52 protein-coding genes (1 of these 52 running past the window's edge) are annotated in these 55,892 nt (G+C 68.9%); 11 read left to right on the top strand and 41 right to left on the bottom strand.

What is annotated here, in order from left to right:
- The 4 genes from AC07RV_RS00260 to AC07RV_RS00245 form a co-directional block, all read right to left on the bottom strand.
- Positions 1 to 352 carry the 5' portion of a hypothetical protein gene (locus AC07RV_RS00260; protein ID WP_296783940.1) on the bottom strand. 221 nt of this gene lie to the left of the window's left edge, so the window shows 352 of its 573 coding nt (coding positions 1-352); it begins with the start codon at positions 350 to 352; the stop codon falls past the left edge of the window.
- 80 nt (positions 353 to 432) lie between these two features.
- Positions 433 to 1,209: a hypothetical protein gene (locus AC07RV_RS00255; RefSeq protein WP_296783942.1), complete on the bottom strand. Its 777-nt coding sequence runs from the start codon at positions 1,207 to 1,209 to the stop codon at positions 433 to 435.
- The gene (locus AC07RV_RS00250; RefSeq protein WP_296783944.1) at positions 1,206 to 2,534 is read right to left on the bottom strand and encodes an EAL domain-containing protein; all 1,329 of its coding nucleotides are present in this window, start codon (positions 2,532 to 2,534) and stop codon (positions 1,206 to 1,208) included. Before AC07RV_RS00250 ends, AC07RV_RS00255 begins: the two co-directional genes overlap by 4 nt.
- A 734-nt stretch (positions 2,535 to 3,268) precedes the next feature.
- On the bottom strand, positions 3,269 to 3,922 hold the full coding sequence (locus tag AC07RV_RS00245) for a TetR/AcrR family transcriptional regulator (RefSeq protein ID WP_296783945.1): 654 nt from the start codon (positions 3,920 to 3,922) through the stop codon (positions 3,269 to 3,271).
- Positions 3,923 to 4,231: 309 nt separating this feature from the next.
- On the opposite strand from AC07RV_RS00245, the gene AC07RV_RS00240 reads away from it, so the two are divergent.
- Genes AC07RV_RS00240 through AC07RV_RS00230 form a run of 3 tightly spaced genes read left to right on the top strand, consistent with a single transcriptional unit; the run spans position 4,232 to position 6,655 of the window.
- Positions 4,232 to 5,290 (top strand): alpha/beta fold hydrolase, encoded by a 1,059-nt coding sequence (locus AC07RV_RS00240; protein ID WP_296783947.1) that lies wholly within the window; start codon positions 4,232 to 4,234, stop codon positions 5,288 to 5,290.
- Positions 5,291 to 5,305: 15 nt separating this feature from the next.
- Complete coding sequence (locus tag AC07RV_RS00235) at positions 5,306 to 5,845, top strand: ester cyclase (RefSeq protein ID WP_444852520.1); 540 nt, start codon at positions 5,306 to 5,308, stop codon at positions 5,843 to 5,845.
- A 60-nt stretch (positions 5,846 to 5,905) separates the two neighbouring features.
- Positions 5,906 to 6,655: an SDR family NAD(P)-dependent oxidoreductase gene (locus AC07RV_RS00230; RefSeq protein ID WP_296783948.1), complete on the top strand. Its 750-nt coding sequence runs from the start codon at positions 5,906 to 5,908 to the stop codon at positions 6,653 to 6,655.
- Between the two features lie 42 nt (positions 6,656 to 6,697).
- Here the strand turns inward: AC07RV_RS00230 and AC07RV_RS00225 are convergent, their stop codons facing one another.
- The 7 genes from AC07RV_RS00225 to AC07RV_RS00195 all read right to left on the bottom strand — a co-directional run bounded on the left by AC07RV_RS00225 (position 6,698) and on the right by AC07RV_RS00195 (position 16,226).
- Positions 6,698 to 8,731, bottom strand: coding sequence for a prolyl oligopeptidase family serine peptidase (locus AC07RV_RS00225; protein WP_296784065.1), 2,034 nt, complete (start codon positions 8,729 to 8,731; stop codon positions 6,698 to 6,700).
- 36 nt (positions 8,732 to 8,767) lie between these two features.
- The gene (locus AC07RV_RS00220) at positions 8,768 to 9,748 is read right to left on the bottom strand and encodes an LLM class oxidoreductase (protein ID WP_296783951.1); all 981 of its coding nucleotides are present in this window, start codon (positions 9,746 to 9,748) and stop codon (positions 8,768 to 8,770) included.
- A 10-nt stretch (positions 9,749 to 9,758) separates the two neighbouring features.
- Positions 9,759 to 11,345 carry an aminomethyl-transferring glycine dehydrogenase subunit GcvPB gene (gene gcvPB / locus AC07RV_RS00215; RefSeq protein WP_296783953.1) on the bottom strand — a complete coding sequence of 529 codons (1,587 nt, stop codon included), beginning with the start codon at positions 11,343 to 11,345 and terminating at the stop codon, positions 9,759 to 9,761.
- Complete coding sequence (gene gcvPA, locus AC07RV_RS00210) at positions 11,342 to 12,760, bottom strand: aminomethyl-transferring glycine dehydrogenase subunit GcvPA (protein WP_493196308.1); 1,419 nt, start codon at positions 12,758 to 12,760, stop codon at positions 11,342 to 11,344. Before gcvPA ends, gcvPB begins: the two co-directional genes overlap by 4 nt.
- 21 nt (positions 12,761 to 12,781) lie before the next feature.
- Positions 12,782 to 13,963, bottom strand: a complete 1,182-nt coding sequence (locus AC07RV_RS00205; RefSeq protein WP_296783959.1) for an ATP-NAD kinase family protein — start codon at positions 13,961 to 13,963, stop codon at positions 12,782 to 12,784.
- Between the two features lie 38 nt (positions 13,964 to 14,001).
- Complete coding sequence (locus AC07RV_RS00200) at positions 14,002 to 14,439, bottom strand: nuclear transport factor 2 family protein (RefSeq protein ID WP_296783961.1); 438 nt, start codon at positions 14,437 to 14,439, stop codon at positions 14,002 to 14,004.
- A 140-nt stretch (positions 14,440 to 14,579) separates the two neighbouring features.
- Entirely contained in the window at positions 14,580 to 16,226 is a 1,647-nt protein-coding gene (locus AC07RV_RS00195) for an acyl-CoA synthetase (RefSeq protein ID WP_296783963.1), read from the bottom strand.
- A gap of 186 nt (positions 16,227 to 16,412) precedes the next feature.
- Between AC07RV_RS00195 and AC07RV_RS00190 the strand changes: the two genes are divergently transcribed.
- The gene (locus tag AC07RV_RS00190; protein ID WP_296783966.1) at positions 16,413 to 16,985 is read left to right on the top strand and encodes a TetR/AcrR family transcriptional regulator; all 573 of its coding nucleotides are present in this window, start codon (positions 16,413 to 16,415) and stop codon (positions 16,983 to 16,985) included.
- Between the two features lie 32 nt (positions 16,986 to 17,017).
- Here AC07RV_RS00190 and AC07RV_RS00185 read toward each other — a convergent pair whose 3' ends face one another.
- From AC07RV_RS00185 to AC07RV_RS00175, 3 genes are all read right to left on the bottom strand, one after another.
- Positions 17,018 to 18,931 (bottom strand): TRAP transporter large permease, encoded by a 1,914-nt coding sequence (locus AC07RV_RS00185; protein ID WP_296783969.1) that lies wholly within the window; start codon positions 18,929 to 18,931, stop codon positions 17,018 to 17,020.
- Between the two features lie 61 nt (positions 18,932 to 18,992).
- Positions 18,993 to 19,823, bottom strand: a complete 831-nt coding sequence (locus AC07RV_RS00180) for a cupin domain-containing protein (protein WP_093345189.1) — start codon at positions 19,821 to 19,823, stop codon at positions 18,993 to 18,995.
- A gap of 42 nt (positions 19,824 to 19,865) precedes the next feature.
- On the bottom strand, positions 19,866 to 20,669 hold the full coding sequence (locus AC07RV_RS00175; protein ID WP_296783973.1) for an SDR family NAD(P)-dependent oxidoreductase: 804 nt from the start codon (positions 20,667 to 20,669) through the stop codon (positions 19,866 to 19,868).
- 176 nt (positions 20,670 to 20,845) lie between these two features.
- On the opposite strand from AC07RV_RS00175, the gene AC07RV_RS00170 reads away from it, so the two are divergent.
- A complete protein-coding gene (locus tag AC07RV_RS00170; RefSeq protein WP_296783976.1) occupies positions 20,846 to 21,859 on the top strand; it encodes a TRAP transporter substrate-binding protein in 1,014 nt (337 codons plus the stop codon).
- A 44-nt stretch (positions 21,860 to 21,903) separates the two neighbouring features.
- Positions 21,904 to 22,722: an IclR family transcriptional regulator gene (locus AC07RV_RS00165; protein WP_296783979.1), complete on the top strand. Its 819-nt coding sequence runs from the start codon at positions 21,904 to 21,906 to the stop codon at positions 22,720 to 22,722.
- A 61-nt stretch (positions 22,723 to 22,783) separates the two neighbouring features.
- On the opposite strand, the gene prpB is transcribed toward AC07RV_RS00165, so the two are convergent.
- The 20 genes from prpB to AC07RV_RS00065 all read right to left on the bottom strand — a co-directional run bounded on the left by prpB (position 22,784) and on the right by AC07RV_RS00065 (position 44,423).
- Positions 22,784 to 23,695, bottom strand: coding sequence for a methylisocitrate lyase (prpB, locus tag AC07RV_RS00160; protein ID WP_296783982.1), 912 nt, complete (start codon positions 23,693 to 23,695; stop codon positions 22,784 to 22,786).
- Positions 23,692 to 25,089, bottom strand: a complete 1,398-nt coding sequence (locus AC07RV_RS00155; RefSeq protein ID WP_296783985.1) for an FAD-dependent oxidoreductase — start codon at positions 25,087 to 25,089, stop codon at positions 23,692 to 23,694. The genes prpB and AC07RV_RS00155 overlap by 4 nt, the downstream gene beginning before the upstream one ends.
- A 43-nt stretch (positions 25,090 to 25,132) precedes the next feature.
- Positions 25,133 to 26,770 (bottom strand): FAD-dependent monooxygenase, encoded by a 1,638-nt coding sequence (locus tag AC07RV_RS00150; protein WP_296783988.1) that lies wholly within the window; start codon positions 26,768 to 26,770, stop codon positions 25,133 to 25,135.
- Positions 26,771 to 26,799: 29 nt separating this feature from the next.
- Positions 26,800 to 28,218: an FAD-dependent oxidoreductase gene (locus tag AC07RV_RS00145; RefSeq protein ID WP_296783991.1), complete on the bottom strand. Its 1,419-nt coding sequence runs from the start codon at positions 28,216 to 28,218 to the stop codon at positions 26,800 to 26,802.
- Entirely contained in the window at positions 28,215 to 28,463 is a 249-nt protein-coding gene (locus tag AC07RV_RS00140) for a hypothetical protein (RefSeq protein WP_209539528.1), read from the bottom strand. Before AC07RV_RS00140 ends, AC07RV_RS00145 begins: the two co-directional genes overlap by 4 nt.
- 65 nt (positions 28,464 to 28,528) lie before the next feature.
- On the bottom strand, positions 28,529 to 29,284 hold the full coding sequence (locus tag AC07RV_RS00135) for an SDR family NAD(P)-dependent oxidoreductase (RefSeq protein WP_296783995.1): 756 nt from the start codon (positions 29,282 to 29,284) through the stop codon (positions 28,529 to 28,531).
- 2 nt (positions 29,285 to 29,286) lie between these two features.
- Entirely contained in the window at positions 29,287 to 30,510 is a 1,224-nt protein-coding gene (prpF, locus tag AC07RV_RS00130; protein WP_296783997.1) for a 2-methylaconitate cis-trans isomerase PrpF, read from the bottom strand.
- Positions 30,507 to 31,601: an amidohydrolase family protein gene (locus AC07RV_RS00125; RefSeq protein WP_296784000.1), complete on the bottom strand. Its 1,095-nt coding sequence runs from the start codon at positions 31,599 to 31,601 to the stop codon at positions 30,507 to 30,509. Before AC07RV_RS00125 ends, prpF begins: the two co-directional genes overlap by 4 nt.
- 32 nt (positions 31,602 to 31,633) lie before the next feature.
- Positions 31,634 to 32,428, bottom strand: a complete 795-nt coding sequence (locus tag AC07RV_RS00120) for an SDR family oxidoreductase (protein WP_296784003.1) — start codon at positions 32,426 to 32,428, stop codon at positions 31,634 to 31,636.
- Between the two features lie 48 nt (positions 32,429 to 32,476).
- A complete protein-coding gene (locus AC07RV_RS00115) occupies positions 32,477 to 33,181 on the bottom strand; it encodes an ABC transporter ATP-binding protein (protein WP_296784005.1) in 705 nt (234 codons plus the stop codon).
- Positions 33,178 to 35,019: a branched-chain amino acid ABC transporter ATP-binding protein/permease gene (locus AC07RV_RS00110; RefSeq protein WP_296784008.1), complete on the bottom strand. Its 1,842-nt coding sequence runs from the start codon at positions 35,017 to 35,019 to the stop codon at positions 33,178 to 33,180. Before AC07RV_RS00110 ends, AC07RV_RS00115 begins: the two co-directional genes overlap by 4 nt.
- The gene (locus tag AC07RV_RS00105; RefSeq protein WP_296784011.1) at positions 35,016 to 35,879 is read right to left on the bottom strand and encodes a branched-chain amino acid ABC transporter permease; all 864 of its coding nucleotides are present in this window, start codon (positions 35,877 to 35,879) and stop codon (positions 35,016 to 35,018) included. Before AC07RV_RS00105 ends, AC07RV_RS00110 begins: the two co-directional genes overlap by 4 nt.
- A 13-nt stretch (positions 35,880 to 35,892) precedes the next feature.
- A complete protein-coding gene (locus tag AC07RV_RS00100; RefSeq protein WP_296730129.1) occupies positions 35,893 to 37,032 on the bottom strand; it encodes an ABC transporter substrate-binding protein in 1,140 nt (379 codons plus the stop codon).
- 39 nt (positions 37,033 to 37,071) lie between these two features.
- Positions 37,072 to 37,878 (bottom strand): SDR family NAD(P)-dependent oxidoreductase, encoded by an 807-nt coding sequence (locus AC07RV_RS00095; RefSeq protein WP_209539537.1) that lies wholly within the window; start codon positions 37,876 to 37,878, stop codon positions 37,072 to 37,074.
- A gap of 43 nt (positions 37,879 to 37,921) precedes the next feature.
- On the bottom strand, positions 37,922 to 38,923 hold the full coding sequence (locus AC07RV_RS00090) for a Bug family tripartite tricarboxylate transporter substrate binding protein (RefSeq protein ID WP_296784014.1): 1,002 nt from the start codon (positions 38,921 to 38,923) through the stop codon (positions 37,922 to 37,924).
- A gap of 30 nt (positions 38,924 to 38,953) precedes the next feature.
- The gene (locus AC07RV_RS00085; RefSeq protein ID WP_296784016.1) at positions 38,954 to 40,402 is read right to left on the bottom strand and encodes an MmgE/PrpD family protein; all 1,449 of its coding nucleotides are present in this window, start codon (positions 40,400 to 40,402) and stop codon (positions 38,954 to 38,956) included.
- Between the two features lie 138 nt (positions 40,403 to 40,540).
- A complete protein-coding gene (locus tag AC07RV_RS00080; protein WP_296784018.1) occupies positions 40,541 to 41,515 on the bottom strand; it encodes a cupin domain-containing protein in 975 nt (324 codons plus the stop codon).
- A gap of 25 nt (positions 41,516 to 41,540) precedes the next feature.
- Entirely contained in the window at positions 41,541 to 42,518 is a 978-nt protein-coding gene (locus AC07RV_RS00075; protein WP_296784021.1) for a Bug family tripartite tricarboxylate transporter substrate binding protein, read from the bottom strand.
- A gap of 14 nt (positions 42,519 to 42,532) precedes the next feature.
- Entirely contained in the window at positions 42,533 to 43,417 is an 885-nt protein-coding gene (locus AC07RV_RS00070; protein WP_296784024.1) for a fumarylacetoacetate hydrolase family protein, read from the bottom strand.
- A 40-nt stretch (positions 43,418 to 43,457) separates the two neighbouring features.
- Positions 43,458 to 44,423: a Bug family tripartite tricarboxylate transporter substrate binding protein gene (locus tag AC07RV_RS00065; protein WP_093349444.1), complete on the bottom strand. Its 966-nt coding sequence runs from the start codon at positions 44,421 to 44,423 to the stop codon at positions 43,458 to 43,460.
- Positions 44,424 to 44,646: 223 nt separating this feature from the next.
- Between AC07RV_RS00065 and AC07RV_RS00060 the strand changes: the two genes are divergently transcribed.
- Positions 44,647 to 45,414, top strand: a complete 768-nt coding sequence (locus tag AC07RV_RS00060) for a FadR/GntR family transcriptional regulator (protein ID WP_296784029.1) — start codon at positions 44,647 to 44,649, stop codon at positions 45,412 to 45,414.
- 87 nt (positions 45,415 to 45,501) lie between these two features.
- On the opposite strand, the gene AC07RV_RS00055 is transcribed toward AC07RV_RS00060, so the two are convergent.
- Genes AC07RV_RS00055 through AC07RV_RS00035 form a run of 5 tightly spaced genes read right to left on the bottom strand, consistent with a single transcriptional unit; the run spans position 45,502 to position 51,118 of the window.
- A complete protein-coding gene (locus tag AC07RV_RS00055; protein ID WP_296784032.1) occupies positions 45,502 to 46,398 on the bottom strand; it encodes a LysR family transcriptional regulator in 897 nt (298 codons plus the stop codon).
- A gap of 3 nt (positions 46,399 to 46,401) precedes the next feature.
- Positions 46,402 to 47,865 carry an efflux transporter outer membrane subunit gene (locus AC07RV_RS00050; RefSeq protein ID WP_296784034.1) on the bottom strand — a complete coding sequence of 488 codons (1,464 nt, stop codon included), beginning with the start codon at positions 47,863 to 47,865 and terminating at the stop codon, positions 46,402 to 46,404.
- A complete protein-coding gene (locus AC07RV_RS00045) occupies positions 47,862 to 48,839 on the bottom strand; it encodes an HlyD family secretion protein (protein ID WP_296784036.1) in 978 nt (325 codons plus the stop codon). Before AC07RV_RS00045 ends, AC07RV_RS00050 begins: the two co-directional genes overlap by 4 nt.
- Positions 48,840 to 48,869: 30 nt before the next feature.
- Positions 48,870 to 49,076 (bottom strand): DUF1656 domain-containing protein, encoded by a 207-nt coding sequence (locus AC07RV_RS00040; protein WP_296784038.1) that lies wholly within the window; start codon positions 49,074 to 49,076, stop codon positions 48,870 to 48,872.
- Positions 49,073 to 51,118 carry an FUSC family protein gene (locus AC07RV_RS00035; protein WP_296784040.1) on the bottom strand — a complete coding sequence of 682 codons (2,046 nt, stop codon included), beginning with the start codon at positions 51,116 to 51,118 and terminating at the stop codon, positions 49,073 to 49,075. The genes AC07RV_RS00040 and AC07RV_RS00035 overlap by 4 nt, the downstream gene beginning before the upstream one ends.
- 145 nt (positions 51,119 to 51,263) lie before the next feature.
- Here AC07RV_RS00035 and AC07RV_RS00030 point away from each other — a divergent pair, with 145 nt between their 5' ends.
- Positions 51,264 to 52,067 carry a helix-turn-helix domain-containing protein gene (locus tag AC07RV_RS00030; protein WP_296784043.1) on the top strand — a complete coding sequence of 268 codons (804 nt, stop codon included), beginning with the start codon at positions 51,264 to 51,266 and terminating at the stop codon, positions 52,065 to 52,067.
- Here AC07RV_RS00030 and AC07RV_RS00025 read toward each other — a convergent pair.
- The gene (locus AC07RV_RS00025; protein ID WP_208513227.1) at positions 52,051 to 52,293 is read right to left on the bottom strand and encodes a hypothetical protein; all 243 of its coding nucleotides are present in this window, start codon (positions 52,291 to 52,293) and stop codon (positions 52,051 to 52,053) included. The two genes, AC07RV_RS00030 and AC07RV_RS00025, sit on opposite strands and share 17 nt — an antisense overlap.
- 150 nt (positions 52,294 to 52,443) lie before the next feature.
- Between AC07RV_RS00025 and AC07RV_RS00020 the strand changes: the two genes are divergently transcribed.
- The 3 genes from AC07RV_RS00020 (at position 52,444) to AC07RV_RS00010 (ending at position 55,673) form a co-directional block, all read left to right on the top strand.
- Positions 52,444 to 52,902 (top strand): MarR family winged helix-turn-helix transcriptional regulator, encoded by a 459-nt coding sequence (locus AC07RV_RS00020; protein ID WP_296784047.1) that lies wholly within the window; start codon positions 52,444 to 52,446, stop codon positions 52,900 to 52,902.
- A gap of 63 nt (positions 52,903 to 52,965) precedes the next feature.
- Complete coding sequence (locus AC07RV_RS00015; RefSeq protein ID WP_296784050.1) at positions 52,966 to 54,591, top strand: MFS transporter; 1,626 nt, start codon at positions 52,966 to 52,968, stop codon at positions 54,589 to 54,591.
- A gap of 26 nt (positions 54,592 to 54,617) precedes the next feature.
- Positions 54,618 to 55,673 (top strand): aldo/keto reductase, encoded by a 1,056-nt coding sequence (locus AC07RV_RS00010; protein ID WP_296784053.1) that lies wholly within the window; start codon positions 54,618 to 54,620, stop codon positions 55,671 to 55,673.
- On the opposite strand, the gene AC07RV_RS00005 is transcribed toward AC07RV_RS00010, so the two are convergent.
- On the bottom strand, positions 55,660 to 55,892 hold a 233-nt coding region (locus AC07RV_RS00005), incomplete at its 5' end, for a hypothetical protein (RefSeq protein ID WP_493196310.1). The two genes, AC07RV_RS00010 and AC07RV_RS00005, sit on opposite strands and share 14 nt — an antisense overlap.

Raw genomic sequence — 55,892 nt, 5'->3', positions numbered from 1 at the left:
CCGCGGCGCCGCTGGTGCTCGGCGAGTTGGCAACGGTGCTGTTCGAGCCCTGGTTGCCCTGCGCGGTCGCGCTGACGTCGCAGTTGAACTGGCGCTGGATGTAGGTGTTGTTGGTGGTGCTGGAGGCGCCATAGCTGCCGGCCTTGCGCCGCTGGACCATGTCCTGGATGGCGGCCTGGTTGGCCTTGTCCGCCGAGGTCTGGAACTGCCACGCGGAGTTCTCTCCGACGTTGTTCGCCATCCCCTGGCCCGCGCCAGCGATCAGGCAGGCTGCGACAAGACCCTTCTCGAGCGATCGGGTGATGTCGTGCACGCGCCAGAGCTTTGGGTGGGAGTGAGGTGAAGTGGTCATGAGGTGTCCGTTTGCTTGTGGAGTGCGGTGGGAGGGCCTGGGCGAAGGGCCGCCGGCGGAGACGGCAGAAGGCAACGCGCTCATGTCGCGCCGCCCGTGTGCTCTGTCGAGGAGGCGCGGAGGTCCAGGTGCAGGGCGATCTGCGACTTGTCGCTTCGTTGCGAGTGACGGGTCTTGGAAACGCCGGGCCGACGCCGAATCTGGCGCGGGAGATCGCCGCCTTCATCGACGTAGACGCTGCCTGCCGCGGAGGTGCGCAGCGGAAGCAGATGGCCATGCGTGCGCATGCGCCGACGCAGGCGGCCGATGACCTTGGTGTGCAGCAGATCGATCGATGCCTCGCCCTCCTCCGCGTCCTCGTCGCGACCGGGAACGAAGGCACCGGCGACATCAACGACCGACGTGGCGAGCGAGCGATTGAGTTCCCGGACCTCGTGCGGCGCGAGGAACTGGCTCGGCGCATGAGCCACCCGCAACAGCAGCGAGCGTTCCTGAGGACGCAGTCGTACCTCGAAGCCCTTCTCATCGGCCACGAGTCGCCAACCATTCATCGCGAGCCGCCAACTGCTCGAGCCCAACGAGACCTCTGCCGCGGCGGCGGGCGGCGCCACGGGCCGGCCGGGACGCAGCTTTTCGCGGACCTCGCTTCTTCGCTGCTGGCGGATGGCCTCCTCGAGGGCCAGATACTGGGCATCGGTCGCGCTGTCGGCTTCACCCGGCGCGGGCTTCGTGGCGGGCGGAAGCTGCACCCGGTTCCGGTTCGACTCATTGCAAACGAGCAGGTCGCCCACGGTCTCCTGCAGCTGTTCCAGCAGAAGACCCATGCGCGCGAGAAGAATGTGCATCTCGCCGTTCACGCGTACGCCTCCCCTCGCCCGAGCTTCGCGCTCTCGAGAAAGGAGCCCTCCAGCCACTGGGCCCCCGCGCGCAGCGCCAGGTGCATGTCCTCTTCGCGCTCGATGCCATCGACGACCGCATAGGTCGCCAGGTGGCCGGCCAGCGACACCATCTCCTGCAGCCCTTCCAGTCCGAACTCGCCGCCGCGGGCTCGGCGCAAGAAGGACGGATCGACCTTTGCGATGTCGGGACGGCAGGCGTGAACGATGGCGAGGTCACCGTCGCGGCATCCGAGGTTGCGAACTGCGATACGGCAACCCAGCGCCTGCAGGCGGCTGCAGAACTTGCGCATGGCCTCCAGTGCGCAGACAGCGCCGCTCGCGCTGAACTCCACCACCAGGCGCGAAGCGAGCATCGGCTCGGTCTGCAGCGCGGCGAAGAGGGAGGTCCACCAGTGATCGCAGTGCGCGCTTTGCGTCGAGAGGCGCACGCCGAGACGCAACGCCGGGCGCTGGCGCAGGATCGCCAGGGTCTTGCGCATCGCATGGCGGTCCCACAGCCGCGCCAGGCCGAGTCGCTCGAGGCACGGCCCATAGAGGCTGTCGCGCACTGCGTCGGCGCGGCTTTCCTCCGGCACCGGCCCCGCGCTTGCAACGAGCGAGTGATACAGGGAGGTCGAGCCGCCATACACGCCGACCACCGGGCGCCAGGACATGCTGAGGAATCCTCGGGACAGCGCATCGGCCACCCGCACGGCGACGTCCATGTCGCTGCGGTATCGATGGCGCCAGCCATCCAGCTCCATCGGCTCGAACTCCGCGCATTGCTGAGCCGTCCATAGCGCGAGCTCGACGTCCGTGCTGTCCATCTCCGCAGGAGGGCGTACGTCGATCCAGTCACTGTGCAATTGCACCAGCGCTGCGATACCGCGGTACACGATCGGACGCTTGGCCACATGCGCGAGCAAGGACTCGAGGCGTTCGCAGGCCGAAGTCAGCGAGGAGTCAACCGGAACGGGGAAACTTTCGTTAGACCACAGCAAGTAGCAGTCATCACGCAGAAAGGCGAAGTCGGTGCTCTCCGTGCGAACGAACGAGAAACAGAGTCGGCGGCGGACCTCGCGACTGACGGCCATCGCGAAATCGATGCCGTATGCCTGCGAGAGCTGTGGAAGATTCCCGATGAAGACGTATGCGCACGCACGTTGCTGCAACTGACTGGCAGTTGCATCGGTGCGGTTGTGAGCGCTCGCGATCGAAGAGATCAGCGTACGAGGCGAAACCGTCGTGCGGGCATGAAGTCCAGCAAAGAAACGATGTCCCCCGCTGGGCGATAGGGCAAGCATCCAAAACTCTCCAGAGTCTTGTTTCGAAAGCGTCGACCTCGGGCGAGGCAACGTCGGTTGTTTTTCGAACGGCAAGACTCATCCCTCCCGCAGCACGCGGGTCTTTGCATGGAGTCCGGCTGTTTTCGCGCAGGCGCACCCATCCATACGAGCCGAAGCGGCTCGTTGAGCGAATGGGGCGTCTGGGGTCGTGGGCGAGTCGTCTACGTTCTGACGACCGGCTACCGCTGTGGGCGGTTAATGCTCGAGTGGTGCGCTAGGGCGAGCTGTCGAGATCCCTGGCGGCACTGTCTAAGGTGAGCTGCCTATAGCACGCGCGATCGTCATCGTTATCTCCGTTGCAAGCTGTAGTACGAATGGATACTACAGATAACGGTAGGAAACAGGTAGGTGCGCAGAATGAGTATGTGAATGCATTCACTTTTGGGAAACATTTCGCAGTAACGCGGCCCCGCATCCGGCACGCTGTTTTCCCCACGCAACGATCTCGGGCTTCTACCGTATTTGTGGGATAGGCCACACGCGGAGATGCGTGCTATTTGTCGCTCGCGATGAGCGCGCATTGGCCTGGCTTTGCGCAGATCGGAATTGCCTGTTGTTCCAGATCCGGCATGCCAGTGAGTGCCACAAAAATGGCAATGCGTTCACTCCTGGTGATCGCCCGCGCGAGCCGCATCGGCAAGTGATGCTCACGCAAGACAGCGGCAATTCGACGACAACCTGGGCAGGCGCAATCACCCCTGGCCATTCGTTCGAGCATCCCAACCCAGCATCGCGATCTCGATGATGCCCTCGAACTCCTCGCGGGTCGCTCCGTCGCGCGCCAGTATCGACATGCCGCTTTGCACCGTCTGTACGAAGCGTGCGAGCGCATGGATATCCGTGGCGCTCGCGATCTCGCCTTCTTCGACCGCTTGTCGAAGGCGATCCTCGAGTCGCCGCAGACCGACCCCGCGCGCCGATCGAAGTTGCTCGGCCAGCTTCTCATTGCCGACGCCCACCGATGAGAGCGCCACCATGCATCCATTGGAGTGCTCGCCCGGCGATCCGCTCAGAAAAACGGCGGTATCCATCAACAGCCACCTGACCGCATCGCGCGCTTTCGCAGCCGCCTGGAATCCATTCCAGAAATGCGGCTCCTGCGTTTCGCCGTAGTGGCGAATCACCTCGGCATAGAGCGCCTCCTTCGAACCGAACGCAGCGTAGAGGCTCGGGGATGCAATCCCCATGGACTTGATCAGGTCGGAGATCGAGGTGGCGTCGTAACCCTTGGCCCAGAACAGTCGCGTTGCTTGCTCCAGGGCTTTCGCACGATCGAACTCGCGCGGCCGTCCTCGGCTGCGTTCGATCTTCGAGGACTCGACTTCCGTGTTGATCGATTTCTTCATCGTTCGATACATATAAGACAGATTTTCGAGCAGCGCTGGCCGGATCTCTCCGGGTCAGGACGACCTGCTTCCGTGGCATCTTATCGCACCGTTACAGATAGATGACACGTCGACGCTGGGAGACATCCCTGACAGCCAGGTCTGGCTGGCGGTTGAATCTCCACATCTTCCTGGCGGATGGTTGCAATACTTTATCGATCACCACATAATTCGGCAGTTCCAGGTCGCTTTCACCTTGCGAGGCCCAAGTGAAGACCGCGCCCTGCTTGAACGTCTTGTGATTCGGCAACTTGCAACGAAAGGAATTCGATGGGACTCGCGCAAACACGGTCTTCGGGCTTGATGGCATTGGCACGCTGCAACCTGAGCGCCGTCCTTCTTGGCTTGAGCCTTCTGCTGCCAGCGGCGGCATCGGCCCAGACCACCGACAAAGGCAATCCCTATGCTTCGATGGATGTCTCCGATGAAGCCCTCGTGCGCGAGCTGAAGGGATTCAAGAACGGCTTTGCCGATGTGAACGGCACCCGGCTGCATTACGTCGAAGGCGGGCAAGGCACGCCGGTCATCTTGATGCCGGGTTGGCCGCAGACCTGGTGGGCCTTTCACAAGATCATGCCGGCGCTGGCGCGGAACCATCGCGTCATCGCGGTGGATCTTCGGGGCATGGGAACGTCGAGCAAGCCCGAAGGTGGCTACGACAAGAAGAACATGGCCGTCGATATCCGCGAGCTTCTCAAGAGCCTGGGCCATCAACGCGCGCACATCGTCGGGCACGACATCGGCTCGCATGTCGCCTACGCGTTCGCAGCTCAATTCCCGGAGGCGACGCTTTCCACCGTCTATCTCGATGTCTCCGCGCTTCCTGCATCCGTTGCCGATCTGAAGATGGTGCCCGCGAAGCCGCTGTCAGGACCCTTCAAGGATCACTTCTTCATCTGGTGGTTCGCATTCCACCAAATGGATCAGCTGCCTGAAGCGCTGATCGAAGGGAGAGCGCATATCTACCTCGACTGGTTCTGGAAGAACCTGCTCTACAAGCAGGATGCGCTCACGCAGCGCGACCGCGCCGTCTATGCCAATGCCTACAACACGCCGGACGGCATACGCGGCGGGAACGGCTGGTACAAGGCCTTCCCTCAGGATCTCGAGGACAACGCTGCCTATCCGAAGCAGATCGATGTTCCTTCGTTGGGAATCGGCGGCCTCGGCAATCCCCTGCTGGTCGATTTCATGCAGGCCCGCATCGTCAATCCGCAGATGGTCCACATTCAAGAGAGCGGCCACTACATCGCCGAGGAAGCGCCCGATCAAGTCGCCGATCTCACGCTGAATTTCTTGCGCTCCGCAGAGCGTCAGAGCCGCCGCTGACAGGTGGCGAGCGAGATGGACGAAATGAATTCTCCAAAAGGACGGCGCGACTTCGTGATGCAGACCACCGCACTGGGTGGCGCAATGGCGCTCATGCATGCGGGCGCGGCGTTCGCTCAGTCCCCGATCTCAACCCACACCCGAGGAGGCACGGCGATGTCCAGAAGCGAACTCAAGGCATTCTTCGAACGATACATAGACGCGCTCAACGCGCACGACATGGATCGCATGACGGAGTTCGTTCATGAGCGGCTGACCCAGCACGGAAAAACGATCACCCGCGATGACGTCATCGCATCGTTGAAGGGTCACATCGACGCCGTACCCGACTTCAAGTGGCGGGTCGTCGATCTCGCGATCGACGGAGATACCGTCGCCGCCCGGCTCTACAACATCGGCACCCCGGCGAAGCAATGGCTGGGACTGCAACCCACCGGCGTCACGGTGGAGTACGGCGAGTTCGCGTTTCACAAAGTGCGCGACGGAAAGTTCTACGAACAGAACTACGCGATCGACGTGCTCGAGGTTCAGCGGCAGCTTGCCGGCAAGAAGTAGACAAAGCCGACACGAGCCCCGCATCCCGCATCCACAGCAATCAAGACCAAGGAAATCTTCATGATCGAACTCTCCAACAAGACCGCGCTCGTTGTCGGCGGCAGTGGTGGCATCGGCGCGGCGATCGCGCTCACACTGGCGCGCCAAGGCGCCAACGTCGCCATCACCTATGCGCGTTCGGCCGAGCGTGCTCAATCGGTGATCGAGCAGGTACGCCAGGCCGGGCGCAAGGGCTTTGCCATTCAGGCCGACGCGCTCGAACGTGGCGCGACCGCGCGTGCTGTCGAAGCGGCCGTTTCCGAATTCGGGAAGGTCGATATTCTGGTGTCCGCCGCCGGCGTGTTCGACGCCGCGCCCATCGATGAACTGGATGGCCATCGCTTCGACGCCACTTTCGACATCCATGTGCGCAGCGTTTTCGAAGCGGCGAAGGCTGCGGTTCCCCACATGCAGGACGGCGGCACGATCGTTGCCATCGGCTCCGCCTTCGGGCAGGTGGCCAACTTTCCCGGACTCTCGATCTATACCGCGTCGAAAGCGGCGGTGGCGGGACTCACGCGCGCATTGGCGCGGGAACTCGGCAGCCGTGGCATTACCGTGAACACGGTCAATCCCGGACCGACCGACACCGAAATGAATCCGGCGGATCCGGAACGGAATCCGCACTCGGTCGCGCACGCCAAGATGATGGCCATCGGACGCTATGGCAAGCCGGAAGAAGTCGCCGCGCTCGTCGCGTTCCTCGCATCGGAGCACGGCCGTCTCATTACCGGCCAGGCCATCAACGCCGACGGCGGATGGACTGCGTGACGAAGCACGCCTGGCCGGCAGCGCCCGGCGCCACGGTCGCCTCTACTTCAGCCCCGTCCAATGCGCGGCGAACGCCCACTTGTCGGCCAGCTCGTCGATCACCTTCGTCATCGGCTTGCCGGCACCATGGCCCGCGCGCGTCTCGATGCGCACGAGGTGCGGCTGCGACCCGGTGTCGGCGGCCTGGATGGCCGCGATGTACTTGAAGGTGTGTGCGGGCACCACGCGATCGTCGGTGTCCGCGGTGGTGGCGAGGATCGCGGGATAGCGTTTGCCGGCGGCAACGTTGTGATACGGCGAGTAGGCCAGCAAGTTGTCGAAGTGCGCCGGGTCTGCCGGATCGCCGTACTCGCCCGTCCACAGGTGGCCGCCGGTGAATTGGTTGAAACGCAGCATGTCCATCACGCCGACACCCGGCAAGGCGGCCGCGAACAACTCGGGGCGTTGATTGACGACCGCGCCCACGAGCAGGCCGCCGGCGGATTCCCCATGGACCGCCAGGCCATCTTCGGACACGATCCCGCGGTCGTGCAGATATTCGGCGGCGGCGATGAAGTCGTCGAAACTGGTCTGCTTCCGGTCCATGCGCGCGCCGTTGTGCCAGGCCTTGCCGTACTCCCCACCGCCACGGATGTTGGCAATGGCCAGCACGCCGCCCTGCTCGACCCACGCCAGCTGGTCGGGTGAATAGAACGGAACCATGCTGATGCCGAAGCTGCCGTAGCCGTGCAGCAGCGTGGGCGCCGCGCCGACGACGTCGTCGCGCCGCACGATGAACATCGGCACGCGGGTGCCGTCCTTCGCGCCGTAGAAATGCTGCTCGACCACGATGCGTTCCAGATCGACACCCACCTTCGGCGCCGCCCACACGGCCTGCGTGTTGGCGGCCACGTCGTAGCGATAGATCGTGGTCGGCGCATTGAAGCTGGTGAAGACGAAGAAGGCTTCGTTGTCGTCGCGATGGCCCTGGAAGCCGCCCGCGCTGCCGATGCCCGGCAGCGCGATCGTGCCGTCGGGCCGGCCGTCGAGCGTGTAGCGCCGGATCTCGCTCTTGACGTCGACGAAATAGGTGGCCATCAAGCGCCCGCCGACCAGCCAGGCATGGCTCAGCACCGCGGCGTCTTCGGGCACCAGTTCGACCGCGACCGGATTCTCGGCCTCGAGGTCGAGGGTCACGATCCTGCGGCGCTCCGCCGCATGGCTGGTCAGCACATAGAGCGTGCTGCCCACGTCGCCGACCACCGTCCACTCGTTGTCGAAATCGCCGACCAGCGTGTGCGTCTCCCAACCGTCGCTGGCGAGATCCACGACGGTCAGCGAATTGGTCTGTGAGCCCGGCGTGGAGTAGATCAGCGCATGGCGGCCACCGCTGGTGACATCGGGAAAATGCAGCAGCTCGGGCCGCTCAGGCGTCGCATGCAACAACCTGTCGTCCGGTTGCCGCGTGCCGATCGCATGAAAGTAGACCGCGTGGTTGGCAAGGGCCGCCTGTGACGCGGCGCCGTCGCCTGGCTCGGGATAGCGTGCATAGAAGAAGCCGGAACCGTCGGCGGCCCACGCGATCGCCGTGAACCGGACCCACTCGATCCTGTCTTCGAGCACCTCGCCGGTGGCCGCATCGACGACCTTGATGGTCCGCCAATCGGTGCCGCTCTCCTGAACCGCATAGGCGACATGGGCGCCGTCCCTGGACGCGGCCCACTCCGCCAGCGCCACGGTGCCGTCGTCGGACCATGTGTCGGGATCGAGGAGCACGCGGTCCTCCCCCTCCACGCCCTCGCGCACGAGGAGCGCGGGCTGGTTCTTCAGGCCGGACTGGCGCAGGTGGAAGTAGCGCCCGCCGCGCGGGTGCGGCGCGGTGAAATGCTCGTGGTCGAACAGCGCGGTCAGCCGCTCGCGAAAGACATCGCGCGCGGGCAGCGACGCCAAGGCGCCCGCCGTCAGCGCGCTCTGCGCATGGATCCAGGCCGCCACGTCGGCGTCGTTGCGCGCGTCGGCTTCGAGCCAGCGAAAAGGGTCGGCGACCTTTAGCCCGAACAGCTCATCGACGACGTCGACACGACGGGGTTGTGGGATAGGCCATCTTGGTCATGAGGGGTTCGGACACGTTGTTCAGCTTCCAGCCTTGTCTTTAGTGAGATCTCGAGATGCCGCATGCGCAGGGAAATGCGGCACCACGAACTCGCCAAGCTCCTGGACCACCTCGGCCGCCGGGCGCGATCCGTATTTGAGATTGAAGCCGACGTGGTTCACGCCAATGTCCCTCAAGGCGCCGAGGTACTCGACGAGAAAGCGGTGGCCGGACTTGAAGCCCAGGAAGATGGGTGTGGGCGCTGCATCGGGATCCTCCGCCAGATCGATGTAGAGCGACTGGGCAAAGGGCTTGAAGCCCTGATGCAGCGAGCGCCATTGATGGATCGTCACGGCCTGCGGGTCCACGTTCTGCGGGTAGTGCAGCCATCCATCCGCATGCTGCGCGATCCACGCGACCGACTGGCGCGAGTTGCCCGTGACCAGCACTGGGATATCGCGCAGCGCCGGCTTGGGCAGCGTGTCGCCACCCGACAGGTCGACCCTGGGTGTGGCGACACGCGGGAAGTCCTCCCGCCAGGCCGTACGCATGACGGCGAGTGCTTCACGAAACAGCTCGCCGCGGTTGTCGAGCGATTGGTTGAAGGCTGCGAACTCCGTCGGCCGGTCGCCGGTGGCAAGCCCCAGCACCAGGCGCTGGTTCGAGAGCCGGTCCACGGACGCGGCGGCCTTGGCGACATGCAGGGGATGCCGCAGCGTCGTGATGATGCTGCCGGTGGCCAGCGCGATGCGCGAGGTGTGCGCACCCACATGGCCCATGAACACCCAGGGGTCGTAGATGTGCCCCACGTCGCCGAACGAAGGCACATGGAGGGGAACGTCCCTGAAATAGAGCGCCGCGAAGCCGTGCGACTCGGCCATCTTCGCGATGCGGACCTGGCTGGCCACGTCCATCTCCGGGATCGCGCCCTGGTAGGACTCGATCGCGAAGAAGAGGCCCAGCGTCAGCTGCCCCTCCTTGAACATGGCCGAGTAACCGGGGTGCTGGTCGAAATTCGTCATGCCTTCCAACTCAGTGCCCGTGCCGGGGAAGAGCGTCCAGAGGGCGCTTCTCCAGCTTGCTCTTGCGCTGGTAGGCGCGCCAGGTCATGGCCCAGTGCGCGGGGTTGTCGATCAACGCGTTCTTCAGTCGGTGCACCGCCTGGTTGTGCGGGGCCGTCTTCACGAGCTCGGGATTCGAATAGGCCTCGTCCGAGATCCGGGCCAGCACGGCGATCCAGGTGTCGAGGGCTTCCTTGCCATACATCTCGCCCGCCTCCGGCGTGAAGGGCTCGGGAACCAGCCACGGATGGTGGCTGGTCCACATCGGGTCGATGCCGAAGTCGGCCATGCGGTTCTGCACGTCATGCACGTCGACGCCGGTGTCTTCCTTGAGCTGCTGGAGGCTGTAGCGCGTCATCTCGAGGCGCGGGCTCTTCGCATCGGGATGGGAGCGCGTGACGCCGCGAATCGCGAGCAGGCCACGCTCCATGTAGTTGTTCGCGAGCACCGACAGGTCCGAGGCCTCGGCCATGCCTTCGGCCCCCATGGAACGCGACCACGCATAGGCCTTGACGATCACCGGCAGGTTGCCCCAGAACTCGCGGATCTTGCCGCAGCTCTGCGGCCGGTCGTAGTCGAGGCGGTAGCGCTCGCCGTCGAACGCCACCAGTGGCTTGGGCATGAAGGGCGCGAGTTCGGCCGAGCAGCCATAGGCGCCGACCGCGGGACCGCCCACGCCGCTCTTGGGCGCGCCGAAGGTCTTGTGCAGCATGAACATGCAGGCATCGAACCCCAGCTCGCGGGCGCGGATCTTGGTCATCGCACCGTTGAAGTTCGCGTGGTCGTAGAAGCTGATGCCGCCCGCTTCGCGCACGATGCGGGTCCACTCGCGGATCTCCGGGTTGTAGACGCCCATGTCGTCGGGGTTGTTGAGCATCAAGGCGGCCGTGCGGTTCGAGACGGCGGCCTTGAGCGCTTCGAGCGACGGGTAGCCGTTCTCCTCGATCATCAGCGTGATGACCTTGAACCCGGCCGCGGCGGCGGTGGCCGCGCTGCTGGGATGGGTCTGGATCGTGGTGATGATCTCGTCGCGCTGGGCGAGCTCGCCGCGGGCCGCGTGGTAGGCCCGGGTCACGGCGCAGCTCGTGTAGGCGGCGTCCGCGCCGCCACCGGCCTGGAACACGAACTGGTCCATGCCCGAGAGCTCGCGCAGGATCTTGTCCATCCCGTGGACGATCTCGAGCGCTCCCTGCATCGTGTCCTCGTCCTGGTACGGATGCAGGTGCGTGACCTCGGGCCGCCAGGCCATCGCCTCGTTGATCTGCGCGTTGTATTTCATCGTGCAGGTGCCGAACAGGCTGATGCTCATCATGCCCAGGGTCTGCTGCGACAGGCGCAGATAGTGGTAGAGCACCTCGGGTTCCGACAGCTCCGGCAGCGCGGGCTTGCGCGCTCGCCGCATGGTCGAAGGAATCAGGTCCGCCGCGTCGCCGACCGTGGCGCGCACCCTGTCTTCGACGGGAGAGAAGAGGACGCCTCGGCGCCCTGGATGGCCCATTTCGAGAATGACGGGCTCGCTCCATACCGGAGCGTGATATTCGCGCAGCTTGGTGTTCATGGTTGGATCGCTTTCTGGATGGCGTTGGCCAGGCGCTCGATGTCGGCCAGCGTGTGGATTTCGGTCACGCAGTACAAGGCGCTGGCGCCGAGCGCGGGGAAGTCCCTGCTCAGGTCCTTGCCGCCGAAGATGCCGAGCGCGAGCAGCCGCTTGTTGATCTGCGCCACGGGCACCCCGGTGCCGTCGAAGTTGACGACGAACTCCTTGAAGAAGCCCTCGGGAAAGACGACGCGCACCCCGGGGATCCGGCCCAGCAGCCGGGCGGCATGGTGCGCTCGCTGAAGAATTAGCTCGCCGACTTCCTCGAAGCCCTGGGGACCCATCATGGCCATGTACACCGAATTGGCGATCGCCCACATGTACACGGAATGCCCGGTCCAGTCATTGCCCTTGTCGCGCAGCCCGTACGACGATTGCTCGAACAGGCTCAGGCCGAATCCGTACTCGCCCTCCTTGGTGGTCTCGGAGATGCTGATGAACAGCGTCGGGTACTGATGCGCATAGCGCTCCTCGTCGCGCGAGGCGATGAAACCGGCGGCGCCGCCACCGCCGTTCATGTGCACGCCCAGCGGCTGGGTCGTTCCCACGACGATGTCGGCGCCATAGTGGACGGGGGCGGACAGCACGCCCAGGGAGATGGCGTCCACGCCGACGATCACCTCGGCCCCCACGGCGTGGGCCAGCTCGGCGATCTGCGCGCCGTGCTGCTCGATCACGCCGAAGTACGACGGCGTTTCGAAGTACACGGCGGCGGTCTTCGACGTGAGCGTCGCGCGCAGATGGTCGAGGTCCATCAGGCCGGTCGCCGGGTCGTAGTCGACCATGCGTATCGCGATATGGCTGGCCATGTCGACCGGCTCGCACAGGCTCTGGATGACCGCGAGCCGCTCGGGGTCGATGGCACGAACGACGACGACCTCGTTGCGGCTCGTGATTCTCGACGCCATGCGAATGGCGTGGCCGGCGGCAACGCCCCAGCTTCGCACCGGCAGCCCGACCAGGTCCATGTCGAGCAGCTCACCGAGCTGGCTGCAGAACTCGAACCACGCCTGGTTGCGACCATGGTCGGAACTGGGCTCGCCGAAGACCGAGGTCAGCCACTCGTTGCGACGCACGACCTCGTCGCAGGCAGCAGGCACGTGATGCTGCCAGCAACCGGCGCCGAGAAAATTGAGGTTCTGCTCGGCGGTCCTGTTCCTGGCGAGCGTCGTCACCATGTGCCGTCGCAGCTCGCTTTCGGTGAGCGCCGGCGGCAGGTCGATCGGACGCTGCAGGCGATGCTCGCGCGGAATCTGCTCGAACAATTCCTCGATGGTCTCCACGCCGATGGCGTCGAGCATCTCCCGCTTGATCGCGGGGACCGAGTTCGCCATGTAGGGATGGGCGGTACCGTTATTCATCTGGTGTTCCTTCACTTGAATCTGGCATGGATAGAGTCACGATCTGACTTTGAAATACACCGTGCGATCGGGCGCCGTGCGAAGCGGCAGGTAGCCGCTCAACATGGCGTCCACTTCTTCGTCGCCCGTATCGACGTGCAGCGCACCCGATTCCAGGGCGACGAGTTTTTCGAGGGTCGCGACGATCTGGATGTGGTCGCGTCCGACCTGGCGAATCACGTCCGCGCTGATCTGCTGGTTCCCTCGTCCGAACAGACTGCCGTGCCCGCCGAGCACGCTGACGACGATGTAGCTTTCGCGCCCCCGCATCAGCTGGAGCAGCGCGTGCTCGTCGAGGTCGGCGCCGACGAGTGCGCCGTCGAGCACGGCGTCCACGCCCAGCAGCGTCTTGGGCAAGCCGAGCGCCGACATCACGCGGCGCGTCGTGGTGCCCGGCCCCAGGATGTAGAGACAGCCGGGGCGCATCTGGCGGGCCAGCTGCCGCGACACGGCCTCGAGCGCCACGTTCTCGGACAACCCCGAGCCGGCCTTGGCGTTCTGCGCGAGTTGGCGGTGATGCGGACTTTGCGCATAGCCATAAAGCCGGGCCGACATCCTGTCTTCCCGCATCGCCATCTCGTCGATGTCCATCACCTCGGCCTCGCGCAGCCGCACCGATGGATCGCCCTCGATGAAGCGTGCCGCCAGGTCACCCGCGTTCAGAGCGCTCGTGCCGAAAACGGCGGAGTACATCTTCACGCCCGTTGGAATTCCGAGCATCGGCACTCGATCGCCGGCAACGCTCAGCACGTCGCGCGCGGTGCCGTCTCCCCCTGCGAACAGCAGGAGGTCGACGCACTCGCGCAGCATCGCGACCACGGCGTCCCGCGTGTCCGCGGGAGTGCTGCCCGCATGCGGCTTGCCGTGGACCACGACCGGATGCAAGCCGGCCTGCCGCGCGACATCCTCGCCGAGCTCTCCCTGAGCCGTGACCAGCGAGAACTCGGCCTTCGAAGCCGCCAGCTTCTTCAGCGCCTGCAGGGCTCTTTCGCTCGAGACCGGCCGCGCACCCCGTCGCCTCGCCTCGTCCAGCACGCCGGCACCATCGGTCCCTTTGAGGCCGACGCGCCCGCCCATGCCTGCGATCGGATTGACGATGAGGCCGATCTTCTTCGCGTTCGCGACTTGGCGAAGGGATGTGTCGGCGGGTGCGGCAACCTGCACGTTCCGGTCAGTCATCGGGGTGGTCCTGTTCGACATCGGGCATCGCGCCCGGGCTACAGGCGCGGCTCCTTCTGCGGTTCACCCCCGCCCCAGTAGAGCCAGGTCCAGCCATCGGTCTTGCGCCTGAAGATTCCTGTCGCCACGTACGGCACCACCGCCGGCGCACCGGCTTCCATCTTGTGGCCGTCGATGCGGATCTGGGCCCAGGCGATGTCGCCCTGCATCCAGCACAGGACGACCTTCGGCTCCCACCGAATACCCAGCGTGGTCACCCATCTCACGCCGGCCTGTGCCTTCTCGGGCCCGATGAAGTACTCGTCGAGGCCGGAGCCGGCGATCACGATGTCCGGGTCCGCGAAGTACGCGGCGACGCCCGAGTCGGGCGTGGAGAGCGCGTGCAGCGTCTGGGCGATGAAGCCGTGGAGGGACTTCCGCGTCGCCGCGTCGGCAATCATGGATGGCGACTGGTAACCGATGAGACTTTCGATCATGAATACTCCTGTGCAAGGACTGGGTGGACGAGCAAGAAAACCGGGCGTGCGCGGGCCCTCCCCACGTGTCGTGGAGAGTCCGCGGCATGGGTGTGCCGCTACATGGCGGGGGAGCTAGGGGGTTTCGGCCTGGCGCGCGCTCATTCGAGCGCCTCCACCGAACTGGCCTTGCGGCGGAGCTGGAACTTCTGGATCTTTCCGGTCGCCGTCCTGGGCAGCGCCTCGAATCGAACTTCGCGCGGGATCTTGTATTTGGCGAGCATCGTTCGGCAGTGGGCCATCAGCTGTTCCGCCGTGACCTCGGTGCCCGGCCGCAACTCGACGAATGCCAGGGGCGTCTCGCCCCATCTGGCATCGGGCTTGGCGACGACAGCGCACGACAGCACGGCCGGATGGCGATACAGGGCATCCTCGACCTCGATGGAACTGATGTTCTCGCCGCCGGAGATGATCACGTCCTTACTGCGATCGCGAATCCTGGCGTAGCCATCGGGCTCCAGGACCGCGAGGTCGCCGCTATGGAACCAGCCGCCTTCAAAGGCGCTCTCGGTGGCGGCCTCGTTCTTCAGGTAGCCCTTCATCACGATGTTGCCGCGAAACATGATCTCGCCGATGGTTTCGCCATCGGCCGGCACCGCTTGCAGGGTGACCGGGTCGCGCACCGTCATGTCTTCCTGCAGCGGATACCGCACGCCTTGCCGCCCGTTCAACCGTACCTGCTCGGCCGGACTGGCCTGGTCCCACGACGGTTGTCTGGCAGAAACGGCCGCGGGTCCGTACACCTCCGTGAGTCCGTAGACATGGATCATCTCGATGCCTAGACGGGCCATGCCCTCGATCATGGTGGCGGGCGGTGCGGAGCCCGCCACCATTGCGCGGACCTTGTGCGCGATCCCTAGCCTGTCTTCGGCAGGTGCCGCGATCAGGAGGTCGTGCACGATCGGTGCCGCGCTGTAGTGGTCGGCCCCGTGGTCCCGCATGGCGGCGAAGATCGCCTTGGCCTCCACCTTCCGCAGGCACACGTGCACCCCGCCGAGAAGCGCCACCGTCCAGGGAAAACACCAGCCGTTGCAATGGAACATCGGCAGGGTCCAGAGATAGCGCGCGAAGGGAGGCATCGTCCAGACCGCGACGTTGCACACCGCGTTCAGGTACGCCCCGCGATGGTGGGTCACCACGCCCTTCGGATCGCCGGTGGTCCCCGAGGTGTAGCTGACGGCGATGGCATCCCATTCGTCGAGCGGCCCTTGCAGCTTGGGCACCGGCAGGTGGGACGCCAGGAGGGACTCGTACGCGTGCTGGCCGACGCGTTCGTGAGGACCGATGCGTTCGGAATCGCACACGTCGATCACGATCGGCGTGCGGCCATGGACCAGCTTCAGCGCGCGCAGCGCTTGCCGCATGACCGGTGCGAACTCGCTGTCGGTGATCAGCACCCGGGTCTCGCAGTGGTTCATCTGCCAGGCCAGCAGGTCCGCATCGAGCCGGGTGTTCAGCGTGTTGAGCACCGCATTGATGCCCGGCACCGCGTAGTGCGCTTCGATCATCTCGGGCGTGTTGGCGAGCATGACGCTGACCGTGTCGCCTCGTCGCACCCCGAGTTCGCGCAGCGCGGCAGCCAGCCGGGCCGACCTGTCCCTGCATTGCGACCAGGTGAAGCGGCGATCGCCGTGAATCACGGCGGGCATGTCGGCGAAGACCTGCGCACTTCGCTCGATGAAGCTCGTCGGCGACAGCGGCTCGAAGTTCGCCGCGTTCCGGTCCAGCCCCTGCTCATAGATGTTCATCGCGATTCCCTCGGCTGCGATCGATTCCAGGATGTCCAGGCGGCGGCGCGACGCTTTCCAGAGCACCCGCCAGCAACTAACATACGCCTCGTATGTGAGTATGCTATTTCACATACGCGACGTATGTCAATTCACATACGCCGCGTAGGTCAATTTGAGGATTTCATGGCACAGAAGCGTTCGGACATGATCTTGGAGACCCGTGCCAAGCTCATCAAAGCGGCAAGAGAATCGTTTGCCACCCAGGGATTCGCGCAGAGCTCGATGGACGTGCTGACCGCCCAGGCCGGGCTCACGCGCGGTGCCCTCTACCATCACTTCGGGGACAAGAAGGGCTTGCTCGAGGCGGTGATCGCGCAGATCGACGCGGAGATGACGGCCCGGCTCACCGCCATCGTCGATGAAGCGAAGACGACCTGGGACGGCTTCATCGACGAAAGCATTGCCTACATCAAGATGGCGCTCGAGCCGGAGATCCAGCGCATCGTGTTTCTCGACGGACCGGCGGTGCTGGGCGATCCATCGCGCTGGCCCAGCCAGAACTCCTGCATCATGAGCACGCAGCGCAGCATCGAGAAACTCATCGCCGAGAAGACGGTGCGGCCCGTCGATGCGCCCGCCACGGCGCGCCTGATCATGGGCGCATTGCTCGGGGCGTCGTTGTGGATCGCAAGCGCGAAGGACCCGCACGAGGCTTCCCAAAAGGCGATCGACGGGTTCCTGGCTCTTGCATCCGGGTTGCGTCTCGCCGCGGTTTAGGCGAGGCGGCGTCTCCGTCCGCCCACGGAGCGCTACAGGAAACCGATCGAGATCCAGGGCACGAGCGCGATCAGCAGCAGCCCGGCCAGCAGTGCGCCCATGTACGGCAGGATGGCCTTCATGCCGCGGTCCGGCGAGATGCGGCCGATGGCACAGGCCGTGTAGTAGCCCACGCCGAACGGCGGCATGAACAGGCCGATGCCCATCGCCAGCACCACGACCATCGCGTAGTGCACCTCGTGCACGCCGATCTCCTTGGCGATCGGGAACATCAGCGGCCCGAACAGCACGATCGCGGGAATGCCCTCGAGCACCGAGCCCAGCAGCACGAACGCGACGATCGACAGCGCCAGGAAGGTGTAGTGCCCGCCCGGCACGCCGGCGAGCGCCGCCACCAGGTCGCGCGAGAAGCCCGACTGGGTCAATGCCCAGGCCATGGCCGTGGCGGCACCGATGATCAGCAGGATCGCGCCCGACAGCGCGGCGGTCTCGGCCAGCATCGCGCCGAGGCGGCGCCACGGCAGGCCCTTGTTGATGAGCCAGCCCGCCACCAGCGCATAGAGGATGCCCACGGTGGAGACCTCGGTGGCGGTGGTCACGCCCTCGACCACGGCGGCGCGGATCAGGAACGGCAGCGCGAGCCCCGGCAAGGCGAGCAGCAGCGTGCGGCGCACCGTGCGCCAGTAGGCGGCCGAACGCAGCAGGCCCGGCGCGGCATCGACGACGTCGTTGCGGCAATGGAACCACACCACCACGGACAGCGCGAGCGCCATCACCACCGCGGGCAGGATGCCGCCGGTGAACAGCGCGGCGATCGAGACGCCCGTGGCCGAGCCGATGGTGATGAGCACCAGGCTCGGCGGAATGGTCTCGGACATCGCGCCCGAGGACGACAGCAGCGCGACCAGGTCGCCCTCGTCCACGCCGCGCTTCTTCATTTCCGGGAAGAGCCCGGGCGCGATGGCCGCCATGTCGGCCGCCTTCGAGCCCGAGATGCCCGACACCAGGAACATCGCGCCGAGCAGCACGTACGAGAGGCCGCCGCGCACGTGGCCGATCAGCGCGGCCAGGAACGACACCAGGCTGCGCGCGATGCCCGTGGCCTCGATCAGGAGGCCCAGGAACACGAACAACGGCACCGACAGCAGGATCAGGTGGCTCATGCCCTCGTCCATGCGCGAGACCACCACGCTCAACGGCGTGGAGGTGGTGACCGCCAGGAAGGCCACGGTGGCCAGCGCGAACACGAAGCCGATCGGCGCGCCCGCGAACACTCCAGCGCCGACCAGCAGCACGAAGAACACCAGCAGCCGGTAGTTGCCGATCTCCATCAGCCACGGGCGCAGCAGCCACAGCGCCGCAGCGATGGCCGCCAGCAGCACGACCGCCCCCGCCACGTGCGCCAGGCGTTCGCGCCGCAGCAGGGTGAGCAGCGCGAAGGCCAGCATCAGCACCAGCCCCGCCGGCATGGCGGCCGCGCGCCAGATGTTCGGCAGGTGCAGGGTCGGCGTGCTGATGAAGGCCTCGTCCTGCGCGTACTCGATCGCGGGCCAGGCCAGCGCCAGCAGCACGGCCACGCAGACCATCACGGCGAGGGTCGCGAAGAAGCGCCGCTTCGGCTCGTCGAGCCCGTTGACGAGTGCCGCCATGCGCATGTGTTCGCCGCGGCAGAAGGCCAGCACCGCGCCCAGCATCGCCAGCCACAGGAAGAGGATCGAGGCCAGTTCGTCCGACCAGGTCAGCGGCTGGCGGAACACGTAGCGCGAGACGACGCCACACAGCAGCAGCACGATCTCCGCGGCCACGAGGACGCAGGCCAGCACCTCGACGATGCGCACCGCGGTACGGGTCGCCCGCTGGAGCAAGCCCGAGTCCGCGGCCTCGGAAGCGTGCGACCGCTGCGCCGGCGGATCCATGGCGGCCGCATGCAGGGAGTTGGTGTTCATGGCACTGCCGATCTTTTTCTTGGGAAGGACGTGGGGCCCGGGTGCGGTCGCCGCGCCGGGATCAGAACCCGAACAGGTCGGGGGCCTCGAGATCGCTCCAGGCGGTGGGACCGTCGGCCCAGGCCAGCAGCGTGCAGCCGAACTCCGAGCCGATGGCGACCTCGGTGCCGGGCTCCACGATCACGAAGTTGGCGGGGCCGGCGCGCCGGCCATCGATCGTCATCTCGCCGCCGAGCACGAAGAACTCGGTCAGCGCCGAGGTCTTGAAGACCGGCACGCGCGAGCGCGGCAGCATCGTGAGGCAGACGTGGCGATGGTTCACCGCTGCGCCGGGGCGGCCGTGCTGCGCGGGGCGCCCGTAGTCGAAGATCATGCGGCGGGTGACACCGGCCGCGGCGGTCGGCACCGCCTGCACGCGCGCCACCTCGATGCTCAGCGTGGGCGTGAGTTCGGGCGCGGGATTGCCGAAGTCGCCATGGCGCGAACCATGGTGCAGCGTGTGCAGCGAGAAGTCCTGCGGATAGAGCACCGGCGCCTCGAGGCGGTTGACCATCGAAGTCTTGCAGTAGCACATGGCGTCGTGCGTCGAGCCTTCGAGGTTGATGCCGGTGACGCCTTCCTTGTAGGTGTCCCAGTGGTCGGTCAGCGAGCCGCCGAGCATGTAGCTGCTGGTGACGCCGGTGTGCTGGTGCAGGCCGCTGGCCACCAGCGCGTCGAAGCCCAGCAGGCCCAGGAACTCGCCCTGGCCTTCGTTGCCGCGCACGAGCTTCTGGTGCAGGCCCGGCTTGCCGGCTTCGACCCAGGGGGCGGCAGCGACGTCGTGGATGTGGATCGTGGCATCGCGCAGTCGCGCCGGACGTTCGGCGACGGCGGTGTTCGAGGAGGGCAGCATGGTGGGTTTCCTTTATGGGATGGAGTGGATGGAAAGTCGGGATCAGGTGGCCTCGGAGGCCTCTCGCAAGCGCGCGGCGGCCAGCAGCCCGGCGGCCGTCATGCCGCCGTCGATGGCGATGACCTGGCCGGTGCAGTAGCCGCTGAGCTCGTCGTCGAGCAGGGTGGCGATGACGCTCGCCACCTGATGGGGCGTGCCGTAGCGCCGCTGGGGAATGCGCTCGAGCAGCGAGGCGCGCGTGGCGGGCGAATGCATGGTGGCCACCAGCGGTGTCTCGATCGCGCCCGGCGCGACCGCGTTCACGCGGATCCCGGCCTCGGCCAGCTCGACGGCCATCACCTTGGTCAGCGTGACGAGCCCGCCCTTGGAGGCGCCGTAGGCGCTGCGCCCCGCGTTGCCCACCAGGCCCGAGGCCGAGGCGATGTTGACGATGGCGCCGCCGCCCTGCGCGGCCATCCGGCGCGCCGCGGTGCGCGCGACGACGAAGGCGCCGACCAGGTTGACCTCCAGCACCTGGCGGAAGGTGCGCGTGGGCGTGTCGAGGAAGGGAATCTCCGCGCCGATGCCGGCCGACTGCACCAGGCCCGCGATGCGGCCGAAGCGCGCCTGCGCGCGTTCGAACATGCGCTCGACCTCGGCCTCGTCGGTGACGTCGCAGGGCATGAGGCAGGCGAGGTCCAGCGGCAGGTCCGCGCGGTCGCGCAGCGCATCGATGGCCCGAGCGTTGGCATCGGCCACGACCACGCGCTGCCCGCGTTGCCACAGCAGCTCGACGGTGGCCAGGCCGATGCCGGAGGCACCGCCGGTCACGACCGTGGCGCCTTTGGTTTTCGATTGATGGTCCATTATGTGTACCTACTTTGGGACCGGCTTGTTCGGGATTCTCCCGTCTCGCCGCAATGGAAGCATTATCTAGAATGAAACCGCGCTGCAGATTCGTGCAAACCATAGGTCCATTTTGTGGACCATTGAAGAGTGCCAAGGCGCACCACACAACGACCCACCCCCCACAGGAGACAGACATGAGTTCGATGACACGCAGAACGCTGCTGATCGGCGGCGCCGCGACCGCCGGCGCCACGCTGGTGTCGCTGCCCGCCCAGGCAGCGCCGGAGTTCACCTGCAAGTTCGCCAACAACCTGCCGCTGGCGCATCCGCTCAACGTCCGTGCGAACGAGGCGGCGGCGCGCATCAAGGCCGACACCGGCGGGCGCGTGGAGCTGCAGGTGTTCCCGACCGGGCAGCTCGGCTCGGACACCGACATGCTCAGCCAGGTGCGCTCGGGCGCGATCGAGTTCATGACGCTGTCGGGCCTGATCCTCGCGACCCTGGTGCCCGCCGCATCGATCAGCGGCCTGGGCTTCGCCTTTCCCAACTACGACGCGGTCTGGTCGGCGATGGACGGCAGCCTCGGCACCTACGTGCGCGGCCAGATCGCCAAGTCCAACCTCGTGGCCATGGACAAGATCTGGGACAGCGGCTTTCGCCAGATCACGACCAGCACGCGCCCGATCGACAAGCCGGCCGACCTCAAGGGACTGAAGATCCGTCTCGCCTCGGCGCCGATCTTCATCTCGCTGTTCAAGAGCCTGGATGCGGCCACCACGCCGATCAACTTCAACGAGCTGTACTCGGCGCTGCAGACGAAGATCGTCGATGCGCAGGAGAACCCGCTGTCGATCCTCTCGACCGCCAAGTTCTACGAGGTGCAGAAGTTCTGCTCGATCACCAACCATGCCTGGGACGGCTTCTGGTTCCTCGCCAACCGCCGCGCCTGGGAACGGCTGCCCGAATCGCTGCGCCCCATCGTCGCCAGGCACATCAACGAAGCCGCCATGGCGGAGCGCGCCGACCTCGCGCAGCTCAACAATAGCGTGCGCGCCGATCTCGCGGGCAAGGGATTGAAGTTCAACGAGCCCGATGTCGCGCCGTTCCGCGAGGCGCTGCGCGGTGCCGGCTTCTACGAAACCTGGAAGAAGAACTTCGGCGAGGAAGCCTGGGCCGCGCTCGAGAAATCGACGGGCAAGCTGAGCTGAGGCGCGCGCGAGAACGCCGATGACTCTGTCGTATCCTTTGCCGCATGAGTACCGCGCCCATCGAGGAGACCGAACTGACTGAATCGCGCACCGGCACCCAGGCGGTGGAGCGCGCGGTGCGCCTGCTGCAGGCCGTGGCCGCCTGCGGCGACGCGGGCGCGCGCCTCACCGACCTGGTGAGCGACCAGGGCCTGAGCAAGCCGACCGTGCGGCGCCTGCTGGCCGCACTGATCGAGCAGAAGCTGCTGTCGCAAAACGAGACGACGCGCCGCTACTACCTCGGGCTCGAGCTCTTCAGCCTCGGCGCACTGGCCGGACAGCGCCTCAACCTGCGCCGCGCGAGCGTCGATGCGCTCGCGCGCCTGACCGACGAGACGCAGGACACGGTGTTCCTGTCGATCCCCGACGGCAGGGACTCGCTGTGCATCGCGCGCTACGAAGGCGAGTACCCGATCCGCACGCTCACGATGTCGGTGGGCGATCGCCGGCCGATGGGCGTCGGCGCGGGCAGCCTCGCGATCCTCAGCGCGATGTCCGATGCCGACGTCGACGAGGTGCTGCGTTCCAACGTCTCGCGCTACGTGCCCTATGCGCCCGAGATCTCGGTCGATCGGCTGCGCGAGAAGGTGCAGGCCACGCGCGCCGCCGGCGTGGCCTCTTCCACCTTCTTCCTGAGCGACGGCAAGGTCATGCCCGGCATGAACGCGATCGGCATCCCGATCGTGACCGCCCTTGGCATTCCCATCGGCGCCGTGAGCGTGGCGGCGGTGCCCGAGCGGCTGGCCCCCGAGAGGCGGGCCGAGGTGGTGGCCTTCGCACGCAAGGCCGCTGCGGAGATCGCCCGGCTGACCGTCGCGAGCTGAGCATCGGACCCCACCCGAAGGCAGCCCTTCCACGCGGCGATCGGCTGCTTTCCGCGTCCGGTCAGCCCGCGGTCTCGCTGCTCTGGCGTCCTACGGCGAACAGCGCATCGAGCTGCTGCTCGAACGCGTGATAACCGATGCGTTCATAGAGCTCCTCGCGCGTCTGCATCGCATCGAGCACCGCGCGCTGATGGCCATCGCGGCGTATCGCACCATAGACCGCCTCGGCCGCCTTGTTCATCGCGCGGAAGGCGCTCAAGGGATAGAGCACCATCGCGACGCCGGCGGAACGCAGCTCCTCGACCGAGAACAGCGGCGTCTTGCCGAACTCCGTGATGTTCGCAAGCACCGGCACGCCAGTGGCGTCCACGAAGCGCCGGTACGTCGGCAGGTCCAGCGCAGCCTCGGCAAACACCGCGTCGGCGCCGGCCTCGACGCAGGCTAGCGTGCGCTCGATCGCGGCCTCGACGCCCTCCATCGCGATGGCGTCGGTGCGCGCGATCACGAAGAAGGCGCCATCGGTGCGCGCATCCACGGCCGCCTTCACGCGGTCGGCCATCTCGCGCACGCCCACGATCTCCTTGCCCGGCCGGTGGCCGCAGCGCTTGGCGCCGACCTGGTCCTCGATGTGGCAGGCGGCCGCGCCGGCCTTGACCAGGCTGCGCACGGTGCGCGCGATGTTGAAGGCGCTGGGGCCGAAGCCGGTGTCGATGTCCACCAGCAGCGGCGTGTCGCACACGTCGGTGATGCGGCGCACGTCGACCAGCACGTCCTCCAGGCCGCTCATGCCGAGGTCCGGCAGGCCCAGCGAGCCCGCGGCGACGCCGCCGCCCGAGAGATAGATCGCGCGGTAGCCGGCGCGGCGCGCCAGCAGCGCATGGTTGGCGTTGATCGTGCCGACGATCTGCAGCGGCGATTCCTCGCGCAGCGCGGTGCGGAAACGCGCGCCGGGGCTGGTCTGTCCCGCGCTCATGCCGTGGCCCTCGCCACGGCATGCTGCGCCGCCAGGCGTCCGAAGATGCAGCCCTTGGCCAGCGAGGAACCGCTCATGTAGGTCTCGCCGTGGAAGCCGCCCATCACCTCGCCCGTCGCATAGAGGCCCTCGATCGGCCGCTTGTAGACGTCGAGCACGCGCGCATCGACGTCGATGTGCAGGCCGCAGTAGGTCGAGGTCAGGCCGGTGGTGCAGGCCAGGCCGTAGAACGGCCCGGTCTCCACGCGCGTGGGCTTGCCGTAGCCGGTGCTCAGCGAGGTGCGACCGAAGGCATCGGGCTCGGCGCCGTCGCACGCGCGGTTGTAGGCGTCGACGGTCTCGCGCAGCGCGTCGGCATCGATGCCGAGCGCCGTCGCGAGCGCCTCGAGCGAATCGGCCTGCTTCACCAGGCCGGCATCGAGCGCGCCCTGGTAGTCGGCCACCGTGGGCAGCGGCGAGGACTGGTCCATCACGCGCTGGTCGAAGACCTGGAAGCCCAGCAGCTCGGGCTGCTCGAGGCAGCGGTCGCCGATGGTCTTGTACGACACCGATTCATTCACGAAGCGGCGCCCTGCCCTGTTCACGATGATCGCGCCGCGGTACATGGCCGACACCAGCCGCGGCGCCACCTCCTCCTTGCCCGGCGCCGGCTCCGCCACGGGCGCGCCGAAGGTGCCCTTGACGTAGCCCAGGTCGATCAGGTCGGCGCCGAGCGCCCAGGCCATGCGAAGGCCGTCGCCGGTGTTGCCGTGGCCGCCCATGGGCCGTGCCTCGCGCAGGTGCGGCGCGAAGCGCTCGACCAGGTCGGGCGCGCGCGAGAAGCCGCCGGTGGCGATCACCACGCCGCCGCGTGCGCCGATGCGCTCGCCGTTCTTCAGCACCACGCCGGTCACGCGGCGTGCATCGCCCTCGCCCTCGGTCAGCAGCCGCTCGACGTGGGCGCCGGCGCGGTACGCGACGCCGGCCGCGAGCGCCTGCGCATGCAGCGTCTCGAGCACCAGCACGGGGTCGATGCTGTGGTTGCGCGGCACCGACTGGCTGCCGCTCAACGAGACCTTGTCGAAGCGCAGGCCCATCGCCTGCAGCCATTCGTAGGTCTCGTACTGGCGCTCGGCGTACACATGCACCAGCGCCTTGTCGTTGCGGTGCTTGCCGGCCTCGAGCAGGTCCTGCTCGAGCAGCTGCGCGCTGTCGGGAATCTCGTTGCGCCGCTGCACCTCGGTGCCCGCGAACGCGAAGGCGCCGCCGCACATGCGGGTGCTGCCGCCGTACAGCGCGGTCTTCTCGAGCAGCAGCACGCTGGCGCCGCGCCGCGCCGCCTCGATGGCCGCGCAATGGCCGGCCATGCCGGCGCCGATCACGACCACGTCGTGCTGGTTCTCTTGCTGTGTCATTGCATTCCTCTCGTTTCCATTTCGGTTTCCTTGCCCGTGCGGCTCAATGTCCGGCCACGGTCTTCACCAGCGCCGCCGGGTCGCGCGGCATCGCATCGCCGCGCCAGGCCACGTGCCCGTCGGGCCGCACCAGCACATGGCGCTTCTGGTAGGCCGCGATCACCTCGGGCTCGCGCATCGCATGCTGGCGCACGGGCACGCCCGCCGCCTCGGCCGCGGCCAGCAGCGCGGCGGCCTCGTCGACGTGGGCCGCATCGCTCATCAGCACGAAGCCGCGGCCGAAGAGGTCGAGCGTCGAGCGCCCGTCCTCGAGCCAGGCATGCGGCGCGCGCGCGCCGGGCCGCGTGCCGGGCCGGTAGTTCACAGCATCGAGGAACTCGGCCTGGATCTGCTCGGGCGACTCGGGCTCGTCGTAGACGCACACGGGCGAGCCGGTGTAGCGGTTGCCCAGGTGCATGTTCTTCGAGAACCACTCCTTGCGCAGCCCGTCGGACAGCGCCTGCCCCACCTGTGCGCGGGCGCGGTCGCCCGCCTCGCCGGCCTCGAGGACCTGCGCGGTGTGCGGCACCTGCTGCATCACCTCGAGGTTGCTGGTGGAAAAGCGCGTGATGCGGTGCGCGATCGGGCGGCGCTCGATGCCATAGGACGCCAGCAGCGCCGGACCGCCCCAGCCCTCGAGGCAGGCCGAGAGCTTCCACGAGATGTCGACCGCGTCGCCGATGCCGGTGTTCATGCCGAGCCCGCCGGTCGGCGAGGTCAGATGGCAGGCGTCGCCCGCGATGAACACGCGATCGCGCCCGTAGGCGTCGGCCACCTGCTCGATGCGGGTCCAGCGCAGGATGCTGAGGATCTCGAGCTCGAACACGCGCCCCACCGCGCGGTGCGCGAAGGCCTTGAGCTCGTCGTCGCCGTAGACCTTGCGTTCGTCGGCGGTGCCGATGATCGACATGCGCCACTGGTCCTTGCCGTTGATCGCGACGATGGTCGCCCACACGCCCTGCGCGCCGACGAACATGTAGCGGTAGCCCGGCACCTTGTCGTGCAGCGCGTTGAAGCCGGCGCAGCGGAAGATCACGTTGGTGGTGTGCGTGAGCACGCCCTTGCCCTGCATGCCGATGCCCAGCCGCTCGCGCACGGTGCTGCGCCCGCCGTCGCAGCCGACCAGGTAGCGCGCGCGGTAGACGGTCCTGACGCCGGTGGCGGCGTGCTCGACGGTGGCGGTCACGCCCTCGGCGTCCTGCTCGAAGTCGAGCAGCCGCTGGCCGTAGCGCAGCGAGACGCCCGGGCGCGAGCGCGCGAACTTCTGCAGGATCGGGTCGAACATGTTCTGCGGGCAGCGCTCGCGCTTCTGCGGGCTCTCGGGCGGCGGCCGGTCGTCCTGCATCGCCGGCATCGGCTGGCGGCCCAGCTCGTAGCCGTCGAGCGTGGTCAGGTAGACGTTGTCCTGCGGATAGGCGCGGTTGTAGTCGCTGCCCTCCACGTCGCCCACGATGCCCCAGCGCCGGCAGAACTCCATGGTGCGCACGCCCACGCCGTCCATCTTGGCCTGCCGCACCACGCCGTCGCCCTGCTCGATCAGCACGCACGCATGGCCGCGCCAGCCCAGGTCGCCCGCGAGCGACAGCCCCACCGGACCGCCGCCCACCACGAGCACGTCCGTCTTCACTGCTTGTTGTTCCATTGCTTCCCAGTCTTGATGTTGCGCATCGCTCAGGCGCGCGCCGTTGCGCGCTGGCCCACGATGTGCTCCGCGGCGCGCAGGCCGGTGGTGGCGGCCTTCGCCAGGCCGCCCACGTAGCCGACGTCCTCGCCGCCCTCGAGGCCGCCGCTGGCTCCGCCGGCCGCGTACAGCCCCGCGAAGGGCGCGCCCTGTTCGTCCATGGCGCGCGACCATTCGTCGATCGCGAGGCCGCCCATGGTGTAGGTGATGCCGGCGCATACCGGCACGCCGTAGAAGGGCCCGGTCGCGATCGGCAGCGCCTTGTAGCTCCCCAGGCTGCGCGGCGGCGCCAGTTGCGCCGTCGTGCCCGCCGCCAGCGCGGCGTTGTGTGCCGCGACCGTGGCCGCGAGCGCCGCGCCGTCGATGCCGAGCTTGCCGGCCAGCGCCTCGATCGAATCGGCGCGCTCGATGGCGCCGCCGCACTTCTCCATGTGCGGATTGGGCGGCAGGAAGCGCGAGGTGCCCGGCCCGTCCCAGATCGGCTGGTCGAAGACCACGAAGGCCGACAGCGGATCCGCCAGCGCCGCGATGCGGTTGGCCAGGTAGACGCCGCCGCGGCCCTCGTCGGCGATGCGCCGCCCGCCCGCATCCACCACGATGGCGGCCGTGGCCACGTTGTCCATCCACGGCAGCGGCCACAGCCGGTCGTCGGTCATTGCGTTGCGGTTCATCACGTGGCCGTAGAAGCCGCGCAGGTCCGACAGCCGCGCCCCGGCCGCCTGCGCCATGCGCACGCCATCGCCCAGGCCCGAACGCGCATTGCGCTGCAGCAGCTTCGCGGGCTCGGGCGAGATGCTCTGGCGCAGCAGCGCCGGATCGCACTGGAAGCCACCGTCGGCGATCACGACCGCATCGGCCTCGATCGCGAACGGGCCCTCCTGCGCCGCGCCCTTCACGCCGACGCAGCGGCCATTCGCCACCATCAGCTCCTGCGCCCGGTGCCCGCGCCTGAGCTCGCCGCCATGGCGCGAAAGGGCCGCGCCCAGCGTGCGCAGCAGCACGTCGCCGCCGCGGCCGCGCCATTCCGAGCCCACGCGCTGCAGCGAAGGCGGCGACAGCACGAAGTTGTGGTGCGGCTCCGAGCCGCCCTTGATGAAACGGATGCCCTGCGACTGCAGCCACTTGACGGCGCGGCGCGCATCGGTCGCGATGGCGCGCGCGAGGCCCGCGTGCGCGGCGCCGTGCGTCGCGTCGAGGATGATCCGCTCGAGCCGACCGGCCTCGGTCTGGATGTCGTTGAGGCAGACGTGGAAGGCGCCGCCGGTCAGGCGCGAATTGCACAGGTACTCGGGATCGGCCGAGCGCTCGAGCACCACCACGCGCAGCCCGGCCTCGGCCGCGCGCACGCCGGCGGTCAGCCCCGCCAGGCCCGCGCCCACCACGCAGACGTCGAATGTCATCGTGCTCATCTCGGCATCAGCGTCTCGGCGACCAGCTCGATCACCTCGACCGCCACCTTCATGGCCATGTGCACCGCCGCCGCGAGCACCAGTGCGATCGCATACAGCTCGACGACGCCGGTGCGCCATGCCAGCCAGATGCCCAGCGCGGCGACGCCCGCGCTCGCCGCGCCGACGATGCGGCGCTTGTGCTTCAACACCGACCGGATCTGCGGAAACGGCACTGGCGCTTCCTGCTCCAGGGTCTGCTCCATCGGGATAACTCCTTGATTGTTGGAAAAAAGGCGAGGAACGGCGGGCGCAGGGCCCGCCGCCCGCGTCAGGCCATGGTTTCGCCGCCGTTGACGTCCACCACCGTGCCGTTGACGAAGCTGGCGCCATCGCTGGCGAGGTAAAGCACGGCCGAAGCGATCTCGCCGACCGTGCCGAGCCGGCCGGCCGGAATCTTCTTCGCGGCCTCGGCGAGCACCTCCGGCGCCGAGGTCCGCGCCAGCGGCGTCTCGATCTGCCCGGGCGCGATGCAGTTGGCCGTGATGCCGAACGGCGCGTAGTCGCCCGCGATCTTTCGCGTCATGCCGATCACCGCGGCCTTCGACGCCGAGTAGTGGGTGCCGGCGCGCGGCGAATAGGTGCGGCCCGCGCGCGAGGCGATGTTGACGATCCGGCCCCAGCCCTTGCGCTTCATCGCCGGCAGCATCTTCTGGCACAGCAGGAAAGGCGCGGTGGTGTTGACGCGGAAGACGAACTCCCAGTCCGCCAGCGCGATGGCCTCGAACTGCGCGATGCGGCCATCGACCTTGGGATGCACGCCCGCGTTGTTGACCAGGATGTCGACGCCGTCGCACAGCGCCAGCACCTGGTCGCCGACGCGATCGAGCGCGGCCAGGTCGGAAAGATCGGCGACGACGGCCTCGGCCTGCGCGCCCGCGGCGGCAAGCTCGGCGGCCGCCTCGCGCACCTGTTCGCTGCGATCGAGCAGGATCACGCGGATGCCGGCTTCGGCCAGCAGCCGCGCGCTCTCGCGGCCGATGCCGCTGGCCGCGCCCGTAACCAGGGCGGTTCGTGTAGAGGTCATGTTCATTGCTCCTTGTTCGTTGAATTCGCGGGGGCCGCCTCGAAGCAGGCCGCCGGCACGCAGACGGCGCCGACCATCAGCCGGCGCGCGCTGCGCGACAGCGATACGCGCCGGATCCGCCAGTGCCCCTCGGGTGCCCGTTCGGCCTGCGCGCCGACCTCGATCGCGCCCGAGGCATGGCCGAAGCGCACGCTGCCACCGGCCTTCGCCGGCGCGATGCGCGAGACGACGGTGCCCGGCACCGCGGCGGCCGCGGCGATCGCCACCGCGCCGGTGCCGGTCATCGCGTGGTGCAGCTTGCCCATCGACAGGATGCGCGCCACGAGATCGATCTCATGCGCCGCCACGCGGCGTCCGCCGGCCACGCCGTGGTCGACCGGCGGCGCGACCCAGGCGAGCTTGGGCGTCGCGGGGCGCGATTCGGTGGCCTCCTGGGCCGTGCGTGCCAGTCCCATCCGCACTGCCGCGTGCGCGCGCAGCTGCTCGAGCCGGGCGAGCAGTTCGGTGTTCGCATTGATCTCGCCCTGCGATTCGGTGCCGGTGAGCCCGAGGTCGGCGGCCGCGACGAACACGGTCGGGTTGCCCGCGTCGACCAGGCTGGCCTCGACGGTCGCGGCGCCGGGCACTTCGAGGATGTCGATGGCCCGGCCGGTGGGGAACAGCGCGCCGCCACCGCCACCGCCCTCTTCCTCTCCCGCCGGGTCGAGGAAGTCCAGCCGTATCGCCGCGCCCGGAAAGCTCAGGCCATCGAGCTCGAAATCGCCCTCCTCGACCACCTGGCCGTCGCGCATCGGTACCTGCGCGACGATGCGCTTGCCGATGTTGGCCTGCCAGATCCTCACCGTGGCCATGCCATCGCGCGGCGCATCGACGAGGCCGCACGCGATCGCGAAAGGACCGACCGCGGCGCTCAGGTTGCCGCAATTGCCGCTCCAGTCGATCACCGGCGCCTCGATGGCGACGGCGCCGAACAGGTAGTCGACATCGCAGTCCGTCCGGCTCGCGGGGCCCACCAGCACCACCTTGCTGGTGCTCGAGGTCGCGCCGCCCAGGCCGTCGATCTGCTTGCCGTAGCGGTCGGGGCTGCCGATCGCGCGCAGCAGCACCCGGTCGCGCAGCGCGGCATCGCTGGCCATGCCTTGCGGCAGCGCGCGCGTGTCGAAGAACACGCCCTTGCTGGTGCCGCCGCGCATCCAGGTCGCGGCGATCTCGCGCTGCCCCGTCATGCGGTGTGTTCCGGTGCGCGCTGCGCCAGCGCGGCCGGCAGCCGGTAGGTGCGCACCGCCGTGCCCGCCAGCAACGCCGCGCGCTCGTCGCTCGACAGCGGCGCGGCCAGCCGCTTGAAGGTGTTCCACATCGTGCGGTAGCTGCACAGGGACTTGTCGACCGGGAAGTTGCTCTCGCACATCGCGCGTGCCGGGCCGAAGGCCTCGAGGCAGACCTCGAAGGACGGCCGCCAGGCCTCGGCCAGCTCCGCCGACGTGGGCGGCAGGTCGCGGTCGTGGAAGCCGAAGCCGCCCAGCCGCATGCCGATGCCGCCGATCTTGATCGAGACCTGGGGCCGCTTCGCGAGCTCGCGGATGCCGGCCGCCCATTGCGCGAAGGTGGCCGCGGGATCGGCCGCATAGGGGCCGAGGCCCGCGCGTCCACCCATGTGGTTGAGCACCACGCGGACCTCGGGATGCGCGTCGACCAGGTCGATGAGTTCGGCCAGCTGCGGGTGGTAGACCCAGGCGTCGAACACCAGGTCGAGCGGCGCGAGCTGCGCGAAGCCGGCGCGAAAGCCCTTGTCCATCAGCAGCCCTCGCGGCGGCGGCCGCACCAGGGTGCTGACCTCGGGGCTCGCGTCCCAGGCCGCCATGTGGCGGATGCCGCGAAAGCGATCGGGCGCGCGCGCGACGCAGGCCTCGAGCAACTCGCGCGCCGAGGCGCCCTCGCTCAGGTCGACCTTGCCCACGATGGCCGCGCACACCCGCACCGGTCCGTAGACGCCGCTCGCGCTCATCGCGCCGATGCCGTTGGTGAACTCGACCTGGCCCAGGCAGGCCAGGCGCGGATCGCCGTCGGCGCGGTACATCGAGGTGCATTCGACGAAGCCGGTGCCGCGCACGTGGTGGCCGCTCGCCTGGATGTCGGCCAGGATCTCGGGCAGCAGGTACAGGCTGTGCGGGCGCCGGTCCCACAGGTGGTGGTGCGGATCGAAGATCGGCAGCTCGGGTTCGAGCACGGGCTCGCTGCGCAGGGCCAGCCATTCCTCGTCGACGAAATGGTGCGGCGCGGCGCCGCGCAGGGGTTTGGCGTGATGAGCGGTCGACATGGCGTTTTCCTTTTTTTGAGGCGACGCGGCGCTCAGGCCATGAACGTGCCGCCGTTGACGTCGATCACGGCGCCCGTCAGGTAGCCCGAGTGCTCCGAGGCCAGGAAGGCGGCGACGTGGCCGATCTCCTCGGGCGTGCCGATGCGACCGACGGGAATCGCGCCCACCAGCCGCGCGCGCTGCGCCTCGTCGCCCTGCTGCGTCATCGGCGACTCGATGCGCCCGGGCGCGATGCAGTTGACCGTGATGCCGTCGGCCGCCACCTCGGCGGCCAGCACGCGGCTCATGCCGATCATTCCGGCCTTGGAGGCCGCGTAGTGCACGCCGGCCGTGCCGACCAGCGTGCGGCCCGCGCGCGAGGACATGTTGACGATGCGGCCCCAGCCGTTGCGCCGCATCGCGGGAATGGCCTCGCGGCTGAACACGAAGGCGCTCGTGAGGTTGACGTCGAGCACCTCCTTCCACTGCGCGGTGCTCATGGCCGTGACGCCGGTGCGCTTGCCGTCGGTCTTCGGATGGATGCCGGCGTTGTTGACCAGCACGTCCAGCCGGCCGAAGCGCTCGAGCGCCGACGCCACGAGCGCGCGCACGCCGTCCTCGTCGGTAACGTCGAGCACCGCCGCCTCGATGCGCAGGCCCCGCGCGGCATGGGCGGCGACTGCCTCCGCGACCTTGGGCGAACGGTCGATGGCGATCACGTGCAGGCCGGCTTGCGCCAGCGCCACGGCCACGCCGAGGCCGAGGCCGCCGCCCGCGCCGGTGACGGCGGCCACGCGCACGAGCGCAGCGCCGGGCGCAGATGGATCGATGGATGTCTGTGGGGTCATGGAATCCGGTGTCCTCGAAGAATGGAATGGGGTCGTGCGCGGCGCGCTCTACATGCCCATGAAGGCGGCGCGCACCTCCTCGCTCGCGCGCAGCGCCTGGGCCGGGGCCTCGGTGACGACGCGCCCGCCCTGCAGCACATAGCCGCGATCGGCCGTCGACAGCGCCATCTCGGCGTTCTGCTCGGCCAGCAGCACGGCGATGCCGCCGCGCGCGAAATGCCGGATCGCGGCAGCCAACTCGCGCACCACGATCGGCGCGAGCCCGAGCGTGGGCTCGTCGAGCATCAGCAGGCGCGGGCCGGCCATCACGGCGCGCGCGATCGCCAGCATCTGCTGCTCGCCGCCCGAGAGGCTGCCGGCCGCCTGGGCCTCGCGCTCGCGCAGCCGCGGGAAGCGCTGGTACATGGCTTCGCGGCGCGATGCGCGCTCGCCGCCGTCCTTGCCCAGGTAGCCGAGGTCGATGTTCTCGCGCACCGTGAGCTGCGGGAACACGTGGCGCCCCTCGGGCGACAGTGAGATGCCCGCGAGCAGCCGCTCGCGCGTGTCGGCGCGCTCCAGCGCCCGCCCGTCGATGGCCACCTTGCGCGCCGTGTGCGGCGTGAGCGCCATCACGGCCTTGAGGATGGACGACTTGCCCGCGCCGTTGGCGCCGATCAGCGCCACCACTTCGCCCGGCGCGATGCGCAACGACACGTCATGCACCGCCGTGACGGCGCCGTAGCGCACCTGCAGTCCCTCGATGGAGAAGCTCATGCCGGCACCTCCTCGGGCGCGGCCTGCGCGGCGGCCGGCTCGGCGGGCGTGCCCAGGTAGGCGCGCAGCACCTCGGGATGCACGGCGATGGCGGCCGGCGTGCCCTCGGCGATCTTGCGGCCCTGCTGCAGCACCACCATGCGGTCGCAGATCGACATCAGCAGCGGCAGGTTGTGGTCGATGATCGCGATCGTGCAGCCGTCCGCGCGCACCCGCTGCAGCACGGCCGCCAGCCGCATGCCCTCGGTGTGGTTGAGCCCGGCGGCGGGCTCGTCCAGCAGCAGCACGCGCGGCCGCGTGGCCAGCGCCACCGCCACGCCGAGCAGCTTCTGCTCGCCATAAGGCAAGGTGCCGGCCACGGCATCGGCGCGCTCGGCCAGGCCGACCGCCGCGAGGCAGCGCGCCGCGTTCTCGCGCCGCTCGCGCTCGCGCGCCTCGAAGGCCGGCGTGCGCACCAGGCCCGCCCAGGGCCGTTCGCGGTGCAGCAGGTAGCTGGCGAACAGCACGTTGTCCAACGCGCTCAGCGACGCGCAGTGCGCGGTCTGCTGGAAGGTGCGCACCAGACCGCGCCGCGCGACCCGGTTCGGCGCGCCGGCATCGATGGCCTCGCCGGCCAGCCGGATCTCGCCCGTGCTGGTCGCCATGAAGCCGCCAAGCATCGACAGCAGCGTGGTCTTGCCCGCGCCGTTGGGTCCGATGATGCCGAGCAGCTCGCCGCTGGCGATCTGCATGTCGACGCCGTCGACCGCGACCAGGCCACCGAAGCGCCGGCCGACGCCGCGGACGGTGACGATGGGCGCGCCGACCGCGGGGGCCTCGGAGCGCGCCTCGCTCGCCTCCAACACCGCCACCGCTGGCAACGCCGCGGCGACCGTGGCCGCGCCGCCGGAAGTCGCCGGCCTGCGCCACCGCGGCAGCAGCGACACGAAGCCCTCGGGCAGCAGCCGCACCACCACCAGCAGCATCAGCGCGAACAGGCCGAGCCGGTACTCGTCGATGGCGCGCAGCATCTCGGGCAGCACGCCGAAGGCGATGCCGCCGATCACGGGCCCGATCAGCGTGGCCTTGCCGCCGAGGATCACCGCCAGCAGGCCCGCCGCCGAATGCTGCACGCCGAACAGGTCGGGCGAGAGCACCAGCGCCTTGGGCACCAGCAGGCCGCCGGCCAGCGAGGCCAGCGCGCCCGACAGCGCGATGTTGATGACGCGCGCGCGCAGCGTCGGGATGCCGACCGATTCGGCGAGCGCGGGCGCCTCGCGCACGAAGGTCCAGGCGCGCCCGAGCGGCCCCGCGCGCAGCCGGGCCAGCAGCAGCAGCGCCAGGCCCAGCGTCGCGAGCAGCACGAACAGGTAGCCCTGCTGGCCGCTCCAGCCCAGACGCTCGGTCCAGGCCATGGGCTGGACCATGACCATGATGCCCAGCGGCCCGCGCGTCACGTCCATCCAGTTGGTGGCCACCAGCCGCAGCATCTCGGCCAGCGTGAGAGTGGCGATCGCGAAGTAGGCGCCGCCCAGGCGCACCGAGGCCAGGCCGACCAGCGCGCCGAGCGCCGCGCCGGGCAGCAGTGCCAGCGGCACCGCGCTCCAGTAGTCGAGCCCACCGCGCGTGACCAGCAGGCCGACCGCGTAGGCCCCCACGCCGAGGAAGGCCGCGTGGCCGAAGCTCACGTAGCCGAGCTGCCCGAAGGTCAGCCCCACCGCGAGCGAGAACAGCGCGAGCACCACCGCGTAGCTCAGCACGTCGGCCACGTAGGGCGCGGTCGCGAGGCCGGCGATGGCGGCGCTGGCGAGCGCCACGCCGGCGAGCAGCACCGGCAGCCGAGTGAGGAACGCCTTCATGCCGCGCGCCCCATCAGGCCGTGTGGCCGCCACAGCAGCGTGACCAGCATCAGCGCGTAGATGGCCGCGGCGGCGAAGCCCTCGGACATGAAGGCGCCCGCCAGCGCCTCGACCACGCCCAGCAGCACACCGAACACCACGGCGCCCCGCACGCTGCCCAGCCCGCCCATCACCACCACCACGAAGGCCTTGATGATCACGGCATGGCCGATCTGCGGCGAATAGAGGATCACGGGCGCCAGCAGCGCGCCGCCGAGCCCCGCGATGGCGCTGGCCAGCACGAAGGTCAGGCTGTTGACGCGCTGCACGCGGATGCCCACCACGCGCGCGGCGAAGGCGCTCTGGGCCACGGCGCGCAGCTGCACGCCGAAAGCCGTGCGCCGCAGCAGGAACTCCATCGCCACCAGCACCACGATGCCCGCGCCGAGCACGAATACGCGCTGCCACGGCACGGCGACGCCGCCAGCCGTCCACACGCCCGGGATGCCCGGCACGTTCTCGGCCTGCGCGCCGAAGCTCACGAACACCGCCTCGAACACGATGATCGAGGCCGCGAAGGTCGCGAGCAGCACCTCGGACTTGTCGTGGCTGCGCGCCAGCAGCGGCGCCACGCAGACGCGGTCGAGCAGCGCGCCCAGCGCCACGCCCGCCAGCAGCGCCAGCGGCAGCGTCGCCAGGTAGGGCAGGCCCCAGCGCGTGCCCAGCAGGGCCGCGAGCGCGCCGACCATGAACACCTCGCCGTGCGCGAAGTTGATCACGTGCAGCACGCCGAAGACCAGCGTCAGGCCGAGCGCGACGAAGGCGTAGCCCACGCCGTTCGACAGGCCGTTGGCCAGCAGCTGAAGGACGAATTCCGTCATCGGTGCCGTCCGCTCACTGCGACGCCGTCAGCTTGCCGCCCTTGGCGACGAAGTCGACGTAGTCGCGGGCCTGCGACTGGCCGCCGGCATCGAAGCGGATCTCGCCGCGCGGCGTGGTCCAGGCGTTCTTGTGCAGCGCCTCCGCGACCTTGGCCGTGTCGGTGCTGGTGCCGGCCGCGGCCATCGCCTTGGCGGTGAGCCAGACCGACTCGAAGCCCAGCACCTCGACCTTCTCGGGCACATGGCCGTGCTTGGCCTGGAAGCGCTTGACGAATTCGTCGTTGAGCGGATTGCGCCGCGTCGAGACGTAGATGTCGGAACCGAAGGCGCCCTCGGCGGCGTCGCCCGCCAGCCGCAGGATCTGGTTGTTGAGCACGCCGGTGGCCGTGCACTTGCGCGCCTGCAGTCCCACGGTGCCCATCGCGCGCAGTGCGTTGGCGGCCTGCTCGGGCTTGCCCGCCACGATGCACACGGTGTCCGCGCCGCTGGCCTTGACCTTGGTCATCAAGGTGCTGAAGTCGCTCTGGCTGAGCTCGAAGGTCTCGCCGGCCACGAACTTGTCGCCGAAGCGCTTCTTCGAGCCCTCGATGACGTAGCGGCCGTAGTCCGTGTTCTCCGCCACCACCGCGAGCTTTTGCGGCTTCACGCGCTCGAGCAGCTGGCGATCGAAGTACTCCGAATCGGCGTCGAGCGTGGTCGTGAGGCGGAACACCTTGTCGTAGCCCGACTTCGTGAGGTCGGGGTGCTTGGGCACCGCCGCCATGAACAGCACGTTGTTGGCGCGCGCGATCTGCAGCACCGCCAGCGCCACCGTGCTGCTGATCTCGCCGGCGATGAACTTCACGCGGTCCTGGTTGATGAGCCGCTGCGCCGCTGCCACGCCCTCGACGGGCTGGAAGTTGCTGTCGTAGACGATGAGCTGCACCTTGCGCCCGCCGAGGATGCCGCCCTGGTCGTTGATCATCTCGGCCGCGAGCTCGGCGCCCTGCTGGCCCTGCTGGCCGATGACGCTCTTGGTGGGCATCAGCACGCCGATCTTCACGGGCTCGCCCTGCGCGAAGGCGGCGGACGGCAGCGCGGCGCAGGTGGCGAGCAGCGTGGCCGAGACGGCCGCGAGCAGGCGGCGGCGAAGGGGGCGGTTCGAATGGTTCATGGCTTGTCTCCGGTTCCGGTCAATAAAAAGCAATGGAGGTCACGACGGCGTGAGCACCTTGCCGCCGCAGACCGAGATGCACTGGCCGGTCACGTAGGAGGAAAGATCGGTCGCGAGGAACTCGAGCGGCCCCGCCATGTCCTCGACGGTGGCGAGGCGGCGCAGCGGGATCTTCGGCAGGTCGGCATCGCCCACCATGCCGCGCGCCCGGGCCTGGCTCGCGACGCGCGCGGTGGCCGTGGAGCCGGGCGCGATGCAGTTGACGCGGATACCGTCGGGGCCGACCTCGGCCGCGAGGAAGCGGGTGAACTGCACCACGCCGGTCTTGGCCATGCCGTAGTGCGCATAGGCGCCGGCGCGGTGCGCGGCGTCGAGCCCCAGCGTCGAGCCCACGTTGATGATGTTGCCGCTGCGCCGTGCGCGCATGTGCGGCAGCACGGCCTGGCTGCAGTACACGGTGGTCATGAGGTTGACGTCGAACATGTCGGCCATGTCGCGGTCGCTCATCTGCGAGGCGCGGCTGGCTTCGATCGGCGCGAAGGCACCGCCCGCGTTGTTGACGAGGATGTCGACGCGGCCGAAGGCCTCGATGGCGCGCGCCACCAGCGCGTCGGCGGCCGCGCGCTGGCGCAGGTCGCCCTGCACGCCGATGCTGCGGCGGCCCAGCGCGACGATCTCGTCGCTCACGCTGGCCGCGCTGAGTTGCTCGTCGAAGCGGCGCGCCGCGTCGAGGTCGACGTCGGCCACCACCACGTGGCAGCCGAGCCGGGCGAGGCGCAGCGCGAAGCCGCGGCCGATGCCGCGCGCGGCGCCGGTGACGATGGCGACCTGGTCCTGGAGTTTCATGAAGGGGTCCTCGTTGGGTGGATGGGGCAAGGCGGCGGACGCCTCACTGCTGGACCAGGCCGTATTCGTCGGCGATGCGGCGGTACTGCGGGATCTTGGCGGCCAGGTCCTTCTTCATGGCCTCGCCGTCGAGCACGTAGAGCGGCACCTGCATCTGCTCGAGCAGGCTGCCGAAGGCCGGGCTGCGCGCGGCCTTGAGGAAGGCGGTCTCCAGCGTCTTGCGGATGGGCTCGGGCGTCTGCGCGGAGACCGCGAGGCCGGTGATCCAGGGAAATTGCCAGTCCACGCCGAGCTCGGTGAAGGTCTGCACCTGCGGCATCGAGGGCATGCGCTGGCGGTCGAGCAGCGCGAGCGCGCGCAGCTTGCCGGCCTTGACCATCTCGGCGTAGTTGGAGGTCGGCGCGAAGGTGGTCTCGCCCGACACCACCGCCATCAGGCTCTGGTTGGCGCCCTGGTAGGGAATGTGGTTGAAGCGCACGCCCTTGGCGCGCTCGAGGGCCTTGGCGCCGAAGTAGGCGGTGTCGGAAGTGCCGACCGTGCCGAAGCTCAACTCGCCGGGACGCGCGCGCGCATCCTCGATCAGGTCGTCGAGCGTGCGGTACTTCGAGTCGGCCTTGACCACCAGTGCATGCGAGGGCCCCGCGTAGTTGAGCACGTAGGCGATGTCCTTGAGCGGATCGAAGGGCGCCTTGGTCAGCAGCGGGCTGATCAGCACCACGCTGGTGGTGACGGCCACCAGCGTGTAGCCGTCGGCCGGCGCGCGCAGCACCTGCGCGGTGCCGATCAGGCCGTTGGCGCCGGGCCGGTTCTCCACCACCACCGGCTGGCCCAGGTCGTCGGCCACGAGCTGCCCGATGCGGCGCGCGCTCACGTCGGTCAGGCCGCCCGGCGGGAACGGCACCACGATGCGGATCGGCTTGCTCGGGAAGGCATCGGCCGCGCGCGCCGGCTGCGTGAGCGGCGCGAGCACGGCGCCCAGCGCCATGGCCGCGCACAATACGCGCGAGGCGATGCGGGGAAGGAAGGGTCGGACGATGGGACTCATGTCGGCTCCTGGGGATGGATGGGGAAGGCCTCAGCAGGCCGGATCGAGCGCGCGGGTCAGTGCGCGCACGTCGCCCAGCGACTCGAGCGCCATCACCATGTCGACCGCCTCGTCGATGCGAGCGTCCCAGCGGCTGGACATCGGCGCGAGCGTGCGCGCCATGCGGCGGAACTTGTCGACCACGTCCTGCTCGCCGTAGCGCGGCGCGCCCTCCCAGCTGTCGCCGAGCGCGAAGTCGCTCTCCAGCTCGAACTCGCGGCCGCGCGCGCGCACCACGGCGCGCGACGGCACCTTGAGCACCTGCTGTTCCAGGCCCCAGGTCGCGGGGTCGTAGCCCTTGGGCTCGTTGGCCAGACGCACCTTGCGGCGCATCGCGCGTGCCGCCTCGCCGCGCATGTTCTGGTCGCTGAACCATTCGGGGCCGGCCGGCACGCCGAGCGCCACCATCGCGGCCGCATGTGGGAAGCTGAAGGTGGCGGCCACGAGGTTCGGCGGATCGCCATCGTCGGCGAAGCGCGGGTACGGGATCATCGGGAACGAGCGCAGCTCGATCGATTCGATCTCCTCGGCGCGCAGCGCATGGCGGCGCAGCAGCTGGTCGAAGGCGGTCAGCGCGTAGTGGATCCAGCGGCAGCAGGGCCAGAACTTGATCGAGGTGCCGGGCAGATACCACTCGCTGCCCAGCTTCGCGAGCATCGCGCCGGGATCGAGGATCACGCCCTGGAACACCTGCGCGTAGCTGTCGGTGTCGAAAATGTCGCGGATGCCGCGGATGCCTTCGCGCGCATGCCAGGCGGCCATCAGCCCGCCCTGCGCGTTCCAGCCGGTGTCGGCGTACTTGAAGGTGCCCAGGTCGGTGTCGCGCCCCCACTGGCGCGACCAGTCGCGGCCCACCATGTACTGGGCGCAGTTGCCGAAGGCATCGGCGAGCTCCGCGGGCGTGGCGCCGATCAGGCGCGAGGCCGCGGTGCAGGCCGCATGCACGCCCTGCCCCGGGCCGACCAGCCCGGTCCAGCCCTTGGTGCGGCCCTGCTCGTCGACGGTCACGCGCGGGCTCAGGAAGTTGCCCAGCCGCACGCCCACCTCGAAGCCCAGCATGAAGGCGGCCAGCAGGTCGGCGCCATTGCCGCCCTGCTCCTCCGAGAGCGCGAGCGCCGCGCCGAGGCTGGCCTGCGCATGGTGGCCCTGGACCTTGTAGCACTCGTCGATGTCGAGGATGTTCCCGAGCCGCCCGTTGGCCCAGGCGGCGGTGGCGACCGAGGTCTTCTGGCCCGTGCCGAGCACGCTGGCCGGTCCGCCGATGCCGTTGCGCTGCACCATGCGCCGCACCGCCAGGCCGGGATCGGTGCCGACCGCGCCGATGGCGCAGCCCAGCGTGTCCAGCAGCAGCAGCTTGGCGCTGCGGCGCACCGCCTCGGGAATGTCCTCGTGGCGGGTCTCGATGGCGAAGGTCGCGAGTCGGCGGGTGGTGGTGTCCATGGTGGCGAATGGAGGCTGCGTGGGTGGAAGGGGCGAACCAGCTCCTGCCGGCACGGGGGCCTGGCATGGAGAGCGAAACGGAAGGTAGGCGGCCGGCGCTTGCCGGCCCGCCTCAGTTCATCGGTGCATGGCCGTGGCTCACGGAGGGAGCGTCCCCGAGCGCAACCAGCGGAAGGCGCGCATCACCGGGGCATCGGACATGCGCACCAGGATCGCGTCGCGCGTGGCGCGGTGCCGCTGCGCGAGCCAGGCCGGCGCCGCGATCACGTCGCCGCGCCGCCATTCGAAGCCGTGCTCGCCGATGCGCGAACTGCCCTCGCCCTCGACCACGATGAAGATCTGGTTCGCGGTGCTCTGCGCGACCTGCCACTCGCGGCCGGCCGAAAGCGCCACCGCCACGCGGTCGAAGGTGTCGAGCGTCGGCGGTCCGAGTTCGAGCGTGCGCACGCCCGGCGCGATCTCGGGCACGTCCAGCAGCCGCGGCTTGTAGTCGCGCAGCGCGAAGCGCATCGGGCTCGCGGGATCGACGCGCTCGGCCTTCTCGACCTTGTCGGGGTGGTGCTCGAAGAACATCGGGCCGAGCAGCTGCACCAGCGGCGCGTCGAGGATGTCGATCCAGTAGGCATCGACCTCGCTGCGGTTGTCGTGCCCGTGGAAGCTCCAGTTGGGCGTGAGCAGCACGTCGCCGGGCTCCATCGGCACATCCGTGCCATCGACGATGGTGAAGGTGCCGGGCGCGGCCTCGACCACCACGCGCATGGCGTTGGGCGTGTGGCGATGGCTGCGCGCGGCCTCGCCGCCCTTGACCATCTGGTAGGCCGCCACCAGCGTGGTCACGGTCGGGTAGTCGTTGCCGGGGATCGGGTTGGCCAGGATCAGGTTGCGCCGCTCGGCCCATTCGGTGCCCACGAGACGGCCGGCCGCGTGCAGCGCGGCGCGCGCGTCGGCGTACTGCCAGTGCGCGGGCATGTAGTGCTGCTTGGGCTGCGGATAGAGCGAGGGCGTCGGCTTGTTCCAGCCGTTCTTCACCTGGATGTCCTCGAGCATGCGGTGCAACTGCGCGAGATCGCTCGCGCTGTCGAAATCGGGTCGGGCGGTGGCGGTGGTGTTCATGGCGGTGGGCCTTGCGTTGTCTTCTTCACTCGGGCTTCACGCCCGCGGCCTGCACCATCTCGCGCGTGACGGCCACGTCGTCGCGGATGGCCTGGCGCAGTTCGGCCGGCCCGCCGGCGTTGACCTCGAGGCCGCGCGCGGTGGCGTACTTGCGTGCGAACTCCGGCTCGCCGAGGATCGCCTTGACGTCGGCGGCGATGCGCTCGATCACCGCCTCGGGCGTGCCGGCCGGCGCGACCAGCGCATACCAGACGGCGGCGCGCAGCTGCGGATAGCCCTGCTCGGCCGTGGTCGGCACATCGGGGAAGAGCGTGGAGCGCCTGGCGCCGGCCACCGCCAGCGGCTTGATCTTTCCGGCCTTGAGCAGTTCGCCCGCGACGCTCGCGCTGCCCGTGGCCAGCTGGATCTCGCCACCGACCAGCCCCGTCATGACCGGCGCCACGCCCTTGTAGGGCACATGGGTGATGTCGAGCGAGGCCTTGGCCTTGAGCAGTTCGTAGACCAGGTGCGGCTGGCTGCCGTTGCCGAACGAGCCGTAGGCCAGCGTGCCGGGTTGGGCGCGCACCGCCGCGACGAGTTCGCGCAGGTCCTTTGCCGGCACCGAGGGGTTGGCGATCAGGAACTGGTCGCTGGTGGTCATCAGCGCGACCGGCGCGAAGCTCTTGTCGGGGTCGTAGGGCAGCGACTTGTAGAGGAAGCGGTTCGAGGTCAGCGTCTGGTTGATGGTCGCCATCAACGTGTAGCCGTCGGGCGCCGAACGCGCCACCGCCTCCGCGCCGATCAGCGAGCCGGCGCCGCCGCGGTTGTCGATGACCACGGCCTGGCCCCAGCGCTTCGACAGTTCGGCCGCGACCGACCGGATCAGCACGTCGACGCCGCCGCCGGCCGGGAACGGCACGATGATGCGTACCGGCCGGGACGGATAGTCCTGCTGCGCGTGCACGGCGGTGGCGCCGCCGCCGAGCAGCGCGAGCGCGCAGGCCAGAAGACGCAGGGTTCGCATCGCCATCCCTGTCTTCAGAAGCGCCGCGGCGCGAAGTCCTCGTCCTCGACGACCGGCAGGGTCATCGAGCCCACGCGCTCGATCTCCATGCGCACACGGTCGCCGGGCGAGAACTGGCCCACGCCCTCGGGCGTTCCGGTGGCGATGATGTCGCCGGGCTGCAGCGTCATGACCGAGGAGGCCCACTCGATGAGTCCGGGCACGTCGAGGATCAGCGCGCTGGTGCGCGAATCCTGGCGCAGCTCGTCGTTGACCCACAGGCGGTTCGCGAGGTCGCCGGGATCGCCGATCTCGTCGGCCGTCACGATGTACGGGCCCACGGGCGTGAAGGTGTCGAAGGACTTGCGCGCGACGCGCTCCTCCTCGAACCGGCCGGGCTCGATGCGCAGGGTCACGTCGATCAGGCAGCAGTAGCCGAACACGTGCGAGAGGGCCTGCTCGCGCGGCACGTTGCGCGCCTGCCTGCCGATCACCACGGCGAGTTCGGATTCGTGGTCGAAGCGGCGCGTCGAGCCGCGCGGCAGGCGGATCGCCTCGCCGGCGCCGATCACCGACGAGGAGGCCTTCAGGAAGAAGCCGCGCTCGACCGCCGAGGCGCCGCCGCTGACCGAGCGCGCGCCGATCTCGCCGATGTGCTTGCGGTAGTTGACCGGCGCCGCCACCACGTGCAGCGGGAAGGGGTTGGGCGCGCGCAGCATCACCTCGGACAGGGGGCGCGGCCGCGCCTCGCGGCGTGCCTTCTCGATGTCGGCCTTTCGCCTGTCCCATTGCGCGATCAGCCGCGACATGTAGACGCGCGGGAACTCGGGCCCGGCATCGGGCACGGCCGCGGTCACGTCGTAGATCAGGTCTTCCTCGACGAGGCCCACGCGGTCGTCATCGAACACGGCAATCTTCACTTGGCTTTTCCTTTCAGGTCTCGGAGGGGCGGGGCGGGGCTCAGTCGAGCTTGATGTCCGCCTCGGTCACGAACTTCTTCCACATCGCCAGGTCGGCGCGGGTGGTGGCGTCGAGGTAGTGCACCGAGGTGTCCTCGGCCGGGTCGACGCCGATGTCCTTCATGCGCTGGCGCATCTCGGGCGAGCGCACCACCTTCGCGATCTCGGCGTTAAGCCGTTCGACCACCGCTTTGGGCGTGCCCGCCGGCGCGGCGATGCTGTACCAGGAGCGGATCGAGAAGCCCGGGAATCCCTGCTCCTGCATCGTCGGGAGGTTCGGCGCCATGCCCAGTCGGCTCGGGCCGGTGACGGCCAGCGCGCGCAGGTTGCCGCCCGTCACCTGCGTCATCGCGGAGGTGTCGCTGAACACCAGCTCGATCTGCCCGCCGATCAGGTCGACGATGGCCGGCCCGATGCCCTTGTAGGGCACGTGATTGATCGAGATGCCGGCCATGCGCCGGAACATCTCGCCCGACAGGTGCGGCGTCGCGCCGTTGCCCGAGGAGCCGTAGTTGAGCTTGCCCGGGTTGGCCTTGGCGTAGCTCACCAGGTCGGCCACGCTGCGGTACGGGCTCTTGGCATTGACCATCAGCACGTTGGCCGAGGTGTAGACCATGGCCACCGGCGAGAAGTCCTTGATCGGGTCGTACTGCAGCTTGGGGTAGATGGCCGGGTTGATCGCCATCGTGCTGTTGACCGCCATCAGCAGCGTGTAGCCGTCGGCCGGCGCCTTGGCGACCAGGGCCGCGCCGAGCCCGCCGTTGGCACCGGGCCGGTAGTCGACCACCACGCGCTGCCCCAGCGCGGGGCTCAGCGCCTCGCTCATCAGGTTGCCGAAGGTGCTGCCCATGCCGCCCGGGGAATAGGGCACGACGAGCGTGATCGGCTTGTCCGGGTAGGCGGCGCATGCCATGCCCGCGGCGAGGGACAGGGCCCATCCCACCAGGTGACGTCCAGCGGTACTCATCGTGTCTCCTTCATCTTGGAAGGTACGATAGCTAATAAGGTCATACCTTATACATGAGACAAACCCCGATACCGTCGAGCGCGCTTTAACAGTAGGTGCTAAGGTCCGACCTTTAATGAATATGCATGGCGCAGGTTGAAAATCCCTGCAGCAACACCCCTCTATCGAGACAAGGACATAAGGTATAACCTTTGTCCGAACTGCAAAAAAGAGGAGGCGCCGCATGACTGCCGAACAGACCGACATCGAGAACGCCGAGGCCGGCACGGCTGGCCGTTCCGGACCGAGTTTCCAGCCGATCAAGGCCAAGCGCGCCTTCGAGGCGGTTTGCGAGCAGATCCGGCGCGAGGTGGCGCTGGGCACGCTCAAGCCCGGTGACCGGCTGCCGCCCGAGCGCGAGTTCGCCGAGCAGCTCGGCGTGAGCCGCACGGCCGTGCGCGAGGCCATGCGCAGCCTGGAGAACGCGGGCATCGTCCAGTGCCAGCAGGGCATGGGCGGCGGCGCGTTCATCCGCAAGCGCGACTCGAGCACCGTGACCCAGGCGGTCGGCGACATGGTGATGCTCGGCCAGATTCCCTCGCACAGCGTGACCGAGATGCGCATCATCCTGACCGAGCAGGCGATCCACCTCGCCTGCGAGCGCGCGACCGAGGAGGACTTCCAGGCCATCGAGCAGGACATCGACCGCGCGGAGGAGCTCACCCTGCGCGGCGACTTCTCGCGGCGCAATGCCTACATCACCGAGTTCTACCGGATCCTCGCGCAGGCCACGCACAACCAGGTGATGGTCATGCTGGTGGAGTCGCTGTCGGAGCTCACGCGTGCGCTGCTCGCGAAAGCCAGCCCGGTGCCGCGCAGCGACGTGATCGGCGTGCGCCGCAACGTGCTGCGGCTGATGCGCGCGCGCGATGCGGAGGGCGCGGTGAAGGAAATGCGCGCCCATCTGGAGCGGCTCAACCGGCTGCTGGAGAAGCCGGCGGCCGAGGGCTGAGCCGCGGCGCGCGACGCCGTGAAGACCGAGCCAGGCGTTCAGATCCGGTGGGAGCACGCACGCCGATGCGGCGCGCCTCGACGTCCTTCAATGCGAAGGGACCGTTCCGGCGCTCGACGTCAGGAAGTCGAGGAACGCCCGCAGCGCCGCACTCTTGTGGTCGCGGTGTGCGTAGGTCGCATAGAGCCAGATCGTCTGCGGCATCGCATCCTTCAGCACGGGCACCAAGGCACCCGACCCCAGGTGCGCGCGCGCCAGCACCTCGGGCACGCAGGTGACGCCGAGCCCCTTCACCGCCAGCGCGATCAGCGGCGCGGCATCGTCCGCATCGAGGCGGCTGCGCACGGGCACGTAGTGGGTCTTGCCATCGACCAGGAAGGGCAGCCGGGGTGAGGCGTCCCACAGCGAGTAGGTCAGCACGTCGTGCCGGGCCAGGTCCTCGGGCTTCGACGGCATGCCCCGGCGCGCCCAGTAGCGCGGCGACGCGCAGAGCACCAACGGCACCGGCCGCAACTTGCGCACCACGACGTCGCGGGCCTCGATGGGCCCGATGCGCAAGGCGACATCGATGCCGCCCATCACCAGGTCGTCGTCGCGATTGCTCAGGTGGATGCTCACGTGCACGTCGGGGTGGTCGGCGATGAAGTCCTCGATCTGCCAGCCCAGCTGGCTCAGCGACAGGCCATGCGGCGCCGCGACCCGCAGCCGCCCGCGCGGATGCGCCGCGAAGTCCGACAACTCCGTGCTCAGCTCCTGCAGCAGGCCGAACAGCGGCACCAGCCGACGCGCGAGGGTCTGCCCGGCGTCGGTCGGTGTGACCGAACGCGTCGAGCGGTTCAGCAGCCGCACGCCCACGCCCTTCTCGAGCTGGGCCACGATCTTGGTGACGCTGGCCTTCGAGATGCCCATTGCGACGGCCGCGCGCGTGAAGCTCTTGCGGGCGACGACCTCGCCGAAAACCTTGAGCTGCTGCAGGTCCTCCATGGCCTAGGGCGCCACCTTCGCGAGCCGGTCCTGTCCTTCGCCTTCCCAGCCGCCGCCGAGCGCCATGAACACGGCGAACTGGCCGTCCGCGAGCTGGGCCTCCGATGCCGCCAGCGCGGCCTCGCTGGCGGCCAGCGTGCGCATGGCGTCGAGCGCATCGAGTTGCGCGGTCTTGCCGTTGACGTAGAGCGCGCGTGCCTGCGCCGCGACCACGGCACTCTGGTCGCGCGCGGCCGCGAGCGCGGCATGCCGGTTCAGTTCGCGCGCATAGGACTCGAGCGCGGTCTCGACCTCGCGTAGCGCCGTGAGCACGGTGGCATCGAAGCGGGCGGCCGCCTGCCGCGTGGCGGCCTCGGCCTGCGCGATGCGCGCGCGGGCCACGCCGTTGGTGGGCAGCGTCCAGCTGATCAGCGGGCCCAGGCTGTAGCTGAACGACTCGCGGTTGCCGAACCGGTCCATGAAGCCCGCCGAGCTGGCCGACAGGCCCAGCACGACCTTGGGGTAGAGCTCCGCCGTCGCCACGCCGATGCGGGCGGTGGCGGCCGCCAGGTTGCGCTCGGCCTGGCGCACGTCGGGCCGGCGACGCAACAGGGTTGCACCATCGCCCACGGGCAGCGGGCCGGCCACGCGTGGCGGGCTGTCGCATGCGGCCACCTGGGCCGGAAAGTCGCGCGGAGCCTCGCCCGTGAGCGTGGCCAGGCGGTACAGCGCGTTCTGGCGTTGCGCCTGCAGCGGCGGCAGCGAGGCACGCAGCAGCTCGAGCTGGCCGCGTGCGCGCGCGGTGTCGATGGGCCCCACCCTGCCGGCCTGCTGCAGCCGCTGCGCGAGCTGCACGGCCTCCTCCTGCAGCCGCACCGACTCATGGGCGCTGCGCAAACGCAAGCCGGTGGCGCAGGCCTCGGCATAGGCCCTGGCGGTGCCGCCGGCGACGTTGACGCGCACCAGGTCGACAGCGGCCTGCGCCGCGCCGCTGCCGGCCTCGGCAGCCTCGATGGCGCGGCGCAATTGGCCGAACAGGTCGAGCTGGTAGGACAGGGTCGCGCTCGCGCCATAGGTGAAGCGGCTCGGCGGTTCGTAGTCCTTCTGCACGAGCGTGAGCCCCGAGACATGGCCGAAGCCGGGGCCGCCGCTCAGGGCCAGCGTCGGGCGCTCCGGCCCGCGCACCTCGGCCTCGAGCGCCTGGTCGCGCTCGAAATTGGCGATGGCCTGCCGCAGGTCGGCGTTGTGCGCGAAGGCTCGGGCGACCAGCGCGTCCAGCTGCGGGTCCTGGTAGAGATGCCACCAGTTCGACGGCAGGGGCGCGTCCGCCGCGTTGCCTTCGGCCGACAGGAAAGGTCCCGCGGAGGCCGCCTGCGCGGTCGAGAGCGCGGCCGGCGCCACATAGTCGGGGCCGACGGGCGAGTGGGCACAACCGGCCAGCAACACACCCGCCGCGGCGACTGCCAGAAGTCGATGAAGGCGGCTCATCCAGGAAGCTCCGAGCGACGCGACGCGGCTGCCGTCTCCGGCGCCGCCGGCGCCCCGAGCACCTGCACCGTGACCGTCTGGCCCGTCACCAACCGCGTGCCCACCGGTATCGCGTCCAGCTTCACGCGCACGGGCACGCGCTGCGCGAGCCGCACCCAGTTGAAGGTCGGGTTCACGCTGGGAAGCAGGTTGGCGCCGGTGCTGCGATCGCGATCGGCGATGCCGGCCGCGATGCTCTCCACGGTGCCTTCGAGCGCGCCGGCGTCCATGGGCGTCACGCGCACGCGGTCGCCCAGGTGGATGCGAGGCAGCTTGTTCTCCTCGAAATAGCCCTCGACGTAGACCGACCCCGCATCCACCAGCGCCATCACCGGATGGCCGGCGCTCGCATAGGCGCCTTGCCGCAGGTCGAGGTTGGTCACGAGGCCGTCGGCGGGGGCATGCACCTGCGTGCGGCGCAGGTTCAGCCGCGCGGTGTCCAGCGCGACCTGCGCCTGCCGCAACGCCACTTCGGCCGCGCGCAGCGTGCCGTTCGCCTGGTCCAGCCGCACGCGCGACTGCTCGCGCAGCTCCTGCGAGACCAGCTCGCCCAGGCCCGCGTTGCGGTTGTTCTCGCGCTGAGCCTGCGCGATGAGGATGCGCTGGTTGTCGAGCGCGACGGCCTGCGCGGCGACGGCCGCCTCGGCCTGCTGCACGGCCAGTTCGAACCGGGCCTTGTCCAGCGAGAACAGCGGCGCGCCGGCGGCGACGAACTGGTTGTCGCGCACCGCGACATCGGTCACCAGGCCGGACACGTCGGGCGCGACCTGCACGACCTCGGCCCGCACGCGTCCGTTGCGGGTCCAGGGAGCCAGCTCGTAGTGGTCCCACAGTTGCCAGGCGGCCCAGCAGGCGGCCGCGACGGCCGCCAGGGTGACGAGCAGCCGGATGCCGCGGCGGGCCCAGGCGGGAAAGGGAATGGCGTCAGGTTTCATGGAGAAGGAATGCAATGCGAAGCGCGGAGATCAGGTGGCGAAGGCACCGGTGAAACGGGCCAGGGCGAAGAGCAGCAGCACGTACACCGCCAGGTCGAACAGGGCCGGATGCCATACCCAGCGGTAGACGCCGGCCAGCGACAGCAGGCGGCGCAGCGCCCAGGAACATGCCAGCGCGCCGCCGGCCAGCAGCATCAGCCCCGGCAGGTACACGCCGTGGAAACTCGTTTCGATCATGGTTGGAGCGCGCCCTGGGCCGCTGGAAAGAGGTTGCGTCGAAGGCCCACGAGCGCGGCGATGGCGGCGATGGCTGTGCCGTCAGGCTGCGCGGCATCGCCATGCAGTGCGCCGAGCAGCAGGCGGTCTATCTGCGGCAGCAGCGGTTCATCGCGCCGTGGCGCCCCCGCGGCCTGGGCGCGAAAGACCCGGGCCGAGTCCGCGAGCAGGCGGCCGACGGCTTCGGCGGGGAGGCAGCGGCGCCACTGTTGCAGGGACGCGATGTCGGCGCCCATGCGCAGGTCGCGCAGCGCGAGCCGCGCGTCGGCCCGGGCTTCCTCACCCGCGCCCAGTGCCGTGCGCGGCGCGAGCAACGCGATGCGGTCCAGCATCCGACCCGCATAGGCGTCGCGCGCGAATGCGTCTTGCGGATTGGCCGCCAACTCGGCCAGATCGAGCGAGGTCGCGCGCCGTATGCGCCGGGCGCTCCAGTCGCTGCCCACGCTGCGCACCAGCGCGGTGATGCGCGCCGCGGCCACGGCCCCCAGGATCAGCGCGAGGTTCGAATTGAGAAGGCTCGGCAGGTCCGCGTTGGCGGTGTCCTGCAAGGCGAGCGTGCCGGCCACGCCGAAGAACATGCCCAGTGCCGCGAGCGAACTGGCGGGCCGCGCGATGTAGCAGCCGACGAGCAAAAAGAACGGCGCGATGCACAGCGCCAGCATGCCGAAGTCGCGCGCCAGCGGCATCACGACCAGCACACAGAACACCGACACCGGCAACGACCACAGCAAGGCGACGACGAACTTGTGCATGGCGGGCACCGGATCGTCCATCGTCGCGAAGAAGCTGCAGAGGACGGCGGCCGACATCGCCGCGGCCGACCCCGAGGGCCATGCCGTGGCGATCCAGACCGCGCAGCATGCGCAGGTGGCCAGCACGGCCGTCGCGGCCGAGCGCAGCGCCAGGCCACGGTCGCGATGCAGCACCTTCTGACCGAGCGCCGCGGCACGCTGTCGTGGCATCGCGCTGCCCGCGAGGCCGGCGTCGATGTCGGTGCGCAGTCCAATGCAGGCCTGCCACTCGCGCACCAGTTCCTCGAGGCGCACGGAGAGGTCGATGCGCAGTGCGCGGATCCAGGGTGACGACGCCGGCCCATCGGCCAGCGCGCGAAATGCGGCGCGCGTTTCGTCGATGGCCGCGGCCGACAGGTTCGCTCCTTGGGGCGCCGTCCAGCCCATGTGGCGCCCGAAGGCCGAGACGATGTCCCGCGGCACCTCGCCCTCGGCGACCTTCAGCGCCTCGAGCCGGTCCTCGATCGCCGACAGCGTGGGCGTGAGCGCCGAGAGGCGGTCCTGCATGGCGCGGATGGCGCCCGCGGTCCAGCGCAGGTTGCCGGTGTCGAAGGGCACATGGGTCGACAGCAGGCGCAGCTGCGTGATGTCCAGCGCCAGCCGCTGGCGGTCCGCGGCCATGCGCGCGCCATCCGCGCGGGCGAGCCCGTCGCCGAGCAGGTCGCTCATCCAGCGGCGCGCGTCGCCGAGTGCGCGGTCGATCAGGGCCAGCAGCGATGGCGCGAGGCTGGCCGGCAGCACGAGGCTGTGGACCAGGCTGGCGCACAGGATGCCCAGCCCGATTTCCTGCACGCGCGCCACGGCGGTGTCGAACATGGTCGCGGGCGCCTCCACGAGCGGGAAGCCGATGAGCGCGGCCGAGTAGCCCGCCAGCAGGAAGACATAGGAGCGCGCGCTGCGGTCCAGCAGCGAGAGGTAGAGGCACAGCCCGGTCCACAGCGCGAGCGCCAGCGTCAGCAGCTCGGGCGCGGCCGACAGTGACGGGATCAGCACCACGGTGGCCGCGCAGCCGAGCAGGGTGCCCATGAAGCGATAGAGCGCCTTCGAGCGCACGTTGCCCGCGAGCGGATGCGCCACGATGTACGCGGTCATGAAGGCCCAGAAGGGCCGCGGCAGGCCGGCGCTGCTGGCCAGGTACAGCGCGAGCATGGCGCCCGCGAAGCTCTTGAGCGAGAAGAGCATCTCGGGGCGAGAGAAGCGAATCCTTTGCATGCATCGATGCTAGGCAGCGGTGCCTTTGCCGGAAATTGCATTCCTGGCCGAACGATTTCTCTTTTCGGCCACGGCATGGCGTGCGCCCCTTCCGTCCGGAGCCTTCGCTCGACGCGGCGAGAATGGCCGGCTCGCAGCAACGCCCATGGAGACCATGCAACGCCCCGAGGTCGTCCCCGAAGGCCTGGACCACCAGCTCACCGTGCCCGTCATGGCGCTGCGCGTGGACGTCGAGGCGCGTGCGCGCGAGATCCCGGTCCACCAGCACCAGATGGGGCAGCTGGTCATCGCGCTGCGCGGCGCCGTGTCGTGTGAAGTGCCGGGCGCGCTGTGGATGGTGCCGCCGCAGGCGGGCGTGTGGATTCCGGGCGGCACGCCGCACAGTAACCACGGCACGGCGAACGCGCTGATCTTCTATCTGTTCGTGGCGCCGGGCACGGGCGCCTTGCCGACGAAGTGCTGCACCCTGGCCATCAGCACGATGCTGAGCGAAATGATCCAGCACCTGGCCGGCCTGCCGCCGACCTACGAGCCCGGCAGCGCGACCGACCGGCTCGCGCATGTGCTGCTCGATCAGCTGGCCGCGATGCCGAACGAGGACTTCTCGTTGCCGATGCCGCAGGACGCGCGGCTTCGCAAGATTTCTCGCGCCATCACGCTCGACCCCTCGGACCGCCGGACCCTGCAGGACTGGGCCGCCGAGACCGGCACCAGCGAACGCACCCTGACCCGCCTGTGCACGGCACAGACCGGCCTGAGCTTCGGCCGCTGGCGGCGCCAGCTGCACATGATCGTGGCGCTTCGCGAACTCTCGGGCGGCGCGACCGTGCAGCAGGTGGCCTATGGCCTGGGCTACGAGTCGCCGTCCGCCTTCATCACGATGTTCAAGAAGGCCTTCGGCAAGCCGCCGGCCACCTACATCGCCGAGCGCTTCAAAGTGGGCGCTTGACCGCGCGCGGGCGGCGGCGCGTGGAGGGCGGCTCGCCATCGACGGCGGTCGAGGCCTCGGGCCGCGCCGCAACATCGCGCAGCTCGTGCGCTTCGACCAGCCGCGTCAGCAGGCCCATGAAGACCTGCTGGTCCTCCGCGGACAGCGGCTCCATCAGCAGCTCCTGCGCGTGGCGCACGCTGTCCTGCAGTTCCTGGATGAGCTTGAGCCCGTCCTTGGTGATCACCGACAGCAGGGTGCATCGCTGAGCCGTAACGGGCTCGGCACGGGGTGGTTGCCGGCAGCGTCAACCGCAAGGCGCTCACGGCGAAGCAGCAGCGCCACGCGGTAAACACTACCGCCCTCGCGGTTTATGGGCATATACCCATAATTGCGCATGACCTCCGCCCATCACCACCACGGCATGTGCTGCAGCACCGCGCTGCGCAAGGCCACGCGTCGCGTCACGCAGCTCTATGACGAAACGCTGGCACCCGTGGGACTGCGTTCCACCCAGTACTCGATCCTGATGGAACTGAGCCGGCGTGCCAGCGAGGCGCCCACCCTTCAGGTGCTGGCCGATGCCCTGGTGATGGATCGCTCCGCCCTGGGTCACACCTTGCGCCCTTTGGAACGCGATGGCCTGCTGGCGCTGCAGCATGGCGAGTCGGATCGGCGCCAGCGCCAGGTCGTGCTGACCCGCAAGGGCCAGGCACTCGTCGCTCGCGCGCAGCCGCTGTGGCAACGCGCGCAGGACCGCTTCTGCGAGGTGTTCGGCGAAGCGGAGGCAGCGATCTTGCGCATCACCTTGCTGGACATTGCCGCGGACGAACGGCTGAGTTCACGGGCCTCCTGATTTTTCGGGCTTGCATCCACCGCTTTTCTCGTTGATCCCAATATGGGCATATGCCCCTAAATCATGACCGCCAGCCTTCCACCCACGCCCGCGCCACAACGGGCCGCAGCCTCGCCTGCCATTGCGCAGGATCCACGTCGCCAGCAGGCCGTTCTGCTGGTGGCCTCCATGGTGTCGTCGCTGGTGATGCTCGACACCAACGTGGTGGCGGTCGCCCTGCCCACGATCGCGCACACGCTCAATGCCGAGTTCGCGGACATGCAGTGGGTGATCACCGCGTACATGCTGCCCTTCGCGGCCCTGCTCATGGCGGCGGGCTCGCTGTGCGACCGGTATGGCCGGCGACGCATCATGGTGGTGGGGCAGGTGCTCTTCGTCGGCGCGTCGCTGTTCTGCGGCACGGCCCCGGCCGCCTGGGTGCTGAATGTGTCGCGGGCATTCCAGGGGATCGGCGCGGCCCTGCTGTTGACGGCGGCGCTGGCGGTGATCAACCACAGCTTCCAGGGACCGGCGCGCGCACGGGCCTACGCGTTCTGGGGCGCCTGCCTGGGCATCGCCATCACCTGCGGGCCCATCCTCGGCGGAGTGATCTCCAGCACCATCGGCTGGCATTGGGTGTTTCTCATCAACCTGCCGATCGGCGTGGTGCTGATCGCCGCCACGCTGCGGGTGGTGGAAGAGTCGCGCGACAAGGAAGCGGTGCGGCTGGACTATGGCGGCGTCGCCACCTTCAGCGGTGCGCTGTTCCTGCTGACCTGGGCCGCCATCGACGGCAACGCGCTGGGCTGGACTTCGCCCGCGGTGCTGGGACGCCTGATCGGCGGCGTGCTGCTGCTCGAGGCCTTCGTGGTGATCGAGGGCCTGCAGGCACGGCCCATGGTCGACTTCAGGCTGCTGCGCTCGCCGGCCTTCGTCGGCAGCGCTTTCGCCATGGTGGGCTACGCGGCGGGGGCGCAGGTCATGCTGTTCTACCTGCCGCTGTACTTGCAGAACGCCTTCGGCTTGTCGCCGGCCAGCGCCGGCATCTCGATGCTGCCGTTCGCACTGCCCATGTTCCTGGTGCCGCGCGTCGCGGCCCACTACACGGGCGGGTGGACGCCGCGCGCGTTGCTGTGCCTGGGCCTGGGACTGAGCGGCGTGGCGAATGCGGCCATGGCGCTGCTGGCCACCAGCGGTTCGAATTACCTGGCCTTCGCCTGTGCGATGGCGCTCGCGGGCACGGGCGCCGGCCTGCTCAACGGCGAAACGGCCAAGGCCATGCAGGGCGCGATCCCGCCGCAGCGCGCGGGCATGGCCTCGGGCCTGGCGGGCACCACCCGCTTCAGCGGTCTGCTGGCGGGCGTGGCCGGATTGGGTGCAGTGCTGGTAGCGATGGCCACTGCGGATTTCCAGCGCGCGGCTGCGCAGTGGCCATCGGCACCTGCGCTGGCCCGGGATGTGGCCAAGCGCTTCAGCGCGGGCGATGTGGCGGGAGCGCTGCACGCATTGCAGGCGCTTCCCACCGATGCGGCCGCCGCTGCTGCAACTGCGTTGCGACATGCATTCGGCACCGGATTCGCCGCCGCCGCGTGGTCCGCCGCCGGCGTGGCCGTGGCCGCGCTGGTGCTGACACGGCTGCTGATGCCCGGCCGCGATGTCCATGCGCCGAACGGCCTGCAAGAAGCGCACATGGTGGCGCCGGGTGAGTGATCGTCCATCAACGAAGGAGAAATTCCATGCGCTATCGTCTTCTCGGCCGCAAGTCCGGCCTTCGCGTCTCTGAATTCGCACTCGGTGTTGCCCTGTTCGGCACGGGCTGGGGCTACGGCTCCGAGCATGCCGATGCGCGCCGGGTGTTCGACCGCTATCTCGAGGCCGGCGGCAACTTTTTCGACACCGCCGATGGCTACCAGTTCGGCCAGTCCGAATCCATGCTGGGCGAGCTCATCGCACCGGTCCGCGACGACATCGTGGTGGCGACGAAGTACAGCGGCGGCGCGTCGAAGGATCCGACGCTGGCCAAGACCGGCAACAGCCGCAAGAATCTCGTCTACTCCGTCGAGCAGAGCCTGCAACGGCTCAAGACGGACCGCATCGACCTGCTGTGGGTCCATCACTCCGACAACGTCACGCCCACCGAGGAAATTCTGCGAGGGCTCGATGACCTGGTGCGCGCGGGGAAGATCCTCTACGCCGGCTTCTCGAACTTCCCGGCCTGGCGCATCGCGCGTGCGGACCTGCTGGCGGAACTGCGTGGCTGGTCACCGCTGGTGGGGGTGCAGTTCGAATACAGCCTGATCGAACGCAGCGCCGACCGGGAACTGATGCCCATGGCAGAAGCCCTGGGCTTGGCCGCTGCCGTGTGGTCCCCGCTCGGGGGCGGCCTGCTCACGGGCAAGTACCGCAATGGGGAACAAGGTCGGCTGCAGGGCATGGGCCGGGTCATCCGCACCGAGAAGACCGAGCGCGACGCGGCCGTCGTGGACGCCGTGATCGATGCGGGTGTGCAGCTCGGGAAATCGCCGGCCGAAGTGGCGCTGGCATGGCTCGGCGCCAAGGCGCGGAAGTCCACCACATCGATCATCACGATCATCGGGCCGCGTACGGTGGAGCAGCTCGACAACAACTTTCTGGCGCTCGACCTGGCGTTACCGCAGGACTTGGTGGACCGGCTCGATCAGGTCAGCCAGATCGCTCCTGGGGTCCCGTTCGAGGTCAATGCGGAGACGCTTCCGAGGATGCTGGGCGGCCGGCCTCACCTGGTGGATTTGCCTGCCTTCAAAGTTGCCTGATTAGCTTCTCGCGCATCGGTAATTGAATTGCCAATAAAAAAGCGCCCTGTCGCGGACGGGGCGCTTTTTGTTTTCTGCTTTTGCTTTGCTTTCGCCAATAAAAAAGCCCCAACCGATTGGTTGGGGCTTTTTTGGCTGTAAGAGCCTGACGATGACCTACTTTCACACGGGAACCCGCACTATCATCGGCGCTGAGTCGTTTCACTGTCCTGTTCGGGA

The sequence above is a fragment of the Variovorax sp. GW821-FHT09B01 genome (genome assembly GCF_059418345.1).
This window is presented reverse-complemented; position numbering and strand designations above follow the sequence as displayed.

Bases quoted from the DNA above. Each gene is read 5' to 3' on its own strand.
- AC07RV_RS00250 (WP_296783944.1), bottom strand. From the start codon at position 2,534: ATGCTTGCCCTATCGCCCAGCGGGGGACATCGTTTCTTTGCTGGACTT.
- AC07RV_RS00245 (WP_296783945.1), bottom strand. From the start codon at position 3,922: ATGAAGAAATCGATCAACACGGAAGTCGAGTCCTCGAAGATCGAACGC.
- AC07RV_RS00240 (WP_296783947.1), top strand. From the start codon at position 4,232: ATGGGACTCGCGCAAACACGGTCTTCGGGCTTGATGGCATTGGCACGC.
- AC07RV_RS00235 (WP_444852520.1), top strand. From the start codon at position 5,306: ATGGACGAAATGAATTCTCCAAAAGGACGGCGCGACTTCGTGATGCAG.
- AC07RV_RS00230 (WP_296783948.1), top strand. From the start codon at position 5,906: ATGATCGAACTCTCCAACAAGACCGCGCTCGTTGTCGGCGGCAGTGGT.
- AC07RV_RS00220 (WP_296783951.1), bottom strand. From the start codon at position 9,748: ATGACGAATTTCGACCAGCACCCCGGTTACTCGGCCATGTTCAAGGAG.
- gcvPB (WP_296783953.1), bottom strand. From the start codon at position 11,345: ATGAACACCAAGCTGCGCGAATATCACGCTCCGGTATGGAGCGAGCCC.
- AC07RV_RS00205 (WP_296783959.1), bottom strand. From the start codon at position 13,963: ATGACTGACCGGAACGTGCAGGTTGCCGCACCCGCCGACACATCCCTT.
- AC07RV_RS00200 (WP_296783961.1), bottom strand. From the start codon at position 14,439: ATGATCGAAAGTCTCATCGGTTACCAGTCGCCATCCATGATTGCCGAC.
- AC07RV_RS00195 (WP_296783963.1), bottom strand. From the start codon at position 16,226: ATGAACATCTATGAGCAGGGGCTGGACCGGAACGCGGCGAACTTCGAG.
- AC07RV_RS00190 (WP_296783966.1), top strand. From the start codon at position 16,413: ATGATCTTGGAGACCCGTGCCAAGCTCATCAAAGCGGCAAGAGAATCG.
- AC07RV_RS00185 (WP_296783969.1), bottom strand. From the start codon at position 18,931: ATGAACACCAACTCCCTGCATGCGGCCGCCATGGATCCGCCGGCGCAG.
- AC07RV_RS00180 (WP_093345189.1), bottom strand. From the start codon at position 19,823: ATGCTGCCCTCCTCGAACACCGCCGTCGCCGAACGTCCGGCGCGACTG.
- AC07RV_RS00175 (WP_296783973.1), bottom strand. From the start codon at position 20,669: ATGGACCATCAATCGAAAACCAAAGGCGCCACGGTCGTGACCGGCGGT.
- AC07RV_RS00170 (WP_296783976.1), top strand. From the start codon at position 20,846: ATGAGTTCGATGACACGCAGAACGCTGCTGATCGGCGGCGCCGCGACC.
- AC07RV_RS00165 (WP_296783979.1), top strand. From the start codon at position 21,904: ATGAGTACCGCGCCCATCGAGGAGACCGAACTGACTGAATCGCGCACC.
- prpB (WP_296783982.1), bottom strand. From the start codon at position 23,695: ATGAGCGCGGGACAGACCAGCCCCGGCGCGCGTTTCCGCACCGCGCTG.
- AC07RV_RS00155 (WP_296783985.1), bottom strand. From the start codon at position 25,089: ATGACACAGCAAGAGAACCAGCACGACGTGGTCGTGATCGGCGCCGGC.
- AC07RV_RS00150 (WP_296783988.1), bottom strand. From the start codon at position 26,770: ATGGAACAACAAGCAGTGAAGACGGACGTGCTCGTGGTGGGCGGCGGT.
- AC07RV_RS00145 (WP_296783991.1), bottom strand. From the start codon at position 28,218: ATGAGCACGATGACATTCGACGTCTGCGTGGTGGGCGCGGGCCTGGCG.
- AC07RV_RS00140 (WP_209539528.1), bottom strand. From the start codon at position 28,463: ATGGAGCAGACCCTGGAGCAGGAAGCGCCAGTGCCGTTTCCGCAGATC.
- AC07RV_RS00135 (WP_296783995.1), bottom strand. From the start codon at position 29,284: ATGACCTCTACACGAACCGCCCTGGTTACGGGCGCGGCCAGCGGCATC.
- prpF (WP_296783997.1), bottom strand. From the start codon at position 30,510: ATGACGGGGCAGCGCGAGATCGCCGCGACCTGGATGCGCGGCGGCACC.
- AC07RV_RS00125 (WP_296784000.1), bottom strand. From the start codon at position 31,601: ATGTCGACCGCTCATCACGCCAAACCCCTGCGCGGCGCCGCGCCGCAC.
- AC07RV_RS00120 (WP_296784003.1), bottom strand. From the start codon at position 32,428: ATGACCCCACAGACATCCATCGATCCATCTGCGCCCGGCGCTGCGCTC.
- AC07RV_RS00115 (WP_296784005.1), bottom strand. From the start codon at position 33,181: ATGAGCTTCTCCATCGAGGGACTGCAGGTGCGCTACGGCGCCGTCACG.
- AC07RV_RS00110 (WP_296784008.1), bottom strand. From the start codon at position 35,019: ATGAAGGCGTTCCTCACTCGGCTGCCGGTGCTGCTCGCCGGCGTGGCG.
- AC07RV_RS00105 (WP_296784011.1), bottom strand. From the start codon at position 35,879: ATGACGGAATTCGTCCTTCAGCTGCTGGCCAACGGCCTGTCGAACGGC.
- AC07RV_RS00100 (WP_296730129.1), bottom strand. From the start codon at position 37,032: ATGAACCATTCGAACCGCCCCCTTCGCCGCCGCCTGCTCGCGGCCGTC.
- AC07RV_RS00095 (WP_209539537.1), bottom strand. From the start codon at position 37,878: ATGAAACTCCAGGACCAGGTCGCCATCGTCACCGGCGCCGCGCGCGGC.
- AC07RV_RS00090 (WP_296784014.1), bottom strand. From the start codon at position 38,923: ATGAGTCCCATCGTCCGACCCTTCCTTCCCCGCATCGCCTCGCGCGTA.
- AC07RV_RS00085 (WP_296784016.1), bottom strand. From the start codon at position 40,402: ATGGACACCACCACCCGCCGACTCGCGACCTTCGCCATCGAGACCCGC.
- AC07RV_RS00080 (WP_296784018.1), bottom strand. From the start codon at position 41,515: ATGAACACCACCGCCACCGCCCGACCCGATTTCGACAGCGCGAGCGAT.
- AC07RV_RS00075 (WP_296784021.1), bottom strand. From the start codon at position 42,518: ATGCGAACCCTGCGTCTTCTGGCCTGCGCGCTCGCGCTGCTCGGCGGC.
- AC07RV_RS00065 (WP_093349444.1), bottom strand. From the start codon at position 44,423: ATGAGTACCGCTGGACGTCACCTGGTGGGATGGGCCCTGTCCCTCGCC.
- AC07RV_RS00060 (WP_296784029.1), top strand. From the start codon at position 44,647: ATGACTGCCGAACAGACCGACATCGAGAACGCCGAGGCCGGCACGGCT.
- AC07RV_RS00055 (WP_296784032.1), bottom strand. From the start codon at position 46,398: ATGGAGGACCTGCAGCAGCTCAAGGTTTTCGGCGAGGTCGTCGCCCGC.
- AC07RV_RS00050 (WP_296784034.1), bottom strand. From the start codon at position 47,865: ATGAGCCGCCTTCATCGACTTCTGGCAGTCGCCGCGGCGGGTGTGTTG.
- AC07RV_RS00045 (WP_296784036.1), bottom strand. From the start codon at position 48,839: ATGAAACCTGACGCCATTCCCTTTCCCGCCTGGGCCCGCCGCGGCATC.
- AC07RV_RS00040 (WP_296784038.1), bottom strand. From the start codon at position 49,076: ATGATCGAAACGAGTTTCCACGGCGTGTACCTGCCGGGGCTGATGCTG.
- AC07RV_RS00035 (WP_296784040.1), bottom strand. From the start codon at position 51,118: ATGCAAAGGATTCGCTTCTCTCGCCCCGAGATGCTCTTCTCGCTCAAG.
- AC07RV_RS00030 (WP_296784043.1), top strand. From the start codon at position 51,264: ATGGAGACCATGCAACGCCCCGAGGTCGTCCCCGAAGGCCTGGACCAC.
- AC07RV_RS00020 (WP_296784047.1), top strand. From the start codon at position 52,444: ATGACCTCCGCCCATCACCACCACGGCATGTGCTGCAGCACCGCGCTG.
- AC07RV_RS00015 (WP_296784050.1), top strand. From the start codon at position 52,966: ATGACCGCCAGCCTTCCACCCACGCCCGCGCCACAACGGGCCGCAGCC.
- AC07RV_RS00010 (WP_296784053.1), top strand. From the start codon at position 54,618: ATGCGCTATCGTCTTCTCGGCCGCAAGTCCGGCCTTCGCGTCTCTGAA.